Source organism: Actinoallomurus soli, assembly GCF_024055715.1.
GTDB lineage: Bacteria > Actinomycetota > Actinomycetes > Streptosporangiales > Streptosporangiaceae > Actinoallomurus > Actinoallomurus soli.
The window spans coordinates 343855-400933 of sequence record NZ_JAMXMV010000007.1; the positions used below are offsets into that span (position 1 = coordinate 343855).

The following is a 57079-nucleotide window of genomic DNA, read 5'->3' on the forward strand; positions in this document are numbered from 1 at the left end:
CCGCCCCAGGCGCACCGCCTCCGTCGTCGTGGAGGCGTGCGGGTGCGGCACCGACTCGGTCGGCGGGTGCTCGTCGGTGTGGCACACCAGCAGCCGCGTCGGCGACAGCACCAGGACGGTCACGTGCCGCCGGACCTCCATCGCCGGGTCGAACGTCGCCTCGTGGTGAACGACATAGGAGATGACGGTCTCGTTGCCCAGAAGCGACTCGACCGCATCCGCGACGAGCGCCGGGTAGTAGCCGCTCCGCTCGATCGCGGTGCGCAGCCCCTCAGCCATCGCTCGGGTTTCCCTCATGGCTCCCATCCTGCACTGCCCGGGCGTCACACGCACACCCACGGGTAGAGATGTGGATGACCGAGCGAATCGAGGGAAGCGTGGAGTACACCGCTCTGGTCGTTCCCCCGTAAGAGGAGGAGCCATGACTCGACCACCCGTCCCCCCGCCTCAGCCGGAACCGCCCACACCGCAGCCGCCGATACCCGCCCCCGAACCGCCGGTGCCGCCGCCGCAGCCGCTGCCGGGCCGGCCCACCCCCCGCCCGATCCCCGAACCCGATCCCAGCCCGATCCCGCCGATGCCGGACCCGGCCCCACCACCGACCGACGTCCTCTGAGTACGAGGGGCGTCCGCCTGGCGGCGGACCGTACGTCCGCCCCCCGCGTCATCCCGGCCGCGACCGCCTGACCGTGCCACCGGGACCGGACGGGCGTAGCCGCTGTTCGAACAGGTACGGAGACCGGCACCGGAGCCCTCATCGGCATGCGGGGTTCGCCCGCCCGGCGTCGGCTGCGGCGCGGTGGCGGATCAGGACGGTCTGAGCCGGCGGACGCTGTCCGTGCGCGGGCCCGGGGGTCGGGCCACCCAGAGGCGCGCCGACCGTACGACGGCGCCGGAGGTCCGGGCGACCACCTCGATCTCCAGCCGCGCGACCTCGGGGAGGTCGTCGGACAGCCGGGAGGCCCGGAGCAGGAGGTGCTCCAGAGCGGCCACGTCGACGGGGTCGGCGCCCCGATGCCCCAGGAGCAGCGGCGCGGCACGGATCGCGCGGACCAGCCCCGCGGCCTCGACGTCCGTGAGCGGCGCGAGCCGGTACGCGCGGTCCTCGAGCAGTTCGGCGGTGGGGTCCGCCAGGCCGAACGACACGATCGCCCCGAACGACGGGTCCTCCGCCGTCCTGATCCGTGTCACGATCCCCGCGCCGTCCGCCGGCTCCCCGCCGTCGGCGGGCTCGATGCCGTAGCAGGCGAGGAGTTCGGCCGTCCGCTCCGGGTCGGCCTCCCGGCGGTCCACCGGTGCGGCACCCGCGGGGAGCGTTGTCGCCGGGGCGGCGCCCGGGGCGGCGAGCATCTCCTCGACCAGTGCACGGGCGCGCTCCCGATCGACGCCGGGCAGTTCGGGCACCCGGCCCGGCGGCCGCCGGCGCCGCTCGGCGTACCGGACGGCATAGGCCAGGGCGCGGACGGCGTCCTCCGGCGCGGGATAGGACGGCACGCTGCCGTGCAGCAGGCCCCGCTCGCCGAGATAGGTCGCGATGACGGGCTTGGCGGCGCCCTTCGCCTGCCGGACGATCGCGGCGGCCACCTCCGGGTCCAGGCCGCCTCGTACGGGCGGGGCGAACACCGTGACCACCGCGTCGGCCGTCTCGTCGGCGAGGATCTCGGCCAGCGCCGCCTCGAACTCCGCGGGACCCGCGGCCGGGCCGAGATCCACGGGGGGCAGCGGGTCGAGATCGGCGGCGGTCGCCGCGTCCTGGGCGAGCAGCCCGATGGAGTCGGAGTTGCCGACGATCGCGACGCGGCGGCCGGTCGGCAGGGGCTGGTAGGCCAGGATCTGCGCGACGTCGAAAAGGTCGCCGAGCGTGTCGACCCGTACGACGCCGGCCTGTGCGAACAGGGCGCTGACGGCGTGATCGGGCAGGCTCAGCGCCCGCGCCGCGTGGCCGAGCGGCACGCCCTGGGTCGTACGCCCGCTCTTGACCGCGACGATCGGCTTGGCCCTGCTGATGCGCCGCGCCAGGCGGGTGAACTTGCGCGGGTTCCCGATCGACTCCAGGTAGAGGAGGATCACTTCGGTGGCGGGATCCTCCTCCCAGTACTGCATGAGGTCGTTGCCGGACACGTCGGCGCGGTTGCCCGCCGACACGAACGTCGACAGGCCCAGTCCGCGTTCGGCGGCCCAGCGCAGGATCGTGATGCCCAGCGCGCCCGACTGCGAGAAGAACCCCACCGGCCCGCGGCCGGGCAGGGTCGGAGCCAGCGTGGCGTTGAGCCGCACGCCCGGGTCGCTGTTGGCGATGCCCAGGCAGTTCGGGCCGACGACGCGCATGCCGTTCGCCCGCGCGAGGCGTACGAGGTCGTCCTGGCGGGCGCGGCCCTCGGGCCCGGCCTCGCCGAACCCCGAGGAGACGACGACCAGTCCGTGCACGCCCTTGGCCGCGCACTGCGCCACGACCTCGTTGACGTGCTCGCCGGGCACCGCGACGACGGCCAGGTCGACCGGGTCGGGGATCGCGGCCACCGCCGGGTAGGCGCGGACGCCCGCCACCGCGGGCGCCGTCGGGTTCACCGGGAAGACCGGCCCGGTGAAGTCGCCGCCGAGCAGGTTGCGCAGCACCGTCTGGCCGACGCTGCGCGCCTCGCGGCTGGCGCCGATCACCGCCACCGAGCCCGGGAACAGGAGCCGCTGGATCGACCGGGACTCCGCGCGGTGCTCGCGGGCCGCCATGACCTCACGGGACGTCTCGGTCGGCTCCAGGTCGAGGGTCAGCCGGATCACGCCGTCCTCGAAACGCTGCTGGGCCTCGTACCCGGCCGCGCGGAAGACGGTGGTCATCCGGCGGTTCTCCGGCAGGACGTCGGCGATGAACCTCCGGATGCCGCGTTCGCGGGCCGCCGCCGCGATGTGCTCCAGCAGCACGGTGCCCAGGCCACGGCCCTGCTGGGCGTCCTCGACGAGGAAGGCGACCTCCGCGGTGTCCGCGGATTCGGCTCCGGCCGTGTATCCCGCGACGGCTTTGCGCCAGATGTCCTCACCGGACGCGGACGCGCCACCAGGGGCCGAGGCTCCCCCGGATGCAGACGGTGCGCCGGTGGCGGACGCTTCACCGGACGCGGAAGCACCACTGGACGCAGCTGCCTCACCAAGCGCCGACGCTTCGCCAGGTGCGGACGGCCCGCCCGTGCCGAACGCTCCACCCGATGCGGATGCTTCACCGGACGCGGACGGCCCGCCGGCCCCCGCCGGAGCGCCGCCGGGTGCGCCGGCACCGGTCGCAGCCCCGGCCGCGCCGCCGGGCGCGGTCGGCCGGCGGCCGAGGCGGTCGTAGCGCACCACCGCGACCATCGCGTCGCCGATGGTGGCGATCAGCGCGACCCGGTCGACGTAGTCGACGGTGGTGAAGTGCTCGATCTCACGATCGGTGAGCTGCGGCCTCGGTGAGAAGAAACGGTAGTAGATCGATTCGGGAGAGAGCCGGGCGTAGAACTCGCGCAACAGCTCGGCGTCACCCGCCCTGATCGGGCGCAGGTGCGCCGTCCCTCCGTCGGCGAGGACGACGTCGGCCTCCCAGTGATCGGGGTACGGCACATGTCGAGAGTAGGGGAGATCCCGATTTCGCGCCGGTTCGGGACCCACCCGGGTACCGGGAGCTGTTAGGTTTTTCTCCGGGTCACGCAGGCAGGCCGCCGTACGGGGGGTGGCAGCCGCAGGGAACAGGGTGGTGACGTCATGACGCGCGTGGTCGTGGTCGGCGATCTTATGACCGATGCCGTCGCGCGAGCCGCGTTCCCGCTGGCCAAGGGCGGAGACACGCCGGCCAACGTGACGATGCACGGCGGCGGCTCGGGAGCCAACATCGCGGCCTGGCTGGCCGTCGAGGGCGTCGAGTCCGCGTTCATCGGGCGGCGCGGGGCCGACATCGCGGGACGCAACCGCGACATGGAGCTGATGGGCTACGGCGTCGACGCCCGGCTCGTCATGGATCCGGAGCGCCCCACCGGCACGTGTGTGGTCATGGTCACCCACAAGGGCGACCGGACCATGCTGTCCGACCCCGGCGCGAACGCCGCGCTGCTGCCCGAGGACATCCCGCAGGACCTGTTCGGTCCCGGCGCGCACCTGCACCTGTCCGGGTACTCCCTGCTCAACGAGGGCTCCCGGAAGGCCGCGCTGCACGCGATGCAACTGGCGCAGAAGGCCCAGATGTCCATCACCGTGGACGGCGGCGCCAACTCCCACCTCAAGCGGGCCGGCGCCGAGCCGTTCCTGGAGTGGACCCAGGGCGCCGGGCTGCTGTTCGTCAACGCCTCCCAGGCCGAGGTGCTCACCGGCCGCGACAACCCGGAGCAGGCGGCGAAGGTCCTGACGGCCTGGTACGCCCAGGTCGTCGTCAAGATGGAGGCCGAGGGCGCGCTGTGGTTCAGCAACGGACGCGGCGCCGAGCCGGTCCGGGTGCCCGCCGAGCCGGTCGACGAGATCGCCGACGGCACCGGTGCCGGTGACGCCTTCATCGCCGGGTTCCTGCCGGGCTGGCTGGACGGCAAGCCGCCCGCGGAGAACCTCGCGAACGGCTGCCGCCTCGCCGCCCGCGCGATCAGCCACCTCGGCGCCCGCCCCATCCTTTGAGCCTCAGGCGGTAGGCCCCTGAGGCTCAGGCGGTAGGCCGCCTCTTCGGCAACGCCCGCACGCTCCTGGCCATGGCCGGCGTCACGGCGGCGAGCGTCGGTCGCCTTGGCGCCGGGACCTTCGGTCGCTGTCACGACCAGAAGTCTCGGCACCGACCCAGAAGACCGGCGCTGCCGGCTCAGGTGACGGTGGCCAGGGTGAGCGGGAGGACCGCCGGGACGCCGGTCTCGCGGAGGAGCCGCGCCACGACCGTCACGGTCCAGCCCGTGTCGACCTGATCGTCGACCAGCAGTACGGGACCGGTCAGGGAGCGCACGGCGTCGGGGACGGCGAAGGCGTTCCAGAGCGCGCGGACGCGCTGGGCGCTGTTGTGGCGGCGCGGGCCGGGTCCACCGTCGACGTACGCGATCTCGCCCAGATAGGGCAGCCGGCCGATCCCGGCGATGCGCCGGGCCAGGTCCATGATCATCTGGGGCCGGGTGTTCGAGGCCATGGCCAGCACGCCCGCGGGCCGGTCCGCCCAGTCCCAGGCCGACAGGACCTTCACCACAGCGCCGAAGACCTCGTCGGGCACCGGGCCGTCGGGCGCGCCCTCGGCCAGCAGGTCGCGCAGGCGGTTGCCCCAGCCGATGTCCGTCAGCCGCCCGAGCGCCCGGCCGGGCTCGGCCTGCAGCTCGGCGGGGATGCGCCCGGAGATGCCCTCGGCCTTCATGCCCGTCGGCCACATCCGGCGCGGCGTCAGCTCCACGCCGGGGCGGCTCAGCCGCTCCCGTGCGCGTACGGCCTCCTCCTCGGGGACCTCGGCGGGCAGGTGACGTCCGGTGCAGTTGTCGCAGCGCCCGCACGGCGCGGCCTGCGGATCGTCCAGCTGTCGCCGGAGGAACTCCATGCGGCAGGACTCCGTGGTCAGGTAGTCGAGCATGGCCCGCTGCTCACGCGAACGCTCGGCCGCGACCCGCTCGTAGCGCTCACGGTCGTACGCCCAGGGGATCCCGGTCGCGGTCCAGCCGCCCTTGACGCGGCGTACGGCACCGTCGACGTCGAGCACCTTGAGCATCATCTCCAGGCGGCTGCGCCCCAGGTCGACGCGGGTCTCCAGGGCCGCGGTGGACAGCGTGCCGCCCGCCTCCTCCAGCACGCTCAGCGCCTGGCGTACAACGGGCTCGGGAGGGAAGGCCAGACCGGCGAAGTACGCCCAGATGTCGCGGTCCTCCCTGCCGGGGAGCAGGATCACCTCGGCCCGCTCGACGCCGCGCCCGGCGCGGCCGATCTGCTGGTAGTACGCGACCGGTGACTGCGGGGCGCCCAGGTGCACGATGAACCCGAGGTCGGGCTTGTCGAAGCCCATGCCGAGCGCGCTGGTCGCGACCAGGGCCTTGACCTTGTTGTCGAGCAGGTCCTGCTCGGCCTGCAGGCGCTCGGCCTGCTCGGTCTGCCCGGTGTAGGCGGCGACGGCGTAGCCACGGTCGCGGAGGAACCCGGCGACCTCGTGCGCCGCCGCGACGGTGAGCGTGTAGATGATCCCGGAGCCGGGCAGCGCGTCGAGCCGCCCGGCGAGCCAGGCCAGCCGTTGCTCGGCCCCCGGCAGGCCGACCACCGACAGGCGCAGGCTCTCGCGCTCCAGCGGGCCACGCAGGACGAGGGCCTCCTTGTCCGAACCACCGGTGAGCTGGTCGGCGACGTCCCGCGTGACCCGGGCGTTCGCGGTCGCGGTGGTGGCCAGGACCGGCACGCCGGGCGGCAGGTCGGCCAGCAGGGTGCGCAGCCGCCGGTAGTCGGGCCGGAAGTCATGGCCCCAGTCGGAGATGCAGTGCGCCTCGTCGACGACCACCAGGCCGGCCCCCTCCGCCAGGTCGGGCAGGACCTGGTCGCGAAAGTCGGGGTTGTTCAGCCGCTCCGGGCTGACGAGGAGCACGTCGACGGCACCGGAGCGGACGTCGGCGTAGACCCGCTCCCAGTCCTCCAGGTTGGCCGAGTTGATCGTGGCGGCGTGAATGCCGGCGCGCTCGGCGGCGGCGATCTGGTTGCGCATCAGGGCGAGGAGCGGACTGACGATCACGGTCGGCCCCCCGCCGCGCCGCCGCAGCAGGGCGGTCGCCACGAAGTAGACCGCCGACTTGCCCCACCCGGTGCGCTGCACGACCAGCGCGCGCCGTCGCTCGACGATCAGGGCGCGGATCGCGGCCCACTGATCCTCGCGCAGCCGGGCGTGGTCACCGGCGAGTGAGCGCAGGCACGCCTCGGCGTCCTGGCGCAGGGTCTCTTCGGCCGGGTCGGGACGTGCGTCGTCAGCCATGGGGTCCTGCATACCAGGTCCGAACGACGGCCCGGGCCGGATCGGCCGTGCGAAGTCGCGGCGATCAGGTGAGCTCCGTTCGAATCAGCGGCGTGAACCTCAGGCGGTCAGGTGAGCCCCGGCCGGACCCGCGGCGCGGACCTCGCGCGATCAGCCCACCTCGGTGAGCTCGGGCTGGAGGACGGCGTCGAGCAGGCCGGGGAACCGGCGGTCGAGGTCGTGGCGGCGCAGCGTGAGCATGCGGCGGGCGCCCTCGGTCCGCGAGCGGGTGATGCCGGCCTCGCGGAGGATGCGCAGGTGGTGGGACATGGTGGACTTGCTGACCTCCAGCCCCGCGTCGTGCTGGATCCGACCGCACGCCGACTCCCCGACGCGGGCGAGCGTCCGTACGGTCGCCAGCCGCGCCGGATCGGCCAGGGCGGCGAGCACCTTCGGCAAGGTCAGCTCCTCGACGGGAGGATGGAAGGCCTGATCGCTCACCCGCCGAGCATAATTCACGACGCAGTGAGTTCGAGGGCCGTCGTCATCATCGAGCGGCCCGCCCGCCGCCCGTGCGTCACCGGAGCTCGTGCAGGTCGTCCGATGACAGGTCGGCGACGCGGTCATGGCCGGACAGCCGCAGCGTGAGCTCGAGCTCGGCCAGCAGGCAGCGCAGGACGTGCCGGACGCCGTCCTCGCCGCCGAGCGCCAGGCCGTACACGTACGGGCGGCCCAGCAGGACGGCCTTGGCGCCCAGGGCCAGGGCCTTGAACACGTCCGCGCCCGTCCGTACGCCGCTGTCGAACAGCACCTCGATCTGGTCGCCGACCGCGTGGGCGATGATCGGCAGCGTGTCGAGGGCGGCGACGGCGCCGTCCACCTGGCGCCCGCCGTGGTTGGACACGACGATGCCGTCCATGCCCGCGTCCACCGCGCGGCGGGCGTCGTCGGTCGCCTGGATGCCCTTCAGCGCGATCGGCCCGTCCCAGTGCTCCCGGAGGAACACCAGGTCGTCCCAGGTCAGGCCGGGGTTTCCGAAGACGCCGGCCCAGTGGAGGACCGGGTCGTCCCCGGCCTTGGCGGTGAAGACCGGGTCGGCGAGGTAGTTCTGGATCCCGATGCGGCGCAGGAACGGCAGGTAGGCGTTGTCGAGGTCGCTCGGCCGCCAGGCCAGCGTGAACGTGTCGAGCGTGACAACGAGGGCGGTGTAACCCGCCGCCCGCGCCCGCTGCAGGAAGCTGACCGCCAGCTCGCGGTCGCCGGGCCAGTACAGCTGGTACCAGCGGGGGCCCGCGACCTCGGCGACCTCCTCCAGGGTGTGCGACGCAGCCGTGCTCAGGACCATCGGCACCCCGAGGGCCCGTGCTGCCCGCGCCGCCGCCAACTCTCCCTCCGGGTGGACGATGTTCAGCACGCCGACCGGGCCGAGCAGCACCGGGGCGGGCAGGTCCGTGCCGAGCACGCGCGTGGCCAGGTCGCCCCCCGTCACGCCGCGGAGCATGCGCGGGACGATCCGCCAGTGCCGGAACGCCTCCCGGTTGGCGACCGCGGTGTCGCCCGTGCCCGCCGACCCGGCCACGTAGTCGTACGCCTCGCGCGGCAGCCCCTCCCGGGCCAGCACCTCGAGGCGGGTCAGGTCGGTCGGCAGCGGAGGCCTGACGTCGTTCAGGCCGTTCAGGTAGATCTCGAACTGGAAGTCGGCGTACATGCGGCGCTCCTCCTCGCGACGGACGTCACGTTATCGGGCTCCGTACGGGGGCGCGCGAGGCGTCGCCCCACCACCGGAGGACGCGCAGGTGGCGTTCCCGGTGGCTCTCCTCGGTGAGGTCGTGCAGCCTGGCCTGGAGCATGTCGCGGAGGGCGACGACGCCGAGCACCCGCCCGTCGTCCGGTTCGATGACGGGCGCGCTGGTGATGGAGTGCTCGGCGAACAGGTACGACACCGAGCGCAGGGTGTCGTTCGCGTACACGATCACCGGGTCGGCGACCATGACGTCCGCCACCGTACGCGGGCCGGGTGCCTGGGCGGCGGCTCGCAGCGCCTCGTGGGTGACCACCCCGGTCAGGCGGTCCTCCCCGGTCACCACCGGATACAGGCGCCGCCGGTCCATCCTGGCGGCCGCCTCGGCGACGGGCTCGTCCGCGCGGAACGTCACCGGGTCGGTACGGATGACGTCACGGGCGAAGAAGCCCTCGAGCGGGTCGATGGAGTACTCGCGGGTCAGGTGCAGACCACGCCGGGCGATCTTCTCGGTGAGGACGGACCGGTCGAGGAGGAGCGTCGACAGGGCGTACGCCGCGGTGGCGGCGATGAGCAGGGACAGGCCGGCCGCCCAGGCGTGGGTGAGCTCGAGGGGGAAGATCAGGCCGGTCAGCGGCGAGCGCATCACGCCGCCGACCACGGCGGCCAGGCCCATCAGCGCCCAGAACCCGGGGAACACGTGCGGGAACAGGTGTCCCTCCAGGGCTCCGAGGGCGCCGCCGATCATGAAGACGGGGGCGAGCACGCCGCCGGACGTGCCCGAGCCGAGCGACAACGACCAGATCAGCGTCTTGACCACCAGGATGCCGAGGACGAGGGTCATGGTCGCCCGCCCGGTCAGCAGCCGGCCGATGACGTCGTAGCCGACGCCGAGCGCCCGCGGCTCGATCAGGCCGCCCAGCCCGATGATCGCCCCGCCGATGGCCGGCCACCACATCCAGTGCACCGGGAGCCGGTTGAAGGCGTCCTCGGCCCGGTAGACCATCCAGGTCGCGGCGATCGCCAGCAGCCCGCCCGTGGCGCCGGACGCGAGGCACAGGGCCTGCACGCCCGGGGTCAGGTGGAGACCCGCGGTGGAGACGGGGAAGAGCGGCGCGGTACCGAGCAGGAAGCCCCGCGCGACGGTCGCGACCGACACGGCGCCGACCACGGGCACGAAGCTCCGGGGGCGCCACTCGAAGAGCAGCAGCTCCACGGCCAGGACGACGGCCGCGAGCGGCGAGTTGAAGGTCGCGGCCATGCCGCTGGCCGCCCCCGCGACGAGCAGCGTCTTGCGCTCGTCCGCCGTCAGGTGCAGCGCCTGGGCCAGGATCGAGCCGATCGCCCCGCCCGTCATGATGATCGGGCCCTCCGCGCCGAAGGGCCCGCCGGTGCCGATGCTGACCGCGGCCGACACCGGCTTGAGCACGGCGACGCGCGGGGTCACGCGGCTGCCGCCGGTCAGGATCGCCTCGATCGCCTCCGGCATGCCGTGTCCGCGGATCTTCTCCGAGCCGTACCTCGCCATCAGGCCCACGACGAGACCGCCGGCGATCGGGGCGGACAGGAGCAGCCACCAGGGGTGCGGGTGCAGGCCGGGGGCCAGCAGCCGGGTGCCCGGGTGCCCGGGTGCCCGTAGAAGACCAGGTCGGTGATGAGCGCGACGAGCCGGAGCAGGCCGAGCGCGGCAAGGGCGGCGACCCCGCCCACCGGCAGCGCCCACAGGGTGACGACCAGCATTCTCGGTCCGACGGTGAAGTCACCGAGGGACGGCGGCCGGCGTACCGCTCCGGTCGGCCGTGCGCTCACGTAATCCTCCCCTTTGATGCTGTTCGTTCCTCTGACGCGGACGAATTATTGCACAGGGCAAGGATTTCTCCCGGCAAGGATCCCGGTCGCGGACATGCCGAAAGAGGCGGACAGCGACCAAAGATGTCGTCGGGACGGGCAACAATGTCCTCATGGCACGACGCGGTACGCAGACCCCTCCCCCGCCGGACTTCGAGGAGAACATCGTCGACGTCGACGTCTCCGAGGAGATGCGGGGCAGCTATCTCGAGTACGCCTACTCGGTCATCTACCAGCGGGCGCTTCCGGACGCGCGCGACGGGCTCAAGCCCGTCCAGCGCCGCATCCTCTACTCGATGAACGAGATGGGCCTGCGCCCCGACCGCGGGCACGTCAAGTGCGCCCGCGTCGTCGGCGAGGTCATGGGCAAGCTCCACCCGCACGGCGACAGCGCGATCTACGACGCGCTCGTCCGGCTCGCCCAGCCGTGGGCGATGCGGATGCGCCTCGTCGACGGGCACGGCAACTTCGGCTCCCTCGGCGGCGACGACTCCCCCGCCGCGATGCGGTACACCGAGGCCCGCATGGCCCGCGAGGCCATGCTCATGGTGGACGGCATCGACGAGGAGACGGTCGAGTTCCGGCCCAACTACGACGGCCAGGAGACCGAGCCGGAGGTCCTTCCCGCGGCCTTCCCGAACCTCCTGGTCAACGGCGCCTCCGGCATCGCGGTCGGCATGGCGACCAACATGGCGCCGCACAACCTCACCGAGGTGATCGCCGCCGCCCGCCACCTCATCGACGCCCCCGACGCGTCGCTCGACGAGCTCATGCGCTTCGTTCCCGGCCCCGACCTGCCCACCGGCGGCAAGATCGTCGGCCTGGAGGGCATCCGCGACGCGTACGAGACCGGCCGCGGCACGTTCCGCACCCGCGCCACGGCGCACATCGAGCAGGTCACGCCCCGCCGCAAGGGCATCATCGTCACCGAGCTGCCGTACGCCGTCGGCCCCGAGCGCGTCGTCGCCAAGATCAAGGATCTCGTCAACGCCAAGAAGCTGGCCGGCATCGCGGACCTGAAGGACCTCACCGACCGGCAGCAGGGCCTGCGCCTCGTGATCGAGATCAAGAACGGCTTCCACCCCGAGGCGGTGCTGGAGGAGCTCTACCGCCTCACCCCGATGGAGGAGACGTTCGGCATCAACAACGTCGCGCTGGTCGACGGCCAGCCGCGCACGCTGGGTCTGAAGGACCTGCTCCAGGTGTACGTCGACCACCGCCTCGAGGTCGTACGCCGCCGCAGCATGTTCCGCCGCACCAAGCGCGAGGACCGGCTGCACCTGGTCGACGGCCTCATGATCGCGCTGCTCGACATCGACCACGTCATCCAGGTGATCCGCGAGAGCGACGACTCCGCCGCCGCCAAGGCGCGCCTGATGGAGGTCTTCGAGCTGTCGGAGATCCAGGCGCAGTACATCCTCGACACGCCGCTGCGCCGCCTCACCAAGTACGACCGGCTGGAGCTGGAGAAGGAGAAGAAGCAGCTCACCAAGGAGATCGCCCAGCTCACCGCGATCCTCGAGTCGGAGCGGAAGCTGCGCAAGGTCGTCTCCGACGAGCTCGCCGAGATCGCCAAGACGTACGGCACGCCGCGCCGCACCGTTCTGCTGGAGTCCTCCGGCGAGGCCAAGACCGCCGCGGTGCCGCTGGAGGTCGCCGACGACCCGTGCTTCGTGCTGCTGTCCTCCACCGGCCTGCTCGCCCGGACGATGTCCGCCGAGCCGCTGCCCGCCGACGCCTCGCGGGCGGCCCACGACGTGATCGTCTCCGCCGTCCCCGCGACCGCGCGCGGCCAGATCGGCGCGGTGACCGACGCCGGCCGCCTGATCCGGGTGGACGTCATCGACATCCCGGCCGTGCCGCCCACGGCCGTTGCCCCGACGCTCGCCGGGGGCGCGCCGATCAGCGAGTTCGTCGCCCTGAACCAGGACGAGACGATCGTCGGCCTGGCCTCCCTCGTCGACACCGGCGGCGGCCTGACCCTCGGCACCGAGCAGGGCATCGTCAAGCGCGTCGCGCCCGACTACCCGAAGAACGCCGACGAGTTCGAGGTGATCGGTCTCAAGGAGGGCGACCGGGTCGTCCGCGCCGTCCACCTGGAGTCCGAGGACAGCGACCTGGTCTTCGTCTCCGACGACGCGCAGCTGCTGCGGTTCCCCGCCTCGTCCGTACGCCCGCAGGGCCGCGCCGCCGGCGGCATGGCCGGCATCCGCCTCGGCACCGGCGCCAAGGTGATCTGGTTCGGCGCCCTCGACGGCACCCGCGAGTCGGTCGTCGTCACGGTCGCGGGCAGCTCCACCGCACTGCCCGGCACCCAGACCGGCGCCATCAAGGTCTCCGACTACGCCGACTTCCCGGCGAAGGGCCGTGCCACCGGCGGCGTCCGGGCGCACCGGTTCCTCAAGGGCGAGGACACGCTGCTGTTCGCCTGGGCCGGACCGGTCCCGGCGAAGGCCGCGGGGACGACCGGCAAGGCGATCGACCTGCCCACCGAGCTCGGCCGCCGCGACGGCTCCGGCATCAAGCTGCCCGCGTCGATCGCCGCGATCGGCGGCCCGGTCACCCTCGGCGGCCCGGACGCGACCGCCCAGACCGGGGAGCTGTCCCCGGCCGGAGACGCGTCCCCGAGCGAGGCGGAGCAACCGCCCGCGGAGTGAGGTCTCGCCGTTCCCCGACGGGGGCGGCCCGCCGCGGGCCGCCTCCCCCGGGGCGGCCGCGCCCGCCTCGACGGCCTGCTCGGCCCAGCGCCGCGAGTCCGCGGAGCGCCGCGACGGCACTCTCGTGAGGCACCCGCCCCGTGGGGCTTCCGATCCGTCAGGGCGCCCGGTTCGTCAGCGCAACCGATCCACCGAGAGGTCCGGTTCGTCAGGGCCCCCGGTTCGTCAAGAACCGAGCCGTCAGGGCGTCCGGACATCCCGCCCGGCGCGGACGCGTACCGGACGGGCTCCATGCCTCGGCGGCGGAGCGAGCGGGCGCACCATGCAGACCCGGGGCCAGCGGTCGAGACCGAGCGCGGCCTCCCGTCGGCGAATCGCCCGGAGCGCGGGCGTCAGCTCGGCCTCGGCCAGTCGCCGGAATCCGCAGCGCACGTAGTACGGCGCGTTCCACGGAACGTCCTCGAAGGTCGTCAGGGTGAGCGCGGGCTCCCCGGCGCCCTCGGCCCAGGCGGCCACGTGGTCCAGGAGTGATCGGCCGATGCCCTGCCGCGCGCTCCCGGGATGCACCGACACCTGCTCGACATGCACCCCGGCGTCGATCCGCGCCGCGATGAGGTACGCCACCGGACGATCGCCCGGGTCCGCGGCCACCCACGCCATCCCGGCCTCCTGATACCGGGCGAGCTCGTCGAGCGGAAGAGGCTGGTCCCCCGCGATCTCTGGCATGCCGACGTCACGGAACGACCGACCCGCGGCCACCTCGACGTCCTGAAGGGTCGTGAGCTCGCCGACACGGGCGGCACGGATGCGCATCCGGCCATCATGACCCCCGCGCCGGGAACGGGCATCCGAATATCCGTACGGCACGAACGCCCGGCGGCGCGCCTGTCAGCGGCGGAGCGAGCGGCCGCCGTCCCGCTGCGCGGGGATCTTGGGAGGCTGCACGGTCTCGGCGATGGCCGTCAGCAGGTCGGCCGGTCCGCCCATCACCTCCTCGTAGTGCCAGAAGCGCACGATGCGCTCGGCCACCTCGTTGAGCCGGAACTCGTCGCCCGAGAAACACCCGGCCGCGGCGAGCCGGGTGATGACGGCCGCGTCGTCCGGAAGGTCCGCGGCGTACGCCGCGGCGTCGAGGAGGGCGACCGCGCTGCGCGCGTTCCGCCCGTCATCGCGTGCGTCGGCTCGGTTGAGTCGCCACCAGGCGTGACGACGCAGGCATTCAGCGATCATGCGGGAGTTCCGCATGCGGCCTCCTTGGAAAGCATTCAGTCCGACCAATCGCGCACAGTAGTCGACAAAGGACCCACTGTCACCGTCAATGTCGGCTGACGCCCGGAAACACACCGACCCCTTGCTTTCCGATGAGCCCCTGTTGCCGCTGAGCCCCTCCCGACCCGGCCTTTCACTCCCAGCCGGCCGATCAGCCCGCGTTCCGATCACACGGACCCGCTCGACCACTCGGACCCGCTCGACCGCTTGGACCGGCCGGATCACTCGGGCCGCCCGATCACTCCGGCGAGGCGAGGCCGTTCCGGTAGGCGTACGTCACGGCCTGCGCCCGGTCGCGCAGCCCCGCCTTGGAGAACAGGTTGTTGATGTGCGTCTTCACGGTGGCCTCACTGATGAACAGGTCCCGGGCGATCTCCGCGTTCGACCTGCCCTCGGCGATCAGTGTCAGGACCTCCGCCTCACGCTGGGTCAGGCCGTCCGGCAGGTCGCCCTTGCGGCGCCGCTGCGGTTGCCCGCCCGCGGCGAGTGCGTCGACGAGCCGCCGCTGCACGGACGGGTCCAGCTGCGCCGCGCCGTCCCGCACGGCCTCGATGGCCCGCGCGATCTCCTCCGCGCCGGCGTCCTTCGTCAGATAGCCGCGCGCACCCGCCTGCAGCGCGGCGAACACCGACTCGTCGTCGCTGTACGTCGTCAGCACGACGATCTGCACCGCCGGGTGGGCCGCCTTGATCCGGCGGGTGGCCTCCACCCCGTCGACGCGCGGCATCCGCAGGTCCATGAGCACGACCTCGGGTTCGTGCACGTCGACGAGGCGAACCGCCTCCTCCCCGTCGGCCGCCGACCCGACCACGTCGATGCCCGGCAACAGCCCCAGCAGCAGCACCAGGCCGTCACGGACGACGGTCTGGTCATCGACCACCAGCACGCGCGTCACGGCCGCACTCCCAGCGGCGACCCGAAAATCGGCACCCGGCCGGCCACCGGCGTCACCGCCGCACTCCCGGTCGCATCGGCGACCGGCACCCGCCTGGTCACCGTCACAACGGCACCCTGAGCAGCACTCTGAACCCCTTCTCCTGCGGCCCCGCCTCCAGCGTGCCGCCGATCAACTCCGCGCGCTCGCGCATCCCGACGAGACCGTAGCCGCCTCCGGTGGCCGCGAGCGGGCCGGGCCCCGTACCGCCGGTGTCCCGGACCTCCAGCTCGCACCAGCGGTCGAGATAACGCAGGTCGACGGCGACATCCGCCCCCGGGGCGTGCTTACGGGCGTTGGTCAGCGCCTCCTGGGCCGTACGAATGATCGCCAGGCCCGCCTTCGGTTCCAGCTCGCGCGGCTCCCCCGCGATCGTCACCTCGCAACGGACCTCGGCGATCGCCCGATGCTCGTCGGCGAGTTCCCGCAGCACCTCGCCGGTCGGCGGGATGTCGCCGCGCAGGGTGGCCAGCGCCCGGCGGGTCTCCTCCAGGCCGCTGCGCGCCAGACCGCGGGCACGCTCCACCCGGTCGAGGGCCTCCTCGCTCCTGCCGTTCACGATCAGCAACCGGGCCCCTTCGAGGTGGACGAGCTGCGCCGACAGGGAGTGCGCCAGGATGTCGTGGATCTCCCGGGCGATGTGGGCCCGCTCGGCGAGCACGAGGTTCTGCTGCTCGGTTCGCCGGGCCGCCTCCTGTGCCCTGGCCGCGCGCAGCGACGCGAACAGGCCGACCAGGCCGACGATCGTCCAGATGTCGCTGAGCGGCCGGTGCTGCAGTTCGATGCCGAAGCCGATGCCGAACGCCGCCACGACGACCGTCGGCGCCGACCGGCGGGCAGGGTATTGCGCCGAGACGAATCCGCACGCCGTGAAGAGCAACGCGCTGGCCGGCCTGTGCGGAGCGAGCAGATACAGCACGACGCCCGCGATCGCGCTCGCCGTGTAGAACAGGTGACCGTACGACCGGCCGCGCCGATACGCGACGACGCCCGCGACGAGCGAGAGAATCCCGGCGAACACCCCGATCGTGAGAACGAGGTCCGCGGGCCGCGATCCCAGACCGGGCCGGCTGGGCCCGTGCAGCATCGCGTAACAGAACCAGACGGTTCCCGCCAGGACCGCGACGACCCGGAGCCGCGAACGCTCCAAGCTCTCCCTACCGCCGATCCCCGCGAACACCTGACCTGCCGAGGCGCGCAGGCCGGGCACGAATCGCCCTCCGATCACGGAACAACGCTAACCCGCGCCGGGATGGCGCGCGCCCGCCACATCAGGACGGCGTTCTGGGTGAGCATCCAGGCGGCGACCGACAGGAGGACGGCTCCGCTGCCGGTCCTCACTCCGGCCGCGTAGCCGACCGCCGCCATGCCGCCGCGTACGGCGACGGACAGGAGGAAGACACCGAACGTCGCCCAGGTCCCGCGGCTCCACAGTGCCCCGTCGGGCGCACGCCAGACGCGCATGGTCGCGCCGAGCCCGAGGCCGAGGAGCAGCGCGGCCAGGATCTCTCCTGCCAGCAGGCCGGCGCTGAGCGCCTCGTGGTGGGCGTCGAGGGGGCTTCCCCGGGTCAGGCCGATCACGGCGGCGATCAGCGGCAGTACGAGGAACCTCGACTCGTCGACGCGCCGCGCCGTGAACCGGCGGGCGATCACGAAGACGACGATGGCGACGACGATCAGCCCGTTGAGTAGCTCGTGCATGGCCTCGACGCTACGGATCCGGCGGTCAGGACGGATCGGAGCCGGGTTGGATCCCGGCTCCCTCCACCCGCGGGTGGAGACCCGCCGTCCGGCCCGGCGAAGCTCTCTGGGCATGCGATGGGACACCAGAAGCTGGGCCGTCAAGCGGTCCCGGTCCCGTCCGGCGGGCCAGGTCGATGTCGCGACGTGATTCCTCGCGGATACTGCGTTCTATCAGCAGCACCCGCCAGTGATCACGATGACGAACTTCCGTGCCCGGCCACGCGATGGCTTTGCCCCCGCTGCGGTCACGTTGCCGCCGAGATTGCCGGGTCGACGACCGATGTGTCGGCTTCGGGGCGTCGACAGCGGCGTCAACGTGGCAGATCGATAGCGTCGATTGACTCGGCCTCACGCTCGAAAGCGGGCACGAGGCTCGGCGACCCTGTCCGCGAAACGGCACTCAGCGACGCGAAACGACAGCCCCGACCACCTTCACCGAGCATTCGGTTCGCCCGCCCGGGCGCACGGCACTGAACGGCCTTCCCGCAAGCGTGAGCGAGTCACTCGTCCCTCGAAACGAGCATCGGCCCCCGGGCGGTACCGGCGACCGGTCGTCGGTACCGGGCGCAAAGCGAACGCCGCCCCACCGGACACCGCACCGCTGAACGCGATACCGGCGGACGCGGCACCGCCGGAACGCCCGGCGGGGGCGGCGCGCAGGCCGTCGAAGACGACGGCGAGGGCGCGCGCCCGTACCCCGGCGTCGCCGCCGCACCGCCGGACGCGGCACCGCCGGGTGGTGCCTGACGAGATGCGGCCGGGGTCAGATGTCGATGCGGGAGTCGTCGAGTTCGGCGGCGCCGGCGGCGATGAACTGGCGGCGCGGCGCGACCTCCGACCCCATGAGGAGGGCGAAGATCTTCTCCGCCTCCTCGGCGTCCTCGATGCGGACCCGGCGGAGCATCCGGTGGCGCGGATCCATCGTCGTCTCGGCGAGCTGGTCGGCGTCCATCTCACCGAGGCCCTTGTAGCGCTGGATCGGCTCCTTCCAGCGGATGTTGCGGCGCTCGAACTCGACGAGCTTCTTGCGCAGCTCGGCGTCGGAGTAGGTGTAGACGTGCTTGTCCTGGCCCTTCCTGGGCTTGACCAGCTCGATCCGGTGCAGCGGCGGAACGGCGGCGAAGACCCGGCCGGCCTCGAGCATCGGCCGCATGTAGCGGTGCAGCAGCGTGAGCAGAAGGCACCGAATGTGCGCTCCGTCCACATCCGCGTCGGCCATCAGGATGATCCGCCCATATCGAGCGGAGTCGAGGTCGAAGGTGCGGCCGGAGCCGGCGCCGAGGACCTGGATGATGGAGGCACACTCGGCGTTCTTGAGCATGTCGGCGACGGACGCCTTCTGCACGTTGAGGATCTTGCCGCGGATCGGCAGCAGCGCCTGGAACTCGGAGTCGCGCGCGAGCTTGGCGGTGCCGAGCGCCGAGTCGCCCTCGACGATGAACAGCTCGCTGCGGTCGTCGCTGGTGCGGCAGTCGACCAGCTTGGCGGGGAGCGCGGAGTTCTCCAGGGCACTCTTGCGGCGTTGGTTCTCCCGCTGCTGGCGGGCGGCGATGCGCGCCTTGGAGGCCGCGACGATCTTTTCCAGAACGGCCCGCATCTGCTGCTTCTGGCCGCGCTTGGGACTCTCGAACGCCTCCTTCAGCTCGCGGGAGACGACCTGGGAGACGATGCGGGTGGCGGCCGCGGTGCCGAGGACCTCCTTGGTCTGGCCCTCGAACTGCGGCTCCGGCAGGCGCACCGTGACGACGGCGGTGAGGCCCTCGAGGATGTCGTCCTTGACGACCGGCTCGTCGCCGTTCTTGAGCAGCTTGGTGGCGCGGAGCTCCTCGTTGATGATCTTGACGAGGGCGCGGTCGAAGCCGGTGACGTGCGTACCGTGCTTGGGCGTGGCGATCACGTTGACGAACGACCGGGTGATCGTGTCGTAGCCGGTGCCCCACCGCATGGCGACGTCGACGTCGATGTCGCGCTCGACGTCGGTCGGGGTGAGGTGGCCCTGCTCGTCGAGGACCGGGACCGTCTCGGTGAAGTGGCCGCGGCCCTGGATGCGCAGCACGTCGCAGACCGGCGCGTCGCTCGCGAGGTGGTCGCAGAACTCGCTGATGCCGCCGTCGAAGCGGAACTCGTGGTCGACGGGCTCCTCGCCGCGCTCGTCGCGGACGGTGATGGTCAGGCCGGGCACGAGGAAGGCCGTCTGCCGCATGCGGTCGATGACGGTGTCGCCGGCGATCGCGGCGTCCTTGAGGAAGATCTGGCGGTCGGGCCAGAAGCGCACGCGGGTGCCGGTGATGCGCTTGGCGACCCGCTTGGTCTGGTTCAGCCCCCGCTGCCTGGCGGGCTTCTTGGTGAACTTGGCGTCGGGCCCGTCGCCGGCGAAGTCGCCGGGCAGGCCGCGCTTGAAGCTCATCGCGTGGGTCTGGCCGTCGCGGTCGACCTCGACGTCGAGCCGGGCGGACAGGGCGTTGACCACGGACGCGCCGACGCCGTGCAGACCGCCGGAGGCGGTGTAGGAGATGCCGCCGAACTTGCCGCCCGCGTGCAGCCGGGTCATGACGAGCTCGACACCGGTCAGCCCGGTCTTGGGCTCGACGTCGACCGGGATGCCGCGGCCGTCGTCGCGGACCTCCATCGAGCCGTCGGCGTGCAGGAAGACGTCAATTCGCGAACAGTGACCGCCGAGCGCCTCATCGACGGAGTTGTCGATGATCTCCCACAGGCAGTGCATGAGGCCGCGGCTGTCGGTCGACCCGATGTACATCCCGGGTCGCTTGCGGACGGCCTCGAGACCTTCGAGCACCGACAGGTGCCGCGCGGTGTATCCGTGCGGGTCCTCAGCGGTGATGGTGGCGGCGGTCAACGGCTGTGCTCCTCGGGGGTAGGACGTGCGGGCAGCAGGCTACCCGCCGGGACCGACACTACGCGGACCGGCGCGCCGGTCCGGTGCGCCCTCCACCTTCGGGAGGAGACGGCCGCAGGCCGGTATAGATCGGCGAATCCACCGGTAGGAGGGTGTTCGGCGACCAAAGCGTCCCTAGGGTTCAGCCATGCCCAAAACGATTGTCGCCAACGACCTGCGAAAGCGGTACGGCGACGTGCAAGCGGTCGACGGAGTGACCCTGTCCGTCGAGGAGGGAGAGTTCTTCGGCATCCTCGGGCCGAACGGCGCGGGGAAGACGACGACTCTCGAGATCATCGAGGGACTGCGTCAGGCGGACGGCGGCGAGGTGACGGTGCTCGGCCGGTCGCCGTGGCCTCGCGATCCCGCGCTGCTGCCGAAAATCGGGGTGCAGCTGCAGGCGTCCTCCTTCTTCGAACGGCTGACCGCCCGGGAGCAGCTGCGGACGTTCGGCTCCCTGTACGGGGTGCCGGACCGCAAGGCCGACGCGATGCTGGAGACGGTCGGCCTCACGGAGAAGGCGGACACTCCGGTGGAGAAGCTGTCCGGAGGCCAGGCGCAGCGGCTGTCGATCGCCTGCGCGCTGGTGCACGAGCCGGAGCTGGTCTTCCTCGACGAGCCGACGGCGGCGCTGGACCCCCAGGCGCGCCGCAATCTCTGGGACGTCCTGCGCGCGATCAACACGGAGGGCCGCACGATCGTCCTCACGACCCACTACATGGACGAGGCCGAGACGCTGTGCGATCGGGTCGCGATCATCGATCGAGGCCGGATCCTGCGGAGCGGCCCGCCGGCCGCGCTGGTCCGCGACCTGGACGCCGCGACCCGGATCAGCGTGGCCAGCGGCGTGCTGAGCGAGACCGAGGCGCGTGCGCTGCCGGGCGTGGACGACCTGACCGACGACGGCGTCTCACTCGTCATCGCGACGCGTGACCCCTCCTCCGTCGTGGCGGCGCTGGCCGGCCGTGGCGCGCTGGACGGCGTCCAGATCAAGGGCGCCACCCTCGAAGACGTCTTCCTCGAACTGACCGGGCGGGAGTATCGGGCGTGAGCAGTTTTCAGAGCCTGGCGCGGGCCATGTTCCTCGGGTTCCGGCGGGACCGGGGGGCGCTGTTCTTCACGATCGCCCTGCCCCTGCTGTTCCTGCTGATCATCGGGGGGATCTTCGCCCGGCAGTCCACGCCGAAGTCGAAGGTCCTGGAGATCGGCGCGGTGCCGGTCGTGGACCAGATACCGGCGGAGATGCGGGCGGGGATCGACAAGTCCCTGAAGTTCACGAAGGTGTCCGACCGGGACGCCGCCTTGGAGAAGGTGCGCAAGGGCGACTACGCGGCCGCGATCGAGCAGAGCGGGGACCGGGTGGTGCTGCACTACTCGGCCGCCGACCAGGTCAAGACGGGCACCGTCCAGGGGCAGCTCGACGGCCTGGTGCAGGCCGCGAACCAGGCCGCGTCCGGCAGGCCGCCGAAGTACCGGCTGGAGGGACAGCAGGTCGAGGACAGGTCGCTCAAGCCGATCCAGTACATCACCCCCGGTCTGCTCGGATGGGCGCTCGCCTCGGCCGGCATGTTCGGCGCGTCCACCACACTCGTGACATGGCGGACGAAGGGCCTCCTCCGCCGGTTGCGCCTGTCGCCGGTGCCGATCCGCAGTGTGTTCGCGGCGCGGGTCGCCGTCAGCCTCGGGGTGGCCCTCGTGCAGACGGTGCTGTTCATCGGCGTGGCGACCATGCCCTTCTTCGGGCTGAAGCTCGCGCACTACTGGTGGATGGCGATTCCCATGGTGCTGTGCGGGGTGCTGGCCTTCCTCGCCATCGGGATGCTGATCGGGGCCTGGGCGAAGACGCAGGAGGCGGCGCAGGGGGTCACGCAGATCGTCGTGCTGCCGATGGCCTTCCTCGGTGGATCTTTCTTCAACATCGACGACGCGCCGCGGTGGCTTCGGGTCATCTCGGAGGTCTTCCCGCTGCGTCATTTGAACAGCGGGATGCTGAAGGTCCTCGTACGCGGGGAGGGACCGGCGTCGGTCCTCCCGCAGATGGGCATCCTGTTGGGATTCGCGCTCGTCGCCACGCTGATCGCCGTTCGGGTGTTCCGCTGGGAACAAATCTGACAATCGCCACCACCGTGACCTTTGTCACCTGAGGGGGTATTCCGCTCTGGGCGTACACAGAACCCGCATGGGAACGTCCGCGTCAGGTTAGATGTTGTCCTAAGCGACCGACCCCGAGACGAGGAAGGCGACGTGACTGGAGCTCTTGCCCCAACCAAGCCGCTGACGGCCGTGGACCGCTGCGACCGCTGCGGTGCTCAGGCCTACGTCCGCGCGGTCCTCGCGGGCGGCGGAGAGTTGCTGTTCTGTGCGCACCACGGCCGTAAGTACGGCGAGACGCTTCGTGCGAAGGGCGCTGAGATTCACGACGAAACCGACCGGCTGCTTGAGACCCCTGCACCCCCACCGGAGGACGAACGGTAGGCCAGGCCAGCCGACCCGATAATCCATGAGACGGCGGCCACCCAGCCTGGGGGGCCGCCGTCTCGTTGCGTTCCACCGCCGGGCAGGATCGGCCGGCCGAGGAGGACGCAGCCGATCCCGCCATCCCGCCCGCGCACGGAGTCGGCGGAGGAGGACGATGCCGACCCGCCGCCCCGTCCGCGCGCGGAACCGGCCGACGAAGGAGGACGATGCTGATCCTGCTGCCCCCGTCCGAGGGCAAGGCCGGCGACGGCGACGGGCCGCCGCTGGAGCCGTCCGCGCTGAGCCTTCCCGGGCTGGCCGCCACCCGTGAGCGGGTGCTCGACGCGCTCGACGCCCTGTGCTCCGGCCCGGCGGAGGACGCGCGGCAGGTCCTCGGGCTGTCCGCCGGGCAGTCCGGGGAGATCGCCCGCAACCGCGCGCTGCGCACCGCGGCCACGCTGCCCGCGTCGCGGCTCTACACCGGCGTCCTGTACGACAACCTGGGCCTGCCGAGCCTGGACCCGGAGCGCACCGCACGCTCCGTCCTGATCTTCTCGGCGCTGTGGGGCGCGCTGCGGCCCGCGGACCGCGTCCCCCCGTACCGTCTGTCGATGAGCGTGCGCCTGCCCCCTCTCGGCCCTCTGGCGGCCGTATGGCGCCCGGCGCTGACCGCGGTCCTTCCCGCGGACGGCCTTCTGGTGGACATGCGCTCCGCTCCGTACGCCGCCGCGTGGAAGGCCCCGGCGGTCCGGGTGCGGGTCTTCCGCGAGCGGGAGGGCCGGCGCACGGTGGTCAGCCACATGGCGAAGGCGACCCGCGGGGCGCTCGCCCGTGACCTGCTGGCGAACGGCGCCGACCCGGCGACGCCGGAGGAGCTCCTGAAGACCGTCCTGGACCTCGGCCACGCCGCCGAGCTCAACGGCACGGATCTCGACCTGATCACCCACTGAGGCCGAAGGAGCCGGACGGAGCCGGCCGCCACTCCCCCGGACCGGCCGCCACTGCCCCGGACCGGCCGCCCCCAACGCGAACCGGCCGGACTCCACGCAACGCGGACGGGCCGGTGTCCCATGCCAAGGGCCGACTCCACGCGAAGGGCCGGCCCCATGCACGAGGCGGGCCCCATGCGAAAGGGGTCCGGACGGGAACTTTCGTCCGGACCCCTTTCGTTATGCGATCGTTAGGCGAGACCCCTCAGTCGAGGTAGTCGCGCAGCACCTGAGAACGGGACGGATGCCGCAGCTTCGACATCGTCTTCGACTCGATCTGACGGATCCGCTCGCGGGTCACGCCGTAGACCTTGCCGATCTCGTCGAGGGTCTTCGGCTGGCCGTCGGTCAGGCCGAACCGCATCGAGACCACGCCGGCCTCCCGCTCGCTCAGGGTGTCGAGCACGGAGTGCAGCTGCTCCTGCAGCAGCGTGAAGCTGACCGCGTCGGCGGGCACGATGGCCTCGGAGTCCTCGATCAGGTCACCGAACTCGCTGTCGCCGTCCTCGCCGAGCGGGGTGTGCAGCGAGATCGGCTCCCGGCCGTACTTCTGGACCTCGACGACCTTCTCCGGCGTCATGTCCAGCTCCTTGGCCAGCTCCTCCGGGGTCGGCTCGCGGCCGAGGTCCTGGAGCATCTGACGCTGGACGCGGGCCAGCTTGTTGATGACCTCGACCATGTGGACCGGGATGCGGATCGTGCGCGCCTGGTCGGCCATGGCGCGGGTGATCGCCTGCCGGATCCACCACGTGGCGTACGTGGAGAACTTGTAACCCTTGGTGTAGTCGAACTTCTCGACCGCGCGGATCAGGCCGAGGTTGCCCTCCTGGATCAGGTCCAGGAACAGCATCCCGCGCCCGGTGTAGCGCTTGGCGAGTGAGACGACGAGCCGCAGGTTGGCCTCGAGCAGGTGGTTCTTGGCCCGGCGGCCGTCCTCGGCGATCCACTCGAGGTCCTCGAGCACCTGGAACTCCAGGGTGTGCCGCTCGAGGGCGAGCTTCTCCTCCGCGAACAGGCCGGCCTCGATGCGCTTGGCGAGCTCGACCTCCTGCTCGGCGTTGAGCAGCGGAACCTTGCCGATCTGCTTGAGGTAGTCCTTCACCGGGTCGGCGGTGGCGCCGGCCGCGGCGATCTGCTGCGCGGGAGCGTCCTCGTCGTCGTCTCCGATGACGAAGGAGTCGTCGTCCGACGTGGGCTTCTTGTCGGCGACCGCCGCAGGGGCCTCCTCGGCCTCCGCATCGGCCTCGACGGCGACGTCGGCGTCGTCCCCGGTCTCCAGGTCGGCGTCGTCGGCGACGTCGTCGAGGTCGGTGAGGTCCGCGTCGTCGAGGTCGGTGACCTCGAGGTCGGCGTCGTCGGTGACCTCGTCGGTGTCCTCGGGGTCCTTGGCCGCCTTCTTGGCGACCGGAGCCTCGGACTTCTTCTTGGGCGCTGCCTTCTTGGGCTTGGCCGCGGGCTTGGCCGCGGCGGTCTTCTTGGCACGTGCGGGCCGCGCGGGCACGTCGACGTCGTCCTCGACGACGGCGGTGACGGTGTCCTGTTCCTTGGCGGCGGCGGTGGTCGTCTTGGGCTTCTTGGTCGCGGGCGTCGCGCGCTTGCTGCTGTTGCGCGCGCGCTTAGGCGCCGCGGAGTCGGCAGCGCTCACCATGACGGTCACACCCTCCTTGCTAAGACTCCGCAAGATGCTCGAGGCCTTCGACACGGGAATGTCGGCCTCCTCGAACGCACGGCGCACGTCATCGGCCTCGAGGTAGCCCTGGGAACGCCCACGCTCGATCAATTGCCTGACAACGTGCTCGTGCAGCTCGGACGGCTTGGAGGTCGAACTCGCAGGCGACACAAACACCTCTCGAACGAAACGTGTGGCTATGTTTACCCAGTGCTCTGTCGGGCGCCGGCCCTGCAGGCCCTTTGCGCTGAGCAGCGTACCCCTGCTTCACTGTCGGTTTAGCAGTCTGGCACGCCCGCGTATTCCGCGCGGTGGAGTCCTGCCCGGTGACACCCACCTTAGAGGGCACTGAGCGGTCCTTCGTACGTGCTACGCCGTCTTCGGCGGAACATGTAGGGCAAGTACTGTCACGTCATCATCATGGTCGTACCCGGCCAGCATCCGGTCGACCAAGAAGTCAACGAGTATCTCAGGATCGGCAAGCACCTCCGGTGGGGCGGCGGCGGCGATCGACACGATCTCGTCGAGACCGGCGTCGAGTCCCCGTCTACGGTTCTCCACCAGTCCATCGGAGTAGAACACCACAGTGTTGCCGGGTGGGACCGAAAAACTTGTCTCTTCTCGTTCGGAGGGCCAGCCGAGCGGGGTGCCCGCCTCGGCGGTGCTGACCCGCGGCGGGCCGTCCGGCAGGATCCGCAACGGCGGCAGGTGGCCCGCGTTGCTGATGGAGCCTTCGCCGGTCGCGGGGTCGATGACGGCGTACGCCAGCGTGGTGATCTGCTCCCATCCCTCGGTGGCGCCGAAGAGCCGGTCCAGGCCGCCGATCACCTTCGACGGGCGCGGGTCGTTGAGCGCGAGGGCGCGCAGCGCGTTGCGCACCCGGCCCATGCCGGCCGCGGCCTTGACGCCCTTGCCCATGACGTCGCCGATCACGATCGCCACCCGGCCGTCGCCCAGCGGGAAGGCGTCGTACCAGTCGCCGCCGACCTGCACGTGGCGCGTCGCGGGGTGGTAGCGGGCCGCCAGGCGGATCGGCGGCAGCTGCGGGAGGCGGTCCGGCAGGAGGCTGCGCTGGAGCGCCTCGGCCGTCTTGTGCTCCCGCTCGAACAGCGTCGCCCGCTCGACCGCGAGCGCGCACTGACCGGCCAGGGCCTCGAGGAAGACGCGCTCCTCCTCGGTGATCTCCCGCGGCCGGGTGAAGGAGAACCGCAGCGCGCCGAGGGCACGGCCCGCGGCCAGCAGCGGCAGGCCGACCCACGCGCGCTCGTCGGTGCGCCGGACGAAGTCGGCGATCTCCTCGCCGCGGAGCTGCAGCCGCAGGCTGACGGGGTTCTCGGCGAGGAACGGGCGCCGCTCGCGGACCGCGATCGACATCACGCTGGCGCCGTCGATGCCGATCTCCTCGCGGGCGGGGCCGGGGAGCTCGGGGATGCCGCCGGGCGTGATCATGCGCAGGCGGAGCTTGTCGTCCTCGAGGAGGGCGACGGCGGACCGGTCGGCGCCGATCGCCGAGCGGCCGACCTCGGTGATCACCGAGACGACCTGGTTGACGGTCAGCGCCTCGGCCAGCATGGACGTCGCCTGCTGGAGGCGTGCGGTGCGCAGGGCCGCGGCCGACAGCTGCTCGGTGAGCCGGCCCCGCATCTCCTCGGCCTCGCGCTTGCCGGTGACGTCGGTGTTCGCGCCGACCCACTCGACGATCTCGCCGTCGCGGCGGATCGGCACGGCGCGCACGTCGTAGTTGCGGTAGCCGCCCGCGCGGGTGCGGATGCGGTAGGTGGCCTCGAAGATCCGGTCGTTCGTCACGCAGGAGCGCCAGGTCTCCTCGATGCGCGCCCGGTCCTCGGTGTGGACGGCGCCCAGCCATCCCTCGGTGGCGTACTCCTCGTGCGTCTGGCCGGTGATGGCGCGCCACTCGGGCGCGTCGTCGACGACCTCGCCCGCGGGCGTGGTCACCCAGACGACCTGGGAGCTGGCCTCGACGAGGGAGCGGTAGCGCTCCTCCTTACGGCGGATCGACCGCTCGGCCAGGACGCGGTCGGTGACGTCGACCGCGACCATGACGACCCCGGACACCTCGCCCTCGGCCGTGTGGGTGGGGAACCAGGAGTGCGCCCAGTGCCGGTCGCCGACGGCCAGGTCGACGTCCGAGACCGCGCGGTCCTCCTCGAGGACCTTGCGGGCGGACGCCTCGATGACGCCGCCGAGCTCCCCGGGGACGACCTCGGCGGGCCTGCCGCCCTCCAGGTCGGTGACGCTCACGCCGTGCATGCGCGCCAGCGCGTCGTTGGCCCGCTTGAAGCGCAGGTCGGTGTCGAACAGCGCGAAGCCGATCGGAGCCTCCCGAAGCAACGTGGTGAGCAGCGCCGAATCCGACGCGTCGAGGCCAGAGATCCGGGGCTGCGGCACAGACGTATCGGTGCTCACCGTCGACACCTCCGTCGCGCGCTCGGCCCTACTGCGAGGCATTTCCGCATCACTATGGGTGAATGGGAGCAGGCTAGCGCTCCCGCCTCCATCACAACACCGCTCGGAGTCAGGTTTTCATCATCTCGATGCTTCGGCGCCGACGGAAGCCCCGCCCGGCAACGTTATTCCGGCGGCCGCGCGAACGCGCCCTCCGGTCACCCGCCGGGTACCCGGCACGAGGCCGCGTATCCGGTGGGAAGCATGATGATAGGGGCCGATCGGCATCGGGCGGGCGACATCCCCGATCTCGGCGAGTCCCGTGTCGTACGGGCGGGGCGCTGAACGGTACGCAGGCGCCCTTCCGATGGCGCGTCGCCTTCACGGCACATTTCCCACTTTGACAAGCTTTGTAAATCAGGGGGTCTGAGATCCCGCGTCCGAAGAGTGAGCAACGTCTCCCGGATTCGCGCCGCGGGAGCGGCCCCGGCCTCAGGCGCGCGCCTTGGCGGCGGCCTTCATCTCCTGCTTGTAGGCGCGGACCCGGCCCAGGGACTCCGCGTCGACGATGTCGGCCACCGAGCGGTGCGCGCCGTCGTCGCCGTAGTGGCCGGCGGCCTCGCGCCAGCCCTCCGGCCGTACGCCGAGCCGCTTGCCGAGGAGCGCGACGAAGATCCGGGCCTTTTGGTCGCCGAAGCCGGGCAGCGCGCCGACCCGCTGCAGGAGCTCCCGCCCGGACGCCGCCTCCGTCCAGACGCGCTCGGCCGCGCCGTCGTACCGCTCCAGCACCGCGCGGCTGAGAGCCTGCACACGGCCCGCCATCGCCTTGGGGTACCGGTGGAGGGCGGGCCGTTCGCCGAAGACGGCCACGAGCGCGTCAGGGTCGTAGCGGGCGAGTTCCTCGGCGTCGAGGTCGTGCCCGAGCCGTCGCGTCAGCTCGTACGGCGCGGCGAACGCCCGCTCCAGGGGCACCTGCTGGTCGAGCAGCATGGCGATCAGCAGCGCCAGCGGGCTGCGGTTCAGCAGCGCGTTGGCCTCGGGGTCGATGGGCAGCGAGATCGTCATGGCGTCCTCCCGGAACGTTCGCCCTTCATCCTGCACCCTCCGGGCTCCGCCGGTCACCCGGGGTCACGACGCGGCGACCCGGCGGCGGAGATGTGACGGTTCGCGAACGTGTCGGCCGCCGCGGTTCCGGCTCCGGCACCGGCGGTGCTCGAATAGGGATATGAGCGGCGAAGGAACACCTGTCGGCCGGCGCGTCGTCCTCGGCATGGCCGGCCTCGGAGCCGTGGGCGTGGTGATCGGCGCGCGCGTGCAGAGCGGTGTGAGCCGCGCCTTCGGACCGGTCGGCTCCCGGGTCACCGGGCTGATCCCGGCGGCCGGCGGCTTCCGTTTCTACTCCGTGGTCGACTCCGTACGGCGCGTCGCCCCGGCGGACTACCGGCTCACCGTCGGCGGGCTGGTGGACCACCCGCGGACCTTCCGGTTCGCCGACCTGCAGGCGCTGCCGCAGACCCGGATGACCGACACGTTCCACTGCGTCACCGGTTGGACGGTGCCCGACGTCGCCTGGGCGGGAGTGGCCCTGCCCGACCTCCTGGACGTGGTGGGCGTACGGCCGGGGGCCAGGGGCGTGCGGTTCACCTCGTTCGACGGCGCGTACACCGACACCCTCACGCTGGAGCAGGCGCGCCGGCGCGACGTGATCGTCGCCACGAGCATGCTGGGCGGCCCCGTGAGCCACGAGCACGGGGGGCCGGTGCGGATGTACGTCGCGCCGATGTACGGCTACAAGTCGACCAAGTGGCTCGGCGGGATCGACCTGGTCGACCGGGTCGAACCGGGGTACTGGGAGACGCGCGGCTACGACGTCGACGGCTGGATCGGCCGGTCGAACGGATACACGTCATGACCGAGCGGAGCGAGGGAATCCATGGCGCAGTCCCTCCGGTCACTCCTCCGACGAAGGAGGGTTCATGACCGAGCGGAGCGAGGGAATCGAGAGCGCAGCCCCTCCGGTCACTCCTCCGACGAAGGAGGCTTCATGACCCGGTTCACCCGCGCCGTACGGGGCGTGCACCATGTGACGGCCCTGCTCATGCTCGTCTGCCTGGTCACGGCCGCCATGCTGTACGTGCCGGCGCTGGCCGAGGCGGTCGGCCGCCGCCACCTGATCCGTACGATCCACGTGTTCGCCGGGTACGCGCTGCCGGTGCCCGCGCTGCTCGGATGGGTCTCACGGGCGTTCCGGGACGACGTGCGGCGGCTCGACCGGTTCTCCCCCGACGACTGGCGGTGGCTCCGGGGACGGGACCGGCGGGTGACCGTCGGCGGCCGCGGGATCCATCCGGTCGGCAAGTTCAACGCGGGCCAGAAGCTGAACGCGGCGTTCGTCGCCGGGGCGATCATCGTCATGCTCGGCACCGGGTTGATCCTCGCGTTCCCGCACCCGTGGCCGGACAGCGTGCGCACCGGCGCGACGTTCGTACACGACTGGCTGACCCTGGCCATCTTCGTGGTGGTCCTCGGGCATCTCTGGTACGCCCTCCGGGACCCCGGGGCCCTGTCCGGGATGTTCCTCGGGCACGTCACGCCGGAATGGGCGGCCTGGCATCACCCGGCCTGGCTCGACGAGCAACATCACCATTCGAAGGGAAATTTCGGGCGATCTGGTGAGCTCACCGCCCCCACCGGGAACACCGAGGAGGGCAAGGACGACCTGTCCCCCCGGAGGTCTTGACACTTCTTCGGGGGAGGATCGAGATTGGGCGCGGAGCGGGACGCAGGTGGACTGAGATCGTCTGGTGCGAGAGGTGTCCGCATGACCTCCACGCAGCTGGTCTGGCAGGCCGACGTACGAGATCCGGTGATCGGGAGGCTCCGCCGGGAGTTTCCCTCGATCCCCGCCGACGCCGTGGAGCGGTGCGTTCGCGACGTCCGGCGGCGGGCCCGGCACCTGGGGGTCGACCTGACGCCGAGGCTGGTCGAGGCGGTAGCGCGCGAGCACCTGATGTCGGTGATCAAGTCCGAACCGCCTTCGGGACGCCGACCCGAACCCCTGCCGGGCGAGTAGGGTGAGTGGTCGGACACTGGACCACTAATCCCTCGCGCACCCTCCTCGGGCGCGCTACGGGACGTACTCCGAAAAGGTAGACCGTGAGCGACCTGCGCGAGGTGGGCACCGGGGAGGCCGCATGACACGGCGCCCCACGCCGCCGCCGGACGCCGTGTTCGCCGAGATGCTCCGCGCGGCCCGTGAGCTCCTGGCCGTTCGCAGCCCGCTCGACGCCGAGCTGATCGTCAGCGAGATGCTCGGCGCGTGGTGGGGCAAGCGGCTCGTGCACGACGACGTGGAGAAGGTCATCGGGGAGGCGCTGGTCGACCACGCGGCCACGGCGCGCACGCCCGCGGCGCTGGCCCTGCTCACCGGCATCGCCGCGCTCGGCACGCCGCGTCAGGCCGCCAAGGCCGAGCGGGCGGCGCTGCGGCTCATGGACGCCGGGGTCGCGCGACCCGGCTGGGCCGACCGCGTCGGAAGGGTCGCCTGCGAGGAGTGCCACGTCTCGCGCGACGTCTACGGGGACCAGGACTCGATCGTCTGCATCTACACCTACGGCGGCGAGGAGCGCCACGCGCTGGTGGTCGTGATCGACCACAACGAGCGCGGCATGGTGGTCGACGCGTGGGTGTCCTCGCAGGTGGACAAGCTGCTCGGCTACTGCCGCAAGGAGGCCGAGGAGAGCCCCCTGATGCGGTTCGAGCCGATCGCGCCGGCGGCGGCCCGCGCGCGGCTGGAGCGCGCCCTCGCGGTGACGGACGACACCGAGGACCCGCCGGTCAAGGAGACCTTCGGCAACTACCACGCGTTCGTACGGGCCCGGGTGCGGGCGCTGCCGCCCGGCGGCCGCGTCCCCGTCACGCCCGTCCACGGCCACGACCGCCGGGCCACGATGGCGGCGCAGTTCCTCGCGTCGGACGAGGCCGAGGAGCTCTCGGACCGTTCCGCGGCGAGCCGCTGCGTCGACCGCATCATCGACTACGGCTGCGACCACGACTTCGGCCGTCCGCTGCGGGTCAGCCCGGTCAAGTGCGAGACGTTCCTGCTGCACTGGCTGCCGCGCAAGGTGATGCTGTCACCGGCGGAGCAGGAGGCGATGCCGCACGTGCTCGCCGCGTGGGTGCGCTGGGCGAGCCGGCGGACCGGGCTGCCCGAGGAGGGCGTCCGGCAGACCCTCGACAAGGTCTGGGACATCACCGGGAAGTTCGCCGAGGCGTACCGCGATCCGACGACGTTCGGGCTCGACCGGGAGCTGGTGGAGCGGCTGCTGCCGGACGGCGACCTGGAGGCCCTCGCCCGGCGGGCGTTCGCGTTCCCCTTCCTGACCGGCGGCAACGCCGACATCGACCTGACCCGCCTGAACCCCTCCGTCGACGCGGACCGGCGCCTGCTGCTGGCGTTCGAGCACCCGGACGCCGACCCGGCGCACATTGAGGCCCACCTCCGGGTCGCCGCCCGGATCTGGGACGGCGACCCGCCGCAGCTGTGGACGGTCGCCGAGCGCCTGCTGGACCGCGGGCACGACCGCCACTCGATCCTGCACCGGTTCATGGCGATCCTCCGGGAGACCGGCGGCGATCCCCGCGCGCTGCGCGCCGCCCTCCTCGCGCTGCGCGACGCCCCCGACCTGTCCTAGCCGACCCGTCCGTTCCCGGCCGCCCTGGCGGCCGGGAACGGACGGCGGGACCGCGCGGTAAACGGCGTGCAGTGGGCATGAAGCTGCCATGACGACCATGGATCAACCCGCGATCCTCACCCCCTCTCAGGCCCGTGAGGTGTTCCGGACCGGCGAGACGCCGGTGACCACGAGCGGCTGGTGCCGGGGCTACGTCCAGGCGAACCTCCTCGCCGTCCCCCGCGACCTGGCCTTCGAGGCCCTGCTGTTCGCGGTGCGGAACCCGGCGGCCTGCCCGCTCCTGGAGATCACCGACCCCGGCGACCCGTACGCCCGCGAGGTCGCCGCCGCCGACCTGCGGACCGACCTGCCCGCCTACCGGATCTACCAGGACGGCGTGCTCGTCGCCGAGACGCCCGATGTCACCGAGTACTGGCGGGACGACCTCGTCGCGTTCCTCATCGGGTGCAGCTTCACGTTCGAGACGGCGCTCGCCACGGCGGGCGTGCCGCTCCGCCACGTCGAGCAGGGCCGGAACGTCCCGATGTACGTCACGTCGCGGGAGTGCCGGCCCGCCGGCCGGCTGGCCGGGCCGCTGGTCGTGTCGATGCGGCCGGTCCCCGCCGCCCTGGTCGACGTCGCGGTCGAGGTGACCGCGCGGTACCCGGCGATGCACGGCGCTCCGGTGCACATCGGCGACCCCGCGGAACTCGGCATCGCGGACCTCGCGCGCCCCCAGTTCGGCGATAGCGTTGAGTTCGAGACCGGTGACGTCCCGGTCTTCTGGGCCTGCGGTGTGACGCCGCAGGCCGCGGTGATGGCGAGCGCCCCGCCGTTCGCGATCACCCACGCGCCGGGACGGATGCTGATCACGGACCGTACCGAGGAGACCTTGGTTACATGATCGATCTCAACGCCGACCTCGGGGAGGGGCTCGGCCCCTGGCGCCTCGGCGACGATCTCGCCCTGCTGTCCATCGTGAGCAGCGCCAACGTGGCGTGCGGGTTCCACGCCGGCGACCCGGTGATCATGCGTCGTACGTGCGCGGCCGCGGTGGAGCGCGGCGTGGTCATCGGAGCCCAGGTGTCCTACCGCGACCTGTCCGGATTCGGCCGCCGGGAGATGGACGTCGCCCCGGAGGAGCTCACGGCCGAGGTGCTCTACCAGATCGCCGCGCTCGACGGCATCGCACGGGCCGAGGGCGACCGGGTCCGCTACGTGAAACCGCACGGCGCCCTGTACAACCGGATCGTCCGCGACCCGGTGCAGGCCGAGGCCGTGGCCGCCGCGGTCGAGGCGTACGACCCGGCGCTGCCCGTGCTGACCCTCCCCGGATCGAAGCTGCACCAGGTGACGGACCTGACGATCGTCAACGAGTGCTTCGCCGACCGCGCCTACACCCCCGCCGGCACGCTCGTCTCCCGCCGGGAGCCCGGCGCGGTGATCGAGGACGTGGCGCAGGTGACCGAGCGGGCGCTGCGGATGGCCGTCGAGGGCGTGGTCGAGGCCACCGACGGCACCCGGATCCGGGTCGACGCCCGGTCGATCTGCGTGCACGGCGACACTCCCGGCGCCGTCGAACTCGCGAAGGCGGTCCGCCGGGCCATCGAGGAGGCCGGCGTCCCGCTGAAGGCGTTCGCGTGAAGGTCCGGCGCGTCGGCGACGCGGCGCTACTGATCGAGACCGAGGCGCCGCACCGCGTGCACGCCGCCGTGCGCCGGCTCGCGCTGCCGGAGGTCGTGGGCGTCGTGCCGGGGGCACGGACGGTGCTGGTCACGGTCAGGCCGGGCACCGACGTGGGGCGCCTCGGGCCGCTGCTCGACGACCTGCCGCTCCCGGAGATCGACGAGGTCGCCGCGGACCCGGTGTGCTTCCCGGTCGTCTACGACGGCGCGGACCTGGACGAGGTCGCCGGGCTGACCGGGCTGTCCCGCGACGAGGTGGTCGCGCGGCACGCGAGCGCCGAGTACGTCGTCGCCTACCTCGGGTTCTCACCGGGTTTCGGGTACCTCACCGGGCTGGACGAGGCCCTGCACGTGCCCCGCCGGGACTCCCCGCGCACGGCGGTGCCCGCCGGCTCGGTCGCGATCGCGGGCCCGTACGGCGCGGTGTATCCGACGCCGTCACCGGGAGGCTGGCGGCTGCTCGGACGTACGACGATCACGCTCTGGGACGTCGAGCGGGACCCGCCGTCGCTGCTGCAGCCCGGCACCCGCGTCCGGTTCGCCGCCGAGCGGGCCCGGGTCCGGGCGGTGCCCCCGGCCGGGTCCGGGCCGAAGGGGACCGAGGTGACGCGATGACGATCGAGGTGGTCCGCCCCGGCCCGCTCTGCACGGTGCAGGACCTGGGCCGTCCCGGGTACGCCCACCTCGGTGTGCCGCACTCCGGGGCGGCCGACGCCGCGAGCCTGCGGCTGGCCAATCGCCTGGTCGGCAACCCGGAGGACGCCGCCGGCGTGGAGCTGACCTTCGGCGGCGCGGCGCTGCGGTTCCACGCGCCGGCGTGGATCGCGGTCACCGGCGCGCCGGTACGGGTGAGCCCCGGCGCGATGAACGCCCCCTGCCACGTCCCGGCCGGCACCACGGTGGAGTTCGGCGTCCCGTCCGCAGGGGTCCGCACGTACGTCGCGATCCGGGGCGGCGTGGACGTCCCGCCCGTTCTGGGCAGCCGCTCGACGGACCTGCTGTCCGGGCTGGGTCCCGACCCGCTGGCGGCCGGGGACCGGCTGGCCGTGGGACGCGCGTCCGAGCCGATCACCGTGGACTGCGCGCCCGGCTACGAGCCCGAGGACGAACCGGTCCTGCGGGTGCTGCCGGGGCCGCGCGACGACTGGTTCGAGAGCCTCGAACCGCTGATCCGGGGCGGCTACGAGGTCAGCTCGCACAGCAACCGGATCGGGGTCCGCCTGGAGGGGCGGCCCCTCGTACGGCGGCGGGACGGCGAGCTGCCGAGCGAGGGGATGGTCATCGGGGCGCTGCAGGTGCCGCCGAACGGGCTGCCGATCATCTTCCTCGCCGACCACCCGACGACCGGCGGCTATCCGGTCGCGGCGGTGCTGACGACGGCCGACCTCGGCCGGGCCGCCCAGCTCCGTCCGGGCCAGCGGGTCCGGTTCCGCCTCCTCGCCGGTCTCTGAGCCGCGCTCCGCCTCCTCACTCACTCAGCGGTCGTGCGGGTCAGTCGCGGGGAGACGCCGCCGGACGGGCGCCGCGGACGTCCCAGTCGTTCTCTCCGATGACGATCCCGTCCTTACCGTCGACGATCATCTCGCGGTCCGCCAGGGTGCGGAGGCAGTCCCGTACGGTGTCCTCGTCCATGCCGGTGGCCGCGGCGACGTCGCCGACGCTCATCGGCCGCCGTACGGTGGCGAGCGCCTCGTACACGATCATCTGGTCCTCGGTCAGCGCCTGGACGTCGCGACCGGCCAGCGCGGGGTCCGGCCCGCTCGCCCGCGGCGCGCCCTCCTGGTTCAGGGCCTCCGGATCACGGTGCGCCGTCCGTCCGCCTTCGTGCCCGTTCATGAGAGGCCTCCTGATCGCTCGGGTCGCTGACGACATGTCCGGGTGCCCGCCGGGCGCCGTCTCAAACCTCACCCAAAGCTGTTCGCCGCAGGTGAGGGAGGCCGATTCGTGGGCATGGGCCTGGATCGGACGCATTCGACGGACGATGGAGACAGCGATGACACACCCGCATCCGGATCCCGATCCGTACTCGGAGTTCGAGGAGGAGGGGATCCCCGACCTGGAGGACTCCTACCCTGAGCGGCAGTGGGCGGAGGATCCGCAGCGCGCGCCGGTCCCACGGGACGAGCCCGTCGCTCTCGAGGAGTTCGGGACCACCGCCGAGGAGCAGCGGGAGGGCGAGTCCCTGGACCGGCGGTTGCGCAGAGAGCAGCCCGACCCGGCGCTCGGCGCTCGGCGCCGGGGCGAGGACTGGCCGGACTCGGACGAGCGCGAGTTCGACCCCGTCCGTGAGGAGGAGGTGCCCCGCCGCGCGGGCCGGCTGGTCGAACCGGACGAGGGCGTCCGCACCGACACCGAGAAGGACGCGATCGCCACGGACGTCGGCCCCGACCAGGCCGGTTTCTCACCCGAGGAGCAGGCCATGCGCGTCGAGGACGAGGGTCCCTGAGCCTGCCTCCGGCCGTCTCTCCTCCCGCCGCGCCGAGGGACACAGCGGGCGCGGCGGGGGTGGGACATTGGGCCCGTCGATCACGCTTAGCAGATCGCTGAACGGACATGGCTCCCTGTGACCGGTCGTTCGAATGACCCTCGGAGGGACGTCATGACAACGCCTGACGACAAGGACCGCCAGCTCGACCACGTCCGCGTCAACCCGAACCACGGCTCGCGGCTGACGACCGACCAGGGGATCCCGGTCGACGACACCGACAACTCGCTTCAGGCGGGCGAGCGGGGTCCCACGCTCATGGAGGATTTCCACTTCCGTGAGAAGCTCACCCACTTCGATCACGAGCGGATCCCGGAGCGCGTCGTACACGCCCGGGGCTCGGGGGCCTACGGGTACTTCGAGGTGACGGATCCGCTCACCGAGTACACGACCGCGGAGTTCCTCCGCGACACCTCGCTGCGCACGCCGGTGTTCGTGCGCTTCTCGACCGTCGGCGGCTCGCGGGGGTCGGCCGACACGGTGCGCGACGTCCGCGGGTTCGCGACGAAGTTCTACACCCGGCAGGGCAACTTCGACCTCGTCGGCAACAACATGCCGGTGTTCTTCATCCAGGACGGGATCAAGTTCCCCGACTTCGTGCACGCGGTCAAGCCGGAGCCGCACAACGAGATCCCGCAGGCCTCCTCGGCCCATGACACCCTGTGGGACTTCGTGCAGCTGCAGCCCGAGACGACGCACATGATGATGTGGCTGATGTCGGACCGGGCGCTGCCGCGCAGTTTCCGGATGATGCAGGGCTTCGGCGTGCACACCTTCCGTCTGGTCAACGAGGAAGGCGTCGGCACGTTCGTGAAGTTCCACTGGAAGCCGAAGCTCGGCACGCACTCGCTGGTGTGGGACGAGACGCAGAAGATCGCCGGCAAGGATCCGGACTTCAACCGCCGTGACCTGTGGGAGGCGATCGAGGCCGGGCACTTCCCCGCGTGGGAGCTCGGCGTGCAGCTCGTGCCCGAGGAACGCGAACACGACTTCGACTTCGACCTGCTCGACGCCACGAAGATCATTCCGGAGGAGGAGGTGCCCGTACGCCCGGTCGGGCGGCTGGTGCTCGACCGCAATCCGGACAACTTCTTCGCCGAGACCGAGCAGGTGGCCTTCCACCTGGGCAACGTCGTCCCGGGCATCGACTTCACCAACGATCCGCTGCTGCAGGCGCGGCTGTTCTCCTACCTCGACACGCAGCTGATCCGCCTCGGCGGGCCGAACTTCACCCAGCTGCCGGTGAACCGGCCGGTCGCCGAGGTGCGCAACCACCAGCGCGACGGCTACCACCAGTCGGTGGTCCACACCGGCCGGGCCGCCTACCATCCGAACTCGCTCGGCGGCGGCTGCCCGGCCGTGGTCCCGGAGGGCGCGTTCACGCACTACCAGGAGCGCGTCGACGGCAACAAGATCCGCAAGCGGAGCCAGAGCTTCGCCGACCACTACTCCCAGGCGACCCTGTTCTGGAACAGCATGTCCGACTGGGAGAAGGAGCACATCATCGCGGCGTTCCGCTTCGAGCTGGGGAAGGTGGAGCACCGGAACATCAGGCAGGGCGTCGTGGCCAACCTGAACAACGTCGACCACTACCTGGCCGTCGCGGTCGCGGAGGGCGTCGGGGCCGAGCCGCCCGCGCAGCCGGCCACCCCGAACCATGGGCGCAGTTCTCCCGCGCTGAGCCAGGCAGGCGCCCCGCGTGACTCGGTCGAGACCCGCAAGATCGCGATCCTGGTCGCCGACGGCGTGGACACCGCCGACGTGCGGGCGCTCCAGGAGGCGCTCTCGGCGGTCGGCGCGATTCCCGAGGTACTGGCCGGGCGGGACGGCGTCGTCGAAGGCTCCGAAGGGCCGGTCGAGGTGACGCGGGCCCTGCCGACCGTCGGCTCGGTGCTGTACGACGCGGTCGTGGTCCCCGGCGGGAAGGAGTCGGTGACGGCGCTGGAGGCCGACGGCAGCGCCGTGCAGTTCGTCGCGGAGGCGTTCAAGCACGGCAAGGCGATCGGGGCCGTCGGGGACGGGATGCGCCTGCTGTCGAGCGCCCGGCTGAACGGAGTGAACGACCACGGCGAGGCCCTGACCGCCGACCAGGGCGTCGTGATGCAGTCGGCGTCCGGCGTGACCGGGGAGTTCATCGAGCAGTTCGTCATGGCGGTGGCGGCGCACCGGCACACCAACCGCGACCTCGCCCCCGTCCCGGCCTGACCGACCGCGACCTCGCCCCCGTCCCGGCCTGATCCGGCCGCGGAACGAACCGCGTTGGGCCGCGCCCACCGGGCGCGGCCCTTCGTGTTCGCCGGGGACCGTCGCGTCCGCTACGCGGTCGCGCCGACGGTGTCGTCGGTCGCGCACTCCACGTCGTCGGGACCGCCGAGGCAGTACACCGCGTAGGCGCGCTCGATGACCGGCAGGGCGGCGTTCCGTACGGGGATCCCGCCCGGCGTGATCCCCTTCTCCACGCCGCGGTGGGCGTGGCCGTGCACGGCGAGGTCGATCCCCGCTCCGTCGATCACCTCGGCGAGCAGGTAGCTGCCGAGGAAGGGGTAGATCTCGAGGGGCTCGCCGTTGAGGGTGTCCTTCACCGGCGCGTAGTGGGTGAGGGCCACCCGCGCGTCCGCGTCCAGCGCGCCGAGCGCCTCGCCGAGCCGGGCGGCGGTGGCCTTCGTGTGCCGGATGAACGCCTTCATCTCCGGCTCGCCGAAGTCGGAGCCGCAGCGGCCGGCGAACCCGCCGCCGAAGCCCTTGGCGCCGGCGACGCCGAGGCGCCGGCCGTGGCAGTCGATCACCGTGGACTCGCCCTCGAGGACGGTGATCCCCGCGTCCTGCAGCGCCTTGGTGATCTCGGTCTCCTCGTCGGAGTGGTAGTCGTGGTTGCCGAGCACCGTGATGACGGGGACGCCGATGTCGCGGAGCTCGTCCGCGGCAATGCGTCCCTCCTCGGCCGTGCCGTGCTGGGTCAGATCACCGGCGACGAGCAGGATGTCGGCGTCGTCGGCGATTCCGGTCAGTCGGTTGCGGTACAGGCCGCGCACATCCTCGCCGACGTGGATGTCGCCGACCGCGGCCACGCGAATCATGAGGGCGTTTCCTCCGTTTTCGGGGGGCGGATCTCAACAACGGTCACATCGTTGGAGATCCGTCTTCCGCCGGCCGCCTCCCGGGCGACCGTCTCGATGAGTTCCCGCCTCCGGGGAGTCGCCACCTGGCCGCGCAGGAAGACGACATCACCGCGGACGTCGACCTGGATGCCGAGCTCGACCGTGCGGGCGTCCTCGGCGAGGCGGCTCTTGATGCGGGCGGCGAGGTAGTGGGGCGGGTCGCTGGGCGTCATCCGTCACTCCTCTCGTACGGCGGCCCGTACTCCATCACGTGCAGGCGGTGCAGCAGCGTCAGATAGGCGTAGGCGTACGGGGAGTCCGCCGTCTCGGCGATCACCCGCGGCCAGTCGATCTGCTCGCGCAGCGCCCGCGATACCGGTAGGTATCCCCCGAAGTCACTCGCCTTCTCGTCGAACGCGAGAAGGCGCAGAATCGTCATGTCGGTGGCGGTCAGCACCGGCATGGCGACCGCCTCGACGTGCATCTCCTCGGCGCGGGAGAGCAGGGCGGCGTCCACGGCCCGTCCCGACGGCCGGAAGATCAAATCGACCGTCCGGCCGTCGTCGTAGACCTTGGCCAGCCATGCCTCGGGAATCTCGGCGCGTCGCATCCCCACGGACTCCAGCGCCGCGAGCGCGACGTCGACCTCCTCCTCCGGAAGGACGAAGTCGACGTCGTGGGTCGACGGCGCGGCGCCGCGCGCGTAGGCCGCGTATCCGCCGGCCAGCGCGAACTTGACACCGCTGCCGGTCAGCGCGGCCGCGGCCTTCCTGAGGGTCTCCAGCAGCTCTCCCGGCGCGGCCTCGACGTCAGCCATCGCGCAGGCACCTCCGGGCGTCGCTCGGCATGCTCAGTCGCCGCGTCCGGTGACGGCGTCGCGGACCCGGTCGGCCGCGGCGACCGCGGGTCCGGCCGCCTTGAGGATGCCGGGCTTGGGCGGCGTGTGCGGGTGCGGCCGGGTCGGGGCCAGCTTCTTGCCGTCCTCCAGCTTGGTGCCCAGCTCGTCCGCCTCCTCGGCGCTGAGCACGCCGCGCAGCGGCACCCAGACCTGCTCCTCCTCGTAGGCGATGTGCTCGCGCCCGTCCGCGGTGAACTTGCTCAGGAGCTCCTCGAACTTGGGGTCGTCCCCCTTGAGGTCCTTCAGCTCGTCCAGGACGTACTTGGCCTTCTGCTCCTGGTCGGTGGCCTCGTCGGCGAGGCGGTCGCCGTCCGGCAGCTTGTCGCGGACCGTCGGCCAGAAGTACTCCTCCTCGACCGCCTCGTGCTTGGACTCCTCGATGACCAGCTGTTCGACCAGCTTCTCCCGGACCTTCAGCTGATCGGGGCTCGCCCCGGTCGCGGCCGTCGGCCCCTTCTCGAGCTCGGCGAGCGCCTTCTTTACCTCTTCGTGGTCCTTGCGAAGCACGTCGAATACGTTCGACATGGTTCCTCCCCTAGGTAGCCGACGCGCCCTCCCTGCCCGCGAGGTGGGGTTCAAAACCGCCGTTCGAGGGCCGCTCGGCGGGGTCGCCGGAGGCCGAGGATTCGATGATCCTGCGCCGGGTAGTCGATCGGTTACTTCTTCGAGGGGAGGTCGATCGGTGAGCCGCGTCACCGTCGTGATCGCCACCAGGAACAGGCGATCGGAGCTGCTGCGCACCCTCGAACGGCTGGAGGCCCTACCGGACCGGCCGGTCGTCGTGGTGGTCGACAACGGGTCCGGGGACGGTACCGCGACGGCGGTGACGGACCGCCATCCCGCCGTACGGGTCGTGCCGCTGGGCCGCAACCGGGGCGCCGCCGCCCGGAACGTCGGCGTCCACTTGGCCCGCACGCCGTACGTCGCGTTCAGCGACGACGACTCGTGGTGGGAGCCGGGGGCGCTGACCCGGGCCGCCGAGCTGTTCGACGCCCACCCGCGCCTCGGCCTGATCGCGGCCCGCACCCTGGTCGGGCCGGACCGCGAGCCCGACCCGATCAACGCGGCGATGGCCGAGTCGCCGCTGCCGCCCGATCCCGGTCTGCCCGGTCCGCCCGTCCTCGGCTTCCTGGCCTGCGCCTCGATCGTCCGGCGACAGGCGTTCCTGGACGTCGGCGGGTTCTCGTCCCTGCTGTTCTTCGTCGGGGAGGAGCGCCTGCTGTCCTACGACCTGGCCGCCGCCGGGTGGGGCCTATGTCACGTCCCGGAGATCGTCGCGGTCCACGAGCCGTCGACGAACCGCCCGCCGTCCCACCGGCGCCGCCGCAGCGAGCTGCGCAACACCGTCCTCACGGCCTGGATGCGCCGCCCCGGCCTCGTCGCGGTCAGGGAGACCGCACGGCTCGGAGCGCGGGCCCTGCGCGACGGCGACTCGCGGGCGGCCCTCGCGGGCGCCGCCGTGCGCCTGCCCTCGGCGCTCGCGGCGCGGCGGCCCGTCCCGGCGACCGTCGAGGGCGGCATCCGCCGGCTGGCCGGGGAGACGCCGTGAGACCGGACCCGAGGATCACCGTCGTCATCATCACCCGCGATCGCCGCCCCGAGCTACTGCGGACCCTGGACCTGCTGACCCTGCTCCCCGAGCGCCCGCCGATCACCGTCGTCGACAACGCCTCCTCCGACGGCACCCCGGACGCCGTCGCCGAGGCGTACCCGCGGGTCCGGCTGATCCGGGCCGCGCGCAACCTGGGCGCCGTCGGGCGCAACCTCGCCGTCGCGGAGGTGACCACCCCGTACGTCGCGTTCTGCGACGACGACACGTGGTGGGAGCCAGGCGCCTTGGCCCGCGCGGCGGACCTGCTGGACCGGTATCCGCGGCTGGCGACGGTCACCGGCCTGATCCTGGTCGAACCGGACCGGGGAGAGGACCCGATCACCCCGGAGCTGCGGCACTCGCCGGTGCCCGCCCCGTCCTGGATGCCGGGTCCCGCCCTGATGAGCATCATGGCCGGGGCGTCGATGATCCGCGTGGAGGCGTTCCGCGAGGTCGGCGGGTTCTCGCCGCGGCTCGTGCTGGGCGGCGAGGAGGAGCTGTTCTGCATGGACCTGGCCGCACGGGGCTGGTGGATGTGCTGGGCCGAGGACGTCGTCGTGCACCACGCCGCGTCCGCCGCCCGCGATCCCCGCGAACGCCGCCGGGTCGGCATCCGCAACACCCTCTGGACCACCTGGCTACGCCGCCCGCTCCCCTCGGCCGCCCGCAGGACGCTCACCGTGCTCCGTACGGTCCCCCGGGACCGTACGACCCTGTCCGCGGTGGCCGAGGCGGTCACCGGCCTGCCCTGGGTGCTCCGGGAACGCCGCCCGGTCCCCGACCACGTCGAACGCAACCTGCGCCTGCTGGCGGAACCCCAGCGCCGCTCCCCCGCCCGCCGCTACGTCGGCTGACCACGCCGTGACCGCGGGGTACGGGTTCCCGTACCCCGGATCCGGATGGAAGCACGATCGTGCGGGCCGCCGTGTTCCGGCCAGGCTTGCGCCATGCCCTTCTCGAAACCGCACGGCCGCCGTGACGGCGGCCGCCCTGAAGCCGGCGGCCGCCCTGGACACGACGGCCACCCTGAACCCGGCGGCAGCCCCGGACACGACGGTCCCCGTTCCGCCGCCTCGCCGTACCGCCCCGGCGCCGCTTCGCCCCCCGACGGCAGGGAGGACGCGGGTCCGGGCGACCGCGCGGCGGCTCGGTGCGACGACCTGCACCGCCGCTACGGCAGGGGCGCGAACGCCGTCCACGCGCTGCGCGGCGTGACCATCGCCTTCGCGCCGGGGACGTTCACGGCCGTGATGGGGCCCTCCGGATCGGGCAAGACGACCCTGCTGCACTGCGTCGCGGGCATGGACCGGCCGACCTCCGGCACCGTCTGGTGGGGACGGACCGAGGTGTCCCGGCTGCGGGAACGCCGGCTGGCCGAACTACGCCGCTCCGAGGTCGGGTTCGTCTTCCAATCGTTCAACCTGATGCCCGCCATGACCGTCGAGCAGAACGTGACGCTGCCGGGCCGGCTGGCCGGACGGCCGCCCGAGCGGGCGGCGGTGCGCGAGGCGCTGCGGCAGGTGGGGCTCGCCGGCCGCGAACGGCACCGCCCAGGGCAACTGTCAGGCGGCCAGCAGCAGCGGGTCGCCATCGCGCGGGCCCTGGTGGCCCGCCCAGAGGTGGTGTTCGCCGACGAGCCCACGGGTGCCCTCGACCGGCGGACCGGTATGGAGATCCTGTCGCTGCTGCGCGCCGGCGTCGACGGGCAGGGGCGGACCTGCGTCATGGTGACGCACGATCCGGTCGCCGCCGGCTACGCCGACCGCGTCGTGGTGCTGGCCGACGGCGTCATCGTCGATGACCTGGACCGCCCGTCGGCGGCGGTCGTCTCCGAGCGCCTGAGCCGGCTGGGAGGCTGACGTGCTACGGCTCGCGTTCGGGCAGATCCGGACCCGGCCGGCGACGTTCGCCGGACTCGCCACGGCCCTGTTCATGGCGGTGACCGCGATCACCCTGTTCGGCTCGCTGATCGCCGCGAGCGTCGTCTCTCCTCCGGCGCACGGGAGTCAGCCCGGTCTCGTGGTCATCGGCGGCGCGTTCGGGGAGATCGCCATGCTGGTCGCCCTGTTCGTGGTGGTCAACACCCTCGGCTTCGCGATCCGTCAGCAGCACCGGGACCTGGCGCTCCTGCGTACCGTGGCGGCCACTCCCGGGCAGGTCCGCGGGCTGGTGCGCCGGCAGGTACTGATCGTCGTCTCCCTCGTCAGCCCGGCCGGCTGGGCGGCCGGGACGCTGGGCGCGCACCGTTTCCTCGCCGCCCTGGTGGCGCGCGACCTGGTGCCGGCCGGAAGCCGGATCCCGTTCACTCCGGTGCCGGCCGCGGCCGGCTCCGTGCTCTCGCTCGGACTCGGGACGCTGGCGGCCGTGGTCGCCGCCCGCCCGGTCTGCCGCATCACCCCGGCCGTCGCGCTCGGGGAGAGCGTCGGCGGCGACCGCCGGGCCGACCCGATCCGTACGCCGGTCGGCCTCCTCGCGCTCGCCGGCGGCGGCGTTCTCTGCCTCGCGATCGCCCGGCAGCCCCCGGACAAGGCCGGGCAGGGCGCGCTGCTGGCCACGCTGGTCTTCCTGGTGGCGGTCGCGCTCCTCGGGCCGCTGTTCACCGTGGCCGTCGTCACGGTCCTCGGCCTGCCCCTGCGGGCGGTCGCGCCCCGCTCGGGCCGGCTCGCCGACGCGAACCTGCGCGGGTACGCCGCCCGGCTGTCGTCGGCCGTGGTCCCCCTGGCGTTGCTGACCTCGCTGGCGTGCGTGTTCCTGTCCCTCGGCGATACGGTCAGGGACGCCTCCCGCCATCTCGCAGGAACGGAACTGGCCTCGGTGACCTCCGCCGCCGACATCTGGCTCCGCCAGGTCGAGCTGATCATCCTCGTCTGCTTCGGCGGCGTGTCGACGGTCAACACCCTGGCGGCGCTGACCGCCGCGCGGCGCCGTGAGTTCGCCCTGCTGACCCTGGTCGGCGCGACCCGCCGGCAGCTCGTCTCGATGCTCTGCGCCGAGTGCCTGCTGATCACGGCGGTGGGCACCCTCACCGGCACGGCCGTCGCGGGGGCCACCGTGACCTCCTTCAGCGTGACCCTTCCGGGCTCGCCGCTTCCGTCGATGGACCCGGGCGGCTACGGAAGGATCGCGGTGGGCGTGGCGGTGCTGGCCGCGCTGGGCATCCTCCTCACCGGGCTGCGCGCGACCTCGGGGCCGGCCACGGAGACGGTCGCTGGTCAGCGTGGCTGAGAACGCCCGGCGCGCGAGACGGCTCCGGCCCCGCCCGCCTCGGCCCGTCGTGCGTCCCGGCGAGGTCCTCTTCGCCGTCGCGGGGCTTCCGGCGGCCGTCGCCGGCGCCGGCTACGTCCTCGCCACGCTCTACGCGGGCGCGCTGCTGGCGGTGACCCTGGTCGGGCTTCCTCTCGTCGCGGCGGGCCTGCGGGGCGCCCGGGTGCTCGGCGCGCTGCACCGCCGGGCCGTCGCCCGGCTCCTCGGGGAGCAGATCCCCGGCCCCGAGCCGGTGCCGCACGTGCCCGGCGTGCTCGGCTGGATCCGCGCCGGGCTCACCGACCCGGCCGGCTGGCGGGCACTGCTGTACCTGATCCTCCGCCTCCCGGCCGGTCTGGTGGCCTTCCTGGCCTCGGCGGTGCTGCCGGCCGCCGCGCTCTGGTCGATCGGTTTTCCCGTGCTGGCCCGTGCGCTCCCCCCGGCCGATCGGACCGTCCCCTGGTGGGCGGAGGTGGCAGGCCCGCCGCTCGGACTCGTCCTGCTGGCGACCGTCCCCGCCGCCGTTCGGGGCGGGAGCGGGCTGAACCGCCGGCTGGCCCGGCTCCTGCTCGGCCCGACGGCCGGGCAGCGGCGGATGCGCGCGCTCGAACGGTCGCGGCACGCACTGGCCGCCGAGAGCACCGAGGCACTGCGTTCGATCGAGCGTGATCTGCACGATGGAACGCAGGCCGAACTGGTCGCCATCGCCATGACCCTCTCGCTGGCCGACGACGCGCTCGGCGAACGCCCTGATCTGGCCCTGGACCGGCTGTCCGCGCTTCTCGGCCGGGCGCGGTCCCAGACCGACGACGCCATCGCGGGCCTACGGCGGATCACCCGGGGCATCAACCCGGTGCCGCTCGACGCGGGGCTCGCCGCAGCCCTTCCGTCCCTGGCCGCGAGCAGTCCGGTCCCCGCCGACCTGCGCCTGGACCTGCGGGAACGCCCGGACCCGGCGATCGAGCGCGTGGTGTACTTCTGCGCGGCCGAGCTCCTGACCAACGTTGCCAGGCACAGCGGAGCGGATTCCGCCGTCGTTGAGGTCACCGCCGCTCACGGACGGGTCCGGCTGGTGGTGCGCGACGAAGGGCGTGGCGGCGCGTTCCCGGGCGGCGGCAGTGGGCTGACCGGTCTGGGCCGTCGGGCGGAGGCCGTGGGCGGCACCCTCCGGATCACCAGCCCCGACGGCGGTCCCACGGCCATCGTCGCCGACCTGCCGGCCCGGATGTGAGCCGGACGCGAGCCCCCGTCCGGTCACCCGGGGCCGGGCTCCGTCGCCGGAGGAACGTCCCGGTCCGCGCGGGTCACGCGCCGCTTCCGGTCTCCGTGAGATAGGTGAGCACCGCCTTCACCCGGCGGTTGTCGGCCTCGGCGGGGTGCAGGCCGAACTTCATGAAGATCGCGGCCGCGTGCTTCTCCACCGCCCGCTCCGTGACGACCAGGCGCTGGGCGATGGACCGGTTGGAGTGCCCCTGCGCCATCAGGTCGAGCACCTCCCGCTCCCGCGGGGTCAGCGCGTCGATGCGGCTCCGCCGCGTACCGCCTCTCAGCAGCCCGGTCACGATCTCCGGGTCGAGCACCGTGCCGCCCGTCGCCACGCGGTGCAGCGCGTCGACCAGCTCGGACGTACGGGCCACCCGCTCCTTGAGCAGGTATCCCACTCCGGCGGCGCCGGCCGACAGCAGCCGCTCCGCCAGGACCGCCTCCACGTGCTGGGAGAACACGAGGATGCCGACCTCCGGCCGGAGCCTCCGGAGGTCGAGGGCGGCACGGATGCCCTCGTCGGTGTGGGTGGGCGGCATCCGGATGTCCACGACGGCGACGTCGGGGCCGTGCTCGGCGACCGCCGCGAGCAGGTCCTCGGCGGTACCGACCGCCGCGGCCACCGCGCATCCCCGCGCCGACAACAGCTCCACCATGCCCTCGCGCAGTACGACCGAGTCCTCGGCCAGAACCACCCGCAGCGAACGTTCCACCATGACCGTCATCATGCCGCCGTCCGGAGCCCGCCGCCGGAGCGCGGTCCTGGAGGCGCGTACGTGGCCGTGGCCTTAGACGGCCGTATCCGGCAGCGGGCCCGTCCGGGGACGGTCGCGGAGCCAACACCACCGGCGAAGTCTCAGACCGGCCGGGCGTGGAGGGCCGGGCCGGGAGAGGGGATGCCGGCCAGGCGAAGGAGGAGGGCGGGGACGTCCGTGGCGTGGACGGGGTCGCGGACGGCGGTGGGGTCGGAGCAGAGCAGGACGGGACCGTCGTCGGGCGTCGGGGGGAGCAGGCCGTGGGAGCCGCGTACGCCGGACGGGTCCAGCGGCACGACGTTCATCGTGTAGCGCAGGCCGAGCCGCCGGCGCACGAGCGCCTTCAGGGCGCGGGCCCGGCCGGCCCGGTCCCACAGCAGTTCGGCCGGGTCGTAGCCGGGCTTGCGGTGGATCTCCACGCATCGTGCGAAGTCGGGGGCACGGTCGTCGTCCAGCCAGTGGTAATAGGTGAACCACGCGTCCGGCTCCGCCAGGGCGACCAGTTCGCCGGAGCGTTCGTGGTCCAGGCCGTGCGCCGCCCGGCCGGCGTGGTCGAGGACCTCCGCGACGCCGGGCAGGCCCGTGACCAGGTCGTGGGCGGCGGGGCGGTCCGAAGGGTCACGGACGTACACGTGGGCGATCTGGTGGTCGGCCACGGCGAACGCGCGCGAACTCCAGGGGTCGAGATACTCCATCCCGGCCTGCGTGTGCACGCGCAGCAGGCCGGCGCGGCGCAGCGCCCGGTTCAGGTCGACGGGGCGGCGTACGGCTGTGATCCCGTACTCGCTCAGCACCACGACCGTCACGCCCGCGCGTCGGGCGTCGTCCAGCAGCGGGGCGAGCACGTCGTCGGCCGCGCGGGCGGCGGCGATCGCCTCGGGGCCGTCCGGCCCGTACCGCTGCAGGTCGTAGTCCAGATGCGGGACGTACACCAGGGTCAGATCCTGGGCAGGCATGATCAGCCGTGCGGCCTCGACGATCCAACGTGAGGAGCGGATGGACGCCGCCGGACCCCAGTAGTGGAACAGGGGGAACGGCCCGAGCGACGCGGTGAGCCGGTCGTGCAGCTCCGGCGGCCTCGTGTAGCAGTCGGGCGACTTGCGGCCGTCCGCGTGGTAGATCGGCCGTGGCGTGACGGTCACGTCCGTGGTCGCGCCCATGGCGTACCACCAGCACACGTTGGCCGCGCGGTACCCCGGAACGGCCCGCCGGGCGGTCTCCCAGATCCTCTCACCGTGGACCAGGCGGTTGTGCTGGCGCCACAGCAGCACGTCGCCGAGGTCACGGAAGTACCAGCCGTTGCCGACGATCCCGTGCCCGCTCGGCGGCAGCCCGGTGAGGAGGCTCGCCTGTACGGAGCAGGTGACGGCGGGCAGCACCGGGGTCAGCGCCGCGTGAGAGCCGGCGCCGGCCAGGGCGCGCAGGTTCGGCATGTGCGGCAGCAGCCGTGGCGTCAGCCCGGCGACGTCGAGCACGAGCAGGGGCGTGGTCATCCGGCCGGCACCGTCAGACCACGCTCGACGAGGGCGTCGCGTACCCAGGCCAGTTCCCTGGCGATCCCCGCCGCGAGGTCCGCGTCGTCGCCCGGGCGCGCCTCGGCGGGAAGGACCCCCCACGTGTAGGTCTCCACCTCGACGTGGTCGGTGAGCGTACGGTCCCCGAACAGCGCGTCGAGGCAGGTCAGCAGCTCGGTGCTCGTGGCGCTCAGCGGCGGGCGGGGCCGGGCGTGCAGCGGCAGGTGAAAGTGCACACGCCACGGCCCACGGCCATCCAGCGGCCGGGGACCGTCGAGCGCGTCCGCGAGATCGTCCCAGTCGCCGCCCCGGCAGCCGTCCCCGTCCCGGTCGCCGATCCGGCCATCGGTCCACTCGCGGGTCTGGTGCAGGAAGCGGTCCTCGGCGAACGCGGCGAGGGCGGCGCGAGTGTCCGGATCACCAGGACGCTCGGCGTGCAGGGCCGCGGACGCCTGGAGTTTGACGATCGAGAGACCGGCGGCCGCGATCCGGTCGGAGGCGGCCGCCGGATCCTCGGCGGCGACGGCCAGATGGCAGGCGTCCAGGCACACGCCGAGCCATCGGGTGTCGACGCCGGACAGGAGTACGGCCGCCTGTTCGGTCGTCTCGACCACGCAGCCCGGTTCGGGCTCCATGCCCACGCGTACCGGGCGGCCCGAGAGCGCGGCGATCTGGGAGAGTCCCTCGGTGAGCCGGTTCAGGTTCGCCAGCGCGGCGCTGTGCTGCCGCCGCGACCACGGCGTCCGCCAGGCGAACGGCAGCGTGGAGACGCTCCCCCGGGCCGCGTCGTCGGGCATCAGCCGCGCGAGGACGGCTGCCAGGTCCAACGTGTAGCCGAGCCGCTCCGGCCGTGACCAGTCGGGCCGGTAGACGGCGTGTTTGACGCGGGCCGCGTGGAACCCTCCGTAGGGGAAGCCGTTCAGCGTCACGACCTCCAGGCCGTGCCGGTCCAGGGCGGTGCGCAGCCGGTCGACGGCGCGCGGATCGGCGGCCAGCTTCGCGGCGGCGCGGTGCGCCAGCCACAGGCCGAGGCCGAGCCTGGACACACCGAGCCGCTGCCGCACGGGCACGGCGAAGCGGCGCAGCTGGCCGAGAACTCCGTCCAGGTCCTCGGCCGGATGGACGTTCGTGCAGTAGGCCAGGTGCACCGTGCGGCCCTGCCGGTCCAGCAGCCGCACCGCTCAGTCCTCCGGTTCGCCGCGCAGGACCGAGTTCCCGCCGTACGTGTCCGGTCCGTCGGCCGGCTCGGGGTCGTCGAGGAAGAGCCGCCCGCTCTGCCCGTAGAACCGGGCGGGGTTGCGCCAGAGGACCTGGTCCACGGCGTCGTCGTCGAAACCGGCCGCGAGCATCGCCTCGGCCGTCGACCGGGTCGCGAGCGGATCGCTGCGTCCCCAGTCGGCGGCGGAGTTCACGAGCATCCGGTCCGTGCCGTACTCGCGGAGGATCGAGACCATTCGGCGCTCGTCCATCTTCGTCTCCGGGTAGATGGAGAAGCCCATCCAGGCGCCGGTGTCGCGGACGAGGCCGGCGGTCGGCTCGTTCAGGTGGTCGAGCACCACGCGCTCCAGGGGAATGCCGGAGGACCGCAGGAGGTCCAGCGACCGGCGCGTCCCGGTGACCTTGTCGCGGTGCGGGGTGTGCACCAGCACCGGGAGGTCGTTTGCCAGCGCCAGCTCCACCTGCCGGCCGAAGGCCTTCTCCTCCTCGACGGTCATGGCGTCGAAGCCGACCTCTCCGACCGCCACGACGCCGTCCTTGGCGAGGTAGCGCGGCAGCAGGTCCAGCACCCTGGCACAGCGCGGGTCGTTGGCCTCCCTCGGATTCAGCGCGAGCGCGCAATGATGCCGGATCCCGAACCGGCCGGCGCGGTACGGTTCCCAGCCGACCAGCGCGTCGAAGTAGTCCACGAACGTCCCGACGCTCGTACGCGGCTGGCCCTGCCAGAACGCGGGCTCGACGACCGCCCGCACGCCGGCGGCGCGCATCGCCTCGTAGTCCTGCGTGGTCCGCGAGGACATGTGAATGTGCGGGTCGATGATGCGCATCAGGCCTCCGGTCGGACGCGGGAAGGGCGGACGGTGCCGCGGCCCGCATCGGCCTGCGCGGGGTCCGCGAGGCCGAGCGGCCGGGGATCGGCGGCGGACGGCTCGGCCGACGGCGCGGAACCGGCGGGCGGCTCGGCCGACGGCCCGGAGCCGGCGGGCGCGCCGGGGAACCGGTCGAGGACGAGCCACGTGTCGGCGGGGACGTCCCGGCCCGCGGCGACCCGTTCGCGGGCGAAGTCGGCGAACATGCGGGCGAGTTCGGCGTCCGCGCGTTCGCCGAGCCCGGCGACGGCGGCGAGCGGCACCCCGGTGAACAGGCACTTGAGGACACCGTCGCGCCAGGCGGCGTCGTCGAGCCGGCGGGCGTACGGGCCGAGCGCCGCCACGACCAGCCGTACGTCATCGCAGCGCAGCGCCTCCCGGACGACGGGAACGAGCCGGTCCCCCACCCCGTCCGGCCGGTCCGGCTCGTCCAGGCGCGGGAGGCCCCGCAGGACACCGCGTCTCTCGGCCGCGTCACCGCAGCGGTACAGGGCGGTGACCTCGGCCGCGAGCGCCGCGCCGGTCATCGGCAGCGCACCGAGCAGGACGCCGCGCGCCGCGTCGTCGATCCGTCCGTGGACCAGCCCCTCCGGGTCACCGGGGCACAGCGGCGCCCGGCCGCAGTGCCGTCCGGCAGCGGGGAACAGCTCGCGGACGCGCTCCGGCCGGTCGGCGACGGCGGCGCACGCCCCACGCAGCCAGGCACGGCCCGCCGCTCCGATGCGCGACCACACCTCGTCGGCGCCGGCGCCGTCCGTCGCACCGCCCGCCCCGTCGCGCGGCGCGCCACCCGGCACGCCGGCCGCCCCACCGTCCGTCCCGGCGCCCGCCCCACCGTCCGTCCCGGCGCCCGGCGCGCCGTCCGTCCCGCGGCCCGGCACGTCTACCGCCCCGCCGGCGCGGTCTCGGCCTGGGCGAGCGCCGCACGCAGGAACCGCAGCGACCGGGCGGCGACGGCCGGGGCGTCGTGGGAGTGCCGGGGCAGTTCGACCGCGATCAGGCCGGAGTAGCGGGCCACCACGAGTTCCCGCAGCACGGGCGGGAAGTCCACCTCTCCGGTACCGAACTCCAGGTGCTCGTGGACGCTCCGGCGCATGTCGTCGATCTGGACGTGCGCCAGCAGGGGCGCGGCGCGGCGGACGCAGGCGTCGGCCGGTTCGGTCTCGTTGCAGCGGCAGTGCCCGACGTCCAGGGTGAGCCGCAGCGCGGGCGGCTCGCCGAGGCGGCGCCACAGGTCGAAGGCGCCGTCGAGGGTGCCCACGAGCATGCCGGGCTCCGGCTCGAACGCCAGCGTCACCCCGCGGCGTTCGGCCATCGCGACGACCTGCGCGCAGCGGGCGACCAGGCGTTCCCAGCCGACCTCGGGCGGCAGGCCGGGCGGAAGCGCCCCGGACCACAGCGACACCGCCTCGGCCCCCAGCTCGGCGGCGATGTCCACCGCCCGCCGCAGCAGGTCGAGCCGCGGCTCGGGGTGATCGGACAGCAGCGTCGGCTGGTGCTTGTGCCGCGGGTCGAGCAGGTAGCGCGCGCCGGTCTCCACGACGACGCCGAGGCCGAGGACGTCGAGCCGGCGGGCGAGCGTCGCGGCGCGCCGCCGCAGATCCGGGAGGAACGGGTCGAGGTGGTGGTGGTCGAGGGTGATCGCGACCCCGTCGTACCCGAGGTCGGCGAGGACGGCGATCGCGTCGTCGAGCCGGTGCCCGGCAAAGCCGTTGGTGCCGTACGCGAACCGCGGGGAGGCGCCCGTCATGTCGTCGCCATCCTCTGGGCTGCCGTGCGGCCCACCAGATAGAGGGACGCGACGGCGAGGGACGCGCGCCCGGCGCCCGCCCGGGCCAGCAGCGCCGCCTGCAGCGGGATCAGGCCGAGGACGCCGCGACCGACCGCCTGGCGGACGGCCGCCGGAGCGCGCGAGCGGGCGGCCCGCAGGTACCCGGGCGCCACGGCGGCGGCATGCGCCCCGGCCAGCGCCACGGCCAGCGTCGCCGTCGCCCGGGAGCCGCTGCGGGCGATCCCGCGCCGGGCGGATGCGCCCGAGGCGAGCCCGTCCTTCGCGGATCCGCGCGCTGCCGGTCCGGTGGAGAACCCGCCGCCCGAGGCGAGCCCACCCGGCGCGGACCCGGTGGAGAACCCGCCGCCCGAGGCGAGCCCACCCGGCGCGGACCCGGCGGGGAACCCGCCACCCGAGGCGAGTGCCGCCGCGAGGGCGGCGCTGACGGCGAGGGCGGCGGCGGGAGCCGCGATGCCGGTGCCGTGCACCTCGCCGCGGCTGAGGGCCGTCAGCGCCAGCGTGTGCGCTCCGACGGCCGCGGCCTGCGAAGACGCCTGCCGCGCGCCTCCGGCGCCCGCGCCGACCAGCACGTTGAGCGCCCGCGCGGCCGCCATGCCGAACGGGCCGGCGGCGGTCCGCTTCAGCACCAGGTCGTAGGTCCAAGCGGTCGCGGCCACCGCCGCGGCCGGGATCAGCGTGTCGCGGCCGCCGCCCGCCAGCGCGCCCGCCAGCCCGGCGCAGGTCAGCGCGCCGGCGAGGCCCAGCGCCCGCCCCGGGCCGATCCGGCCGGAGGGGACGGGGCGCTCGGGGCGTTCCACGGCGTCGATCGCCCGGTCGGCCCAGTCGTTCAGCGCCATCCCGCCGCAGTACAGGAACACCGACGCGACCGGCAGCCAGGCGGTCCGGCGGCCATGGGGGAAACCGGTCGCCGCCGCGCCGGCGAGGACGTCGCCGGGCACCGTGCAGGCCGCCGGCAGCCGTACCAGCTCGGCGGCGTCGCGCAGCGCGGTCAGCACGCCGGACCCCGCGGCCCGCGCCGGCAGGGCGTCGCGGAACGGGCCGAGCGCACCGGTCGGCCACACCGCCGTGCGTCCAGGCGTGATGTCCATAGGTCCCCCCGTTCCCGGCCCCGGGCGTACCCGTGGCGTCCTCGCCGGAAACGGCGCGCCGCGCCGGGCGGACGCCGCGCCGTGAGCGTCTACGCGGCCGCCCCAACAGGCGTGATGACCTGGTCAAATCCGATTCCGGGCGGGTTCTCGCGCGCGGCGGCCCGGGTACGCCACGCGCCATGTCGGTACACACCGCTCCGGCGGCCCCGGGGACCCTGGAACGGCTCCCGACCCTGGTCCGGCCGAAGGTCGACCCGGGCGACGTCGTCGTCCCCGACGGATACGCCGTCGACGCCTGCGTCGTGGGGCTGTCCTTCCCGACGGGCATGGGATTCGCCGACGACGGCAGCCTGTTCATCCTCGAAGGCGGCAGCACCTGGCCGACCCGGCCGTACCTGCCGGCGCGCATCCTGCGGTTCCATCCCGGGGAAGGCAGGGTCGAGCAGTTCGCCACGGAGGTCCTCGGCGGCCCGCGCGGCGTGGCGTACCGGGACGGCGCGATCTACGTGAGCGTCAAGGGCGGTTACTTCACCCACATCGACCGGTACGACCTGGAGACCGCGGAGCGCGAGGTCGTCGTCGACGGGCTGCCGAACGGCGGGTGGCACGAGCCCGGCGGCCCGGTGTTCGGCCCCGACGGGCTGATGTACTTCGCCCAGGGCTCGGTCTCCCAGAACGGCGTCGCGCTGCCGCAGGGGTTCACGGTCGACCTGGCCAAGCATCCGAAGGCCCACGACGTTCCGGGGCAGGACGTGACGCTCACCGGCAACGACGTGTGGAGCCGCGATCCGATCGCGCCGTTCCCGTTCCTGACGCGCACCGCCGCGTTCAAGCCGTTCGGGGAGCCGTCGACGCCGGGCGAGGTGGTGCGGGGAGAGCTGAAGTGCAGTTCGGGGCTGTGGAGGTCGCGGCCGGACGGTTCGGGGCTGGAACTGCTGGCCTGGGGGCTGCGCAACCCGTACGGCATGGCGTTCGGCGAGGACGGCGAGCTGTACGTCTCCGACAATGAATACGAGGAGAAGGGCGAACGCGCGGTCGCCATGGACCCGGACCGGATCTGGCGGATCGGCACCGTCTCCCAGCCGCACGGTTCGGTCGACAAGCCCGAGTGGTACGGATTCCCGGACTTCGCCGGGGACGGCCTGCCGGTGTGGCACGAGAAGCACCTGCCCACGAAGGGTCAGAAGGCCCTGCCCCTCATCCAGGACCCGCCGCCCATGGCGGGGCCGGCCGTGTACCTGGCGCCGCCGCACTCCTGCATGACCAAGATGGACTTCTGCCGCTCGGACGAGTTCGGGCACCGCGGCCTGCTGTTCCAGTGCCAGTGGGGGACGCTCGCCCCGCTCAACTCCCCGCGCCCGGAGGACCTCACCCACGGGTTCAACGTCACCTGCGTGGACGTCACGAGCGGCGAGGCGTTCCCGTTCGCGCACAATCCGGAGCCCGGCCCGGCGTCCCACCATCCGGGGCGTGGCGGGATCGAACGGCCGGTCGACTGCAAGTTCGGCCCCGACGGCCGGAGCCTGTACGTGCTCGACTTCGGCGCGGTCAAGGTGACCGACGGTTACCTCCTGGCCTATGGGCACACGGGCGTCCTGTGGCGCATCACCCGACGATGAGGAGGTCACGATGAGCAGCACGGCCGGCCCCGTCCTCGTCGAGCTGGACGAGGAGTTCTGGTCGGGCCGGCTCGACCGGGTCGCCACGTGGCTCGGCAACGTGGTGATGACCCAGTCGACGTTCCACCGCATGGCCGGGGACACCGCCGAGAAGATCACCGAGCCGCACATCAGGGAGTACCTCCTCGAGATCTCCGAGGCCGCGGGAGAGCACGAGGCCGCGATCGGCGAGCTGTACCGGATCATCGACCGGGAGCCGCCCACCGGCCGGCGGTTCAGTGCGGCCGTGATGGCCCGCGTCCAGCAGGCGATGGGCCAGCTCATCGGCAAGGCCGGCGGGGCGCCGGGAGACGAGTGGAACCACCTGCGCCAGCTGCTGCTGGTCAACCTGGACGCGATCGGCGCGTTCGCCACCGCGCAGCAGCTGGGGCTGGCGCTGGGCCTGAACGAGTTCGCCGAGAGCATCTTCCCGATCGTGCGGGAGAAGGAGAAGCACCAGCTGCTCATCCAGGAGTACATGTTGGAGATGGGCCCGCAGGCGATCCTCTACAAGGGCGACATCTGATGACCCGGCCGCGATCGGACGACGACCGGATCGCGGACATCTGGGGACCGCGCACGCCGTACGCCGCCGGGGAACGCTGGCCGGTCCGGGTGGACCGGTTCGTTCCCGGCCTGGCCGACGAGGACGTCGACCGGTGGGTGCCGTCCGCCTGCGTGCTGTGCTCCAACTGCTGCGGCATGGACATCGCGGTCAAGGACGGCCGGATCGCCGGTGTCCGCGGCAGGGCCGTCGACCGGATCAACCACGGCCGGCTCGGCCCGAAGGGCCTCTACGGCTGGCAGGCGAACAACTCCCCCGACCGCCTCACCCGCCCGCTCGTACGCCGCCGCGGCCGCCTGGTCGAGACCGACTGGGACACCGCGATGAACCTCGTCGCCGAGCGGTCGCGGCGGGCCCTGGACCGGCACGGGCGGCTGGGCCTGGGCTTCTACAACACCGGCCAGCTGTTCCTGGAGGAGTACTACACCCTCGCCGTGATCGCCCGCGCCGGCCTCGGCACCCCCCACCTGGACGGCAACACCCGGCTGTGCACGGCGACCGCGGAGTGGGCCCTGGTCGAGACCTTCGGCAGCGACGGGAACCCCGGCTCGTACACCGACATCGACACCTGCGACACCCTGCTGCTCGTCGGCCACAACGTCGCCGAGACCCAGACCGTGCTGTGGATGCGCATGCTGGACCGGCTGCGCGGCCCGGACCGGCCCCGGCTCGTCGTCATCGACCCGCGGCTCACCCCGGTCGCGCGGGAGGCCGACGTCCACCTGGCCATCCGGCCCGGAACCAACGTGATGATCCTGAACGCGATCCTGCACGAGCTGATCGCGCGGGACCGGGTCGACCACGAGTGGGTCGCCCGCCACACCGTCGGCTTCGACGCCCTGGCCGACGTCGTACGCGACCACCCGCCCGAGCGCGCCGCCGAGGTCTGCGGGGTCGAGGCGGCGGACATCCGCGAGGCCGCCCGGATCATCGGGGCCGGGCGGCGGCTCGTGTCCACGGCGCTGCAGGGCGTCTACCAGTCCCACCAGGCCACCGCGGCGGCCGTGCAGATCAACAACATCAACCTCATCCGCGGCATGATCGGCAGGCCGGGCTGCACGGTCTTCCAGATGAACGGGCAGCCGACGGCGCAGAACACCCGCGAGACCGGCGCCAACGGCAGCCTGACCGCGTTCCTCAACTTCCAGAACGACGAGCACGTCGAGTCGCTCGC

Annotated in this window: 52 protein-coding genes (2 of these 52 running past the window's edge); 24 read left to right on the forward strand and 28 right to left on the reverse strand. The window is 72.8% G+C overall.

Going from position 1 to position 57079, the window contains the following annotated elements:
* Both NDW01_RS20310 and NDW01_RS20315 read right to left on the reverse strand, forming a co-directional pair.
* On the reverse strand, positions 1-297 hold the 5' portion of the coding sequence (locus NDW01_RS20310; RefSeq protein WP_252822818.1) for a DUF5998 family protein. 294 nt of this gene lie to the left of the window's left edge; the window shows 297 of its 591 coding nt (coding positions 1-297); its start codon is at positions 295-297; the stop codon falls past the left edge of the window.
* 510 nt (positions 298-807) lie between these two features.
* A complete protein-coding gene (locus NDW01_RS20315) occupies positions 808-3528 on the reverse strand; it encodes a bifunctional acetate--CoA ligase family protein/GNAT family N-acetyltransferase (protein WP_406567744.1) in 2721 nt (906 codons plus the stop codon).
* Positions 3529-3729: 201 nt separating this feature from the next.
* On the opposite strand from NDW01_RS20315, the gene NDW01_RS20320 reads away from it, so the two are divergent.
* Positions 3730-4626 (forward strand): carbohydrate kinase family protein, encoded by an 897-nt coding sequence (locus NDW01_RS20320; protein ID WP_252778582.1) that lies wholly within the window; start codon positions 3730-3732, stop codon positions 4624-4626.
* A gap of 178 nt (positions 4627-4804) precedes the next feature.
* Here NDW01_RS20320 and NDW01_RS20325 read toward each other — a convergent pair whose 3' ends face one another.
* From NDW01_RS20325 to NDW01_RS20345, 5 genes are all read right to left on the reverse strand, one after another.
* Positions 4805-6922 (reverse strand): RecQ family ATP-dependent DNA helicase, encoded by a 2118-nt coding sequence (locus NDW01_RS20325; RefSeq protein WP_252822822.1) that lies wholly within the window; start codon positions 6920-6922, stop codon positions 4805-4807.
* Positions 6923-7072: 150 nt separating this feature from the next.
* Positions 7073-7402, reverse strand: coding sequence for an ArsR/SmtB family transcription factor (locus NDW01_RS20330; protein WP_252778584.1), 330 nt, complete (start codon positions 7400-7402; stop codon positions 7073-7075).
* 76 nt (positions 7403-7478) lie between these two features.
* Entirely contained in the window at positions 7479-8609 is a 1131-nt protein-coding gene (locus NDW01_RS20335) for an alpha-hydroxy-acid oxidizing protein (protein ID WP_252822824.1), read from the reverse strand.
* Positions 8610-8634: 25 nt separating this feature from the next.
* Positions 8635-10170, reverse strand: a complete 1536-nt coding sequence (locus NDW01_RS20340; RefSeq protein WP_252822826.1) for a chloride channel protein — start codon at positions 10168-10170, stop codon at positions 8635-8637.
* Positions 10170-10451, reverse strand: coding sequence for a hypothetical protein (locus tag NDW01_RS20345; RefSeq protein ID WP_252822828.1), 282 nt, complete (start codon positions 10449-10451; stop codon positions 10170-10172). The genes NDW01_RS20340 and NDW01_RS20345 overlap by 1 nt, the downstream gene beginning before the upstream one ends.
* A 152-nt stretch (positions 10452-10603) precedes the next feature.
* Between NDW01_RS20345 and NDW01_RS20350 the strand changes: the two genes are divergently transcribed.
* Positions 10604-13147 carry a DNA gyrase/topoisomerase IV subunit A gene (locus tag NDW01_RS20350; protein ID WP_252822830.1) on the forward strand — a complete coding sequence of 848 codons (2544 nt, stop codon included), beginning with the start codon at positions 10604-10606 and terminating at the stop codon, positions 13145-13147.
* Between the two features lie 240 nt (positions 13148-13387).
* Here NDW01_RS20350 and NDW01_RS20355 read toward each other — a convergent pair whose 3' ends face one another.
* The 6 genes from NDW01_RS20355 to NDW01_RS20380 all read right to left on the reverse strand — a co-directional run bounded on the left by NDW01_RS20355 (position 13388) and on the right by NDW01_RS20380 (position 19950).
* Positions 13388-13960, reverse strand: a complete 573-nt coding sequence (locus NDW01_RS20355; protein ID WP_252822832.1) for a GNAT family N-acetyltransferase — start codon at positions 13958-13960, stop codon at positions 13388-13390.
* Positions 13961-14035: 75 nt separating this feature from the next.
* The gene (locus NDW01_RS20360; RefSeq protein WP_252778589.1) at positions 14036-14392 is read right to left on the reverse strand and encodes a hypothetical protein; all 357 of its coding nucleotides are present in this window, start codon (positions 14390-14392) and stop codon (positions 14036-14038) included.
* Between the two features lie 262 nt (positions 14393-14654).
* Complete coding sequence (locus tag NDW01_RS20365; RefSeq protein ID WP_252822833.1) at positions 14655-15311, reverse strand: response regulator; 657 nt, start codon at positions 15309-15311, stop codon at positions 14655-14657.
* Between the two features lie 103 nt (positions 15312-15414).
* On the reverse strand, positions 15415-16578 hold the full coding sequence (locus NDW01_RS20370) for a sensor histidine kinase (protein WP_252822834.1): 1164 nt from the start codon (positions 16576-16578) through the stop codon (positions 15415-15417).
* Positions 16575-17051, reverse strand: a complete 477-nt coding sequence (locus NDW01_RS20375) for a hypothetical protein (protein WP_252822835.1) — start codon at positions 17049-17051, stop codon at positions 16575-16577. Before NDW01_RS20375 ends, NDW01_RS20370 begins: the two co-directional genes overlap by 4 nt.
* 805 nt (positions 17052-17856) lie before the next feature.
* Positions 17857-19950, reverse strand: a complete 2094-nt coding sequence (locus NDW01_RS20380; RefSeq protein ID WP_252822836.1) for a DNA gyrase/topoisomerase IV subunit B — start codon at positions 19948-19950, stop codon at positions 17857-17859.
* A 187-nt stretch (positions 19951-20137) separates the two neighbouring features.
* On the opposite strand from NDW01_RS20380, the gene NDW01_RS20385 reads away from it, so the two are divergent.
* The 4 genes from NDW01_RS20385 to NDW01_RS20400 all read left to right on the forward strand — a co-directional run bounded on the left by NDW01_RS20385 (position 20138) and on the right by NDW01_RS20400 (position 23396).
* Positions 20138-21040, forward strand: a complete 903-nt coding sequence (locus tag NDW01_RS20385) for an ABC transporter ATP-binding protein (RefSeq protein WP_252822837.1) — start codon at positions 20138-20140, stop codon at positions 21038-21040.
* Positions 21037-22101 (forward strand): ABC transporter permease, encoded by a 1065-nt coding sequence (locus tag NDW01_RS20390; protein WP_252822838.1) that lies wholly within the window; start codon positions 21037-21039, stop codon positions 22099-22101. Before NDW01_RS20385 ends, NDW01_RS20390 begins: the two co-directional genes overlap by 4 nt.
* A gap of 132 nt (positions 22102-22233) precedes the next feature.
* A complete protein-coding gene (locus NDW01_RS20395; RefSeq protein ID WP_252778596.1) occupies positions 22234-22464 on the forward strand; it encodes a DUF7455 domain-containing protein in 231 nt (76 codons plus the stop codon).
* A gap of 209 nt (positions 22465-22673) precedes the next feature.
* On the forward strand, positions 22674-23396 hold the full coding sequence (locus NDW01_RS20400) for a YaaA family protein (RefSeq protein WP_252822839.1): 723 nt from the start codon (positions 22674-22676) through the stop codon (positions 23394-23396).
* 244 nt (positions 23397-23640) lie between these two features.
* Here NDW01_RS20400 and NDW01_RS20405 read toward each other — a convergent pair whose 3' ends face one another.
* From NDW01_RS20405 to NDW01_RS20415, 3 genes are all read right to left on the reverse strand, one after another.
* Complete coding sequence (locus NDW01_RS20405; protein WP_252822840.1) at positions 23641-25275, reverse strand: RNA polymerase sigma factor; 1635 nt, start codon at positions 25273-25275, stop codon at positions 23641-23643.
* A gap of 198 nt (positions 25276-25473) precedes the next feature.
* Entirely contained in the window at positions 25474-27531 is a 2058-nt protein-coding gene (locus NDW01_RS20410; protein WP_252822841.1) for a SpoIIE family protein phosphatase, read from the reverse strand.
* A 471-nt stretch (positions 27532-28002) separates the two neighbouring features.
* Positions 28003-28575, reverse strand: a complete 573-nt coding sequence (locus NDW01_RS20415; protein ID WP_252822842.1) for an HhH-GPD-type base excision DNA repair protein — start codon at positions 28573-28575, stop codon at positions 28003-28005.
* A 160-nt stretch (positions 28576-28735) separates the two neighbouring features.
* Here NDW01_RS20415 and NDW01_RS20420 point away from each other — a divergent pair, with 160 nt between their 5' ends.
* The 8 genes from NDW01_RS20420 to NDW01_RS20455 all read left to right on the forward strand — a co-directional run bounded on the left by NDW01_RS20420 (position 28736) and on the right by NDW01_RS20455 (position 35319).
* Positions 28736-29422 carry a molybdopterin-dependent oxidoreductase gene (locus NDW01_RS20420; RefSeq protein ID WP_252822843.1) on the forward strand — a complete coding sequence of 229 codons (687 nt, stop codon included), beginning with the start codon at positions 28736-28738 and terminating at the stop codon, positions 29420-29422.
* Positions 29423-29554: 132 nt separating this feature from the next.
* Positions 29555-30250, forward strand: coding sequence for a cytochrome b/b6 domain-containing protein (locus NDW01_RS20425; RefSeq protein ID WP_252822844.1), 696 nt, complete (start codon positions 29555-29557; stop codon positions 30248-30250).
* A gap of 81 nt (positions 30251-30331) precedes the next feature.
* Positions 30332-30583, forward strand: coding sequence for a hypothetical protein (locus NDW01_RS20430; RefSeq protein WP_252822845.1), 252 nt, complete (start codon positions 30332-30334; stop codon positions 30581-30583).
* Positions 30584-30704: 121 nt separating this feature from the next.
* On the forward strand, positions 30705-32204 hold the full coding sequence (locus NDW01_RS20435; RefSeq protein WP_252822846.1) for a hypothetical protein: 1500 nt from the start codon (positions 30705-30707) through the stop codon (positions 32202-32204).
* Positions 32205-32301: 97 nt separating this feature from the next.
* Positions 32302-33087 (forward strand): putative hydro-lyase, encoded by a 786-nt coding sequence (locus NDW01_RS20440; protein ID WP_252822904.1) that lies wholly within the window; start codon positions 32302-32304, stop codon positions 33085-33087.
* Complete coding sequence (locus NDW01_RS20445) at positions 33084-33827, forward strand: LamB/YcsF family protein (RefSeq protein WP_252822847.1); 744 nt, start codon at positions 33084-33086, stop codon at positions 33825-33827. The genes NDW01_RS20440 and NDW01_RS20445 overlap by 4 nt, the downstream gene beginning before the upstream one ends.
* Positions 33824-34483, forward strand: a complete 660-nt coding sequence (pxpB, locus tag NDW01_RS20450) for a 5-oxoprolinase subunit PxpB (protein ID WP_252822848.1) — start codon at positions 33824-33826, stop codon at positions 34481-34483. The genes NDW01_RS20445 and pxpB overlap by 4 nt, the downstream gene beginning before the upstream one ends.
* On the forward strand, positions 34480-35319 hold the full coding sequence (locus NDW01_RS20455; protein WP_252822849.1) for a 5-oxoprolinase subunit C family protein: 840 nt from the start codon (positions 34480-34482) through the stop codon (positions 35317-35319). Before pxpB ends, NDW01_RS20455 begins: the two co-directional genes overlap by 4 nt.
* A 40-nt stretch (positions 35320-35359) precedes the next feature.
* Here NDW01_RS20455 and NDW01_RS20460 read toward each other — a convergent pair whose 3' ends face one another.
* Positions 35360-35704 carry a helix-turn-helix domain-containing protein gene (locus tag NDW01_RS20460; protein ID WP_252822850.1) on the reverse strand — a complete coding sequence of 115 codons (345 nt, stop codon included), beginning with the start codon at positions 35702-35704 and terminating at the stop codon, positions 35360-35362.
* Between the two features lie 157 nt (positions 35705-35861).
* Here NDW01_RS20460 and NDW01_RS20465 point away from each other — a divergent pair, with 157 nt between their 5' ends.
* Both NDW01_RS20465 and NDW01_RS20470 read left to right on the forward strand, forming a co-directional pair.
* Positions 35862-36314: a DUF5709 domain-containing protein gene (locus NDW01_RS20465; protein WP_252822851.1), complete on the forward strand. Its 453-nt coding sequence runs from the start codon at positions 35862-35864 to the stop codon at positions 36312-36314.
* 153 nt (positions 36315-36467) lie between these two features.
* The gene (locus NDW01_RS20470) at positions 36468-38558 is read left to right on the forward strand and encodes a catalase (protein ID WP_252822852.1); all 2091 of its coding nucleotides are present in this window, start codon (positions 36468-36470) and stop codon (positions 38556-38558) included.
* Positions 38559-38668: 110 nt separating this feature from the next.
* Here NDW01_RS20470 and NDW01_RS20475 read toward each other — a convergent pair whose 3' ends face one another.
* Genes NDW01_RS20475 through NDW01_RS20490 form a run of 4 tightly spaced genes read right to left on the reverse strand, consistent with a single transcriptional unit; the run spans position 38669 to position 40874 of the window.
* Entirely contained in the window at positions 38669-39430 is a 762-nt protein-coding gene (locus NDW01_RS20475; protein ID WP_252822853.1) for a metallophosphoesterase family protein, read from the reverse strand.
* Positions 39427-39684, reverse strand: coding sequence for a BON domain-containing protein (locus tag NDW01_RS20480; protein ID WP_252778611.1), 258 nt, complete (start codon positions 39682-39684; stop codon positions 39427-39429). The genes NDW01_RS20475 and NDW01_RS20480 overlap by 4 nt, the downstream gene beginning before the upstream one ends.
* Positions 39681-40268: a nucleotidyltransferase gene (locus NDW01_RS20485; RefSeq protein WP_252822854.1), complete on the reverse strand. Its 588-nt coding sequence runs from the start codon at positions 40266-40268 to the stop codon at positions 39681-39683. The genes NDW01_RS20480 and NDW01_RS20485 overlap by 4 nt, the downstream gene beginning before the upstream one ends.
* A gap of 33 nt (positions 40269-40301) precedes the next feature.
* On the reverse strand, positions 40302-40874 hold the full coding sequence (locus tag NDW01_RS20490) for a hemerythrin domain-containing protein (RefSeq protein ID WP_252822855.1): 573 nt from the start codon (positions 40872-40874) through the stop codon (positions 40302-40304).
* A gap of 157 nt (positions 40875-41031) precedes the next feature.
* Between NDW01_RS20490 and NDW01_RS20495 the strand changes: the two genes are divergently transcribed.
* The 5 genes from NDW01_RS20495 (at position 41032) to NDW01_RS20515 (ending at position 46414) form a co-directional block, all read left to right on the forward strand.
* Positions 41032-41898 (forward strand): glycosyltransferase family 2 protein, encoded by an 867-nt coding sequence (locus NDW01_RS20495; protein WP_252822856.1) that lies wholly within the window; start codon positions 41032-41034, stop codon positions 41896-41898.
* Positions 41895-42794 (forward strand): glycosyltransferase family 2 protein, encoded by a 900-nt coding sequence (locus NDW01_RS20500; protein ID WP_252822857.1) that lies wholly within the window; start codon positions 41895-41897, stop codon positions 42792-42794. Before NDW01_RS20495 ends, NDW01_RS20500 begins: the two co-directional genes overlap by 4 nt.
* 93 nt (positions 42795-42887) lie before the next feature.
* Entirely contained in the window at positions 42888-43799 is a 912-nt protein-coding gene (locus tag NDW01_RS20505) for an ABC transporter ATP-binding protein (protein WP_308211742.1), read from the forward strand.
* 1 nt (position 43800) lies between these two features.
* Positions 43801-45165 (forward strand): FtsX-like permease family protein, encoded by a 1365-nt coding sequence (locus NDW01_RS20510; protein WP_252822858.1) that lies wholly within the window; start codon positions 43801-43803, stop codon positions 45163-45165.
* On the forward strand, positions 45158-46414 hold the full coding sequence (locus NDW01_RS20515) for a sensor histidine kinase (protein ID WP_252822859.1): 1257 nt from the start codon (positions 45158-45160) through the stop codon (positions 46412-46414). The genes NDW01_RS20510 and NDW01_RS20515 overlap by 8 nt, the downstream gene beginning before the upstream one ends.
* A 73-nt stretch (positions 46415-46487) precedes the next feature.
* On the opposite strand, the gene NDW01_RS20520 is transcribed toward NDW01_RS20515, so the two are convergent.
* The 7 genes from NDW01_RS20520 to NDW01_RS43545 all read right to left on the reverse strand — a co-directional run bounded on the left by NDW01_RS20520 (position 46488) and on the right by NDW01_RS43545 (position 53682).
* Positions 46488-47147 (reverse strand): response regulator transcription factor, encoded by a 660-nt coding sequence (locus NDW01_RS20520; protein WP_305883797.1) that lies wholly within the window; start codon positions 47145-47147, stop codon positions 46488-46490.
* Between the two features lie 155 nt (positions 47148-47302).
* Positions 47303-48694 (reverse strand): nucleotide pyrophosphatase/phosphodiesterase family protein, encoded by a 1392-nt coding sequence (locus NDW01_RS20525; RefSeq protein ID WP_252822861.1) that lies wholly within the window; start codon positions 48692-48694, stop codon positions 47303-47305.
* Positions 48691-49893, reverse strand: coding sequence for a metabolite traffic protein EboE (gene eboE, locus NDW01_RS20530; protein ID WP_252822862.1), 1203 nt, complete (start codon positions 49891-49893; stop codon positions 48691-48693). The genes NDW01_RS20525 and eboE overlap by 4 nt, the downstream gene beginning before the upstream one ends.
* A gap of 3 nt (positions 49894-49896) precedes the next feature.
* Positions 49897-50760 (reverse strand): TatD family hydrolase, encoded by an 864-nt coding sequence (locus NDW01_RS20535; RefSeq protein WP_252822863.1) that lies wholly within the window; start codon positions 50758-50760, stop codon positions 49897-49899.
* Positions 50760-51683 carry an EboA domain-containing protein gene (locus NDW01_RS20540; protein ID WP_252822864.1) on the reverse strand — a complete coding sequence of 308 codons (924 nt, stop codon included), beginning with the start codon at positions 51681-51683 and terminating at the stop codon, positions 50760-50762. Before NDW01_RS20540 ends, NDW01_RS20535 begins: the two co-directional genes overlap by 1 nt.
* Positions 51684-51685: 2 nt before the next feature.
* Positions 51686-52552 carry a sugar phosphate isomerase/epimerase family protein gene (locus NDW01_RS20545; protein ID WP_252822865.1) on the reverse strand — a complete coding sequence of 289 codons (867 nt, stop codon included), beginning with the start codon at positions 52550-52552 and terminating at the stop codon, positions 51686-51688.
* A complete protein-coding gene (locus NDW01_RS43545; RefSeq protein ID WP_305883795.1) occupies positions 52549-53682 on the reverse strand; it encodes an SCO3242 family prenyltransferase in 1134 nt (377 codons plus the stop codon). Before NDW01_RS43545 ends, NDW01_RS20545 begins: the two co-directional genes overlap by 4 nt.
* Positions 53683-53861: 179 nt before the next feature.
* On the opposite strand from NDW01_RS43545, the gene NDW01_RS20555 reads away from it, so the two are divergent.
* The 3 genes in view from NDW01_RS20555 to NDW01_RS20565 are tightly spaced (at most 10 nt apart) and all read left to right on the forward strand, a layout consistent with a single transcriptional unit that may run on beyond the window.
* Entirely contained in the window at positions 53862-55301 is a 1440-nt protein-coding gene (locus NDW01_RS20555) for a PQQ-dependent sugar dehydrogenase (RefSeq protein WP_252822866.1), read from the forward strand.
* A gap of 10 nt (positions 55302-55311) precedes the next feature.
* The gene (locus NDW01_RS20560) at positions 55312-55866 is read left to right on the forward strand and encodes a hypothetical protein (RefSeq protein WP_252822867.1); all 555 of its coding nucleotides are present in this window, start codon (positions 55312-55314) and stop codon (positions 55864-55866) included.
* Positions 55866-57079: the 5' portion of a molybdopterin oxidoreductase family protein gene (locus NDW01_RS20565; RefSeq protein WP_252822868.1), read on the forward strand. 1195 nt of this gene lie beyond the right edge of the window; 1214 of the gene's 2409 nt are visible here — the first part of the coding sequence; its start codon is at positions 55866-55868; the stop codon falls past the right edge of the window. Before NDW01_RS20560 ends, NDW01_RS20565 begins: the two co-directional genes overlap by 1 nt.

Bases quoted from the DNA above. Each gene is read 5' to 3' on its own strand.
- NDW01_RS20320 (WP_252778582.1), top strand. From the start codon at position 3,730: ATGACGCGCGTGGTCGTGGTCGGCGATCTTATGACCGATGCCGTCGCG.
- NDW01_RS20325 (WP_252822822.1), bottom strand. From the start codon at position 6,922: ATGGCTGACGACGCACGTCCCGACCCGGCCGAAGAGACCCTGCGCCAG.
- NDW01_RS20335 (WP_252822824.1), bottom strand. From the start codon at position 8,609: ATGTACGCCGACTTCCAGTTCGAGATCTACCTGAACGGCCTGAACGAC.
- NDW01_RS20340 (WP_252822826.1), bottom strand. From the start codon at position 10,170: ATGGCGAGGTACGGCTCGGAGAAGATCCGCGGACACGGCATGCCGGAG.
- NDW01_RS20350 (WP_252822830.1), top strand. From the start codon at position 10,604: ATGGCACGACGCGGTACGCAGACCCCTCCCCCGCCGGACTTCGAGGAG.
- NDW01_RS20355 (WP_252822832.1), bottom strand. From the start codon at position 13,960: ATGCGCATCCGTGCCGCCCGTGTCGGCGAGCTCACGACCCTTCAGGAC.
- NDW01_RS20360 (WP_252778589.1), bottom strand. From the start codon at position 14,392: ATGCGGAACTCCCGCATGATCGCTGAATGCCTGCGTCGTCACGCCTGG.
- NDW01_RS20375 (WP_252822835.1), bottom strand. From the start codon at position 17,051: ATGCACGAGCTACTCAACGGGCTGATCGTCGTCGCCATCGTCGTCTTC.
- NDW01_RS20385 (WP_252822837.1), top strand. From the start codon at position 20,138: ATGCCCAAAACGATTGTCGCCAACGACCTGCGAAAGCGGTACGGCGAC.
- NDW01_RS20400 (WP_252822839.1), top strand. From the start codon at position 22,674: ATGCTGATCCTGCTGCCCCCGTCCGAGGGCAAGGCCGGCGACGGCGAC.
- NDW01_RS20415 (WP_252822842.1), bottom strand. From the start codon at position 28,575: ATGACGATCTCGCTGCCCATCGACCCCGAGGCCAACGCGCTGCTGAAC.
- NDW01_RS20420 (WP_252822843.1), top strand. From the start codon at position 28,736: ATGAGCGGCGAAGGAACACCTGTCGGCCGGCGCGTCGTCCTCGGCATG.
- NDW01_RS20425 (WP_252822844.1), top strand. From the start codon at position 29,555: ATGACCCGGTTCACCCGCGCCGTACGGGGCGTGCACCATGTGACGGCC.
- NDW01_RS20430 (WP_252822845.1), top strand. From the start codon at position 30,332: ATGACCTCCACGCAGCTGGTCTGGCAGGCCGACGTACGAGATCCGGTG.
- NDW01_RS20435 (WP_252822846.1), top strand. From the start codon at position 30,705: ATGACACGGCGCCCCACGCCGCCGCCGGACGCCGTGTTCGCCGAGATG.
- NDW01_RS20440 (WP_252822904.1), top strand. From the start codon at position 32,302: ATGGATCAACCCGCGATCCTCACCCCCTCTCAGGCCCGTGAGGTGTTC.
- NDW01_RS20445 (WP_252822847.1), top strand. From the start codon at position 33,084: ATGATCGATCTCAACGCCGACCTCGGGGAGGGGCTCGGCCCCTGGCGC.
- NDW01_RS20455 (WP_252822849.1), top strand. From the start codon at position 34,480: ATGACGATCGAGGTGGTCCGCCCCGGCCCGCTCTGCACGGTGCAGGAC.
- NDW01_RS20460 (WP_252822850.1), bottom strand. From the start codon at position 35,704: ATGAACGGGCACGAAGGCGGACGGACGGCGCACCGTGATCCGGAGGCC.
- NDW01_RS20465 (WP_252822851.1), top strand. From the start codon at position 35,862: ATGACACACCCGCATCCGGATCCCGATCCGTACTCGGAGTTCGAGGAG.
- NDW01_RS20470 (WP_252822852.1), top strand. From the start codon at position 36,468: ATGACAACGCCTGACGACAAGGACCGCCAGCTCGACCACGTCCGCGTC.
- NDW01_RS20475 (WP_252822853.1), bottom strand. From the start codon at position 39,430: ATGATTCGCGTGGCCGCGGTCGGCGACATCCACGTCGGCGAGGATGTG.
- NDW01_RS20480 (WP_252778611.1), bottom strand. From the start codon at position 39,684: ATGACGCCCAGCGACCCGCCCCACTACCTCGCCGCCCGCATCAAGAGC.
- NDW01_RS20485 (WP_252822854.1), bottom strand. From the start codon at position 40,268: ATGGCTGACGTCGAGGCCGCGCCGGGAGAGCTGCTGGAGACCCTCAGG.
- NDW01_RS20490 (WP_252822855.1), bottom strand. From the start codon at position 40,874: ATGTCGAACGTATTCGACGTGCTTCGCAAGGACCACGAAGAGGTAAAG.
- NDW01_RS20505 (WP_308211742.1), top strand. From the start codon at position 42,888: ATGCCCTTCTCGAAACCGCACGGCCGCCGTGACGGCGGCCGCCCTGAA.
- NDW01_RS20525 (WP_252822861.1), bottom strand. From the start codon at position 48,694: ATGACCACGCCCCTGCTCGTGCTCGACGTCGCCGGGCTGACGCCACGG.
- NDW01_RS20535 (WP_252822863.1), bottom strand. From the start codon at position 50,760: ATGCGCATCATCGACCCGCACATTCACATGTCCTCGCGGACCACGCAG.
- NDW01_RS20545 (WP_252822865.1), bottom strand. From the start codon at position 52,552: ATGACGGGCGCCTCCCCGCGGTTCGCGTACGGCACCAACGGCTTTGCC.
- NDW01_RS43545 (WP_305883795.1), bottom strand. From the start codon at position 53,682: ATGGACATCACGCCTGGACGCACGGCGGTGTGGCCGACCGGTGCGCTC.
- NDW01_RS20555 (WP_252822866.1), top strand. From the start codon at position 53,862: ATGTCGGTACACACCGCTCCGGCGGCCCCGGGGACCCTGGAACGGCTC.
- NDW01_RS20560 (WP_252822867.1), top strand. From the start codon at position 55,312: ATGAGCAGCACGGCCGGCCCCGTCCTCGTCGAGCTGGACGAGGAGTTC.